Origin of the sequence: Saccharopolyspora soli, from assembly GCF_022678645.1 — a bacterium.
GTDB lineage: Bacteria > Actinomycetota > Actinomycetes > Mycobacteriales > Pseudonocardiaceae > Saccharopolyspora > Saccharopolyspora soli.
On the sequence record NZ_JALBWV010000070.1, the window covers coordinates 1 to 41,512 of the forward strand.

44 protein-coding genes and 2 pseudogenes are annotated in these 41,512 nt (G+C 66.4%); 16 read left to right on the top strand and 30 right to left on the bottom strand.

Annotated elements, in window-relative coordinates:
* The first annotated feature begins 31 nt into the window (after positions 1 to 31).
* A complete protein-coding gene (locus MOQ72_RS45400) occupies positions 32 to 1,444 on the top strand; it encodes a cytochrome P450 (protein ID WP_242190336.1) in 1,413 nt (470 codons plus the stop codon).
* A 360-nt stretch (positions 1,445 to 1,804) separates the two neighbouring features.
* On the opposite strand, the gene MOQ72_RS46015 is transcribed toward MOQ72_RS45400, so the two are convergent.
* Together MOQ72_RS46015 and MOQ72_RS36145 are read right to left on the bottom strand one after the other, a co-directional pair.
* On the bottom strand, positions 1,805 to 1,852 hold the full coding sequence (locus MOQ72_RS46015) for a hypothetical protein (protein WP_443706327.1): 48 nt from the start codon (positions 1,850 to 1,852) through the stop codon (positions 1,805 to 1,807).
* A complete protein-coding gene (locus tag MOQ72_RS36145; protein ID WP_372495620.1) occupies positions 1,834 to 2,097 on the bottom strand; it encodes an Lsr2 dimerization domain-containing protein in 264 nt (87 codons plus the stop codon). Before MOQ72_RS36145 ends, MOQ72_RS46015 begins: the two co-directional genes overlap by 19 nt.
* A gap of 247 nt (positions 2,098 to 2,344) precedes the next feature.
* Between MOQ72_RS36145 and MOQ72_RS36150 the strand changes: the two genes are divergently transcribed.
* The gene (locus tag MOQ72_RS36150) at positions 2,345 to 2,842 is read left to right on the top strand and encodes a histone-like nucleoid-structuring protein Lsr2 (protein WP_372495621.1); all 498 of its coding nucleotides are present in this window, start codon (positions 2,345 to 2,347) and stop codon (positions 2,840 to 2,842) included.
* Between the two features lie 862 nt (positions 2,843 to 3,704).
* On the opposite strand, the gene MOQ72_RS36155 is transcribed toward MOQ72_RS36150, so the two are convergent.
* A complete protein-coding gene (locus MOQ72_RS36155; protein WP_242190337.1) occupies positions 3,705 to 4,052 on the bottom strand; it encodes a TIR domain-containing protein in 348 nt (115 codons plus the stop codon).
* A 75-nt stretch (positions 4,053 to 4,127) separates the two neighbouring features.
* Between MOQ72_RS36155 and MOQ72_RS36160 the strand changes: the two genes are divergently transcribed.
* Positions 4,128 to 5,282, top strand: coding sequence for a site-specific integrase (locus MOQ72_RS36160; protein WP_242190338.1), 1,155 nt, complete (start codon positions 4,128 to 4,130; stop codon positions 5,280 to 5,282).
* 162 nt (positions 5,283 to 5,444) lie between these two features.
* Here MOQ72_RS36160 and MOQ72_RS36165 read toward each other — a convergent pair whose 3' ends face one another.
* From MOQ72_RS36165 to MOQ72_RS36280, 25 genes and pseudogenes are all read right to left on the bottom strand, one after another.
* Complete coding sequence (locus MOQ72_RS36165) at positions 5,445 to 5,951, bottom strand: nucleoside 2-deoxyribosyltransferase domain-containing protein (RefSeq protein ID WP_242190339.1); 507 nt, start codon at positions 5,949 to 5,951, stop codon at positions 5,445 to 5,447.
* Entirely contained in the window at positions 5,951 to 6,580 is a 630-nt protein-coding gene (locus MOQ72_RS36170) for an HIT family protein (protein ID WP_242190340.1), read from the bottom strand. The genes MOQ72_RS36165 and MOQ72_RS36170 overlap by 1 nt, the downstream gene beginning before the upstream one ends.
* A 194-nt stretch (positions 6,581 to 6,774) precedes the next feature.
* The gene (locus MOQ72_RS36175) at positions 6,775 to 7,305 is read right to left on the bottom strand and encodes a DUF6262 family protein (protein WP_242190341.1); all 531 of its coding nucleotides are present in this window, start codon (positions 7,303 to 7,305) and stop codon (positions 6,775 to 6,777) included.
* Positions 7,302 to 8,000, bottom strand: a complete 699-nt coding sequence (locus MOQ72_RS36180; protein ID WP_242190342.1) for a tyrosine-type recombinase/integrase — start codon at positions 7,998 to 8,000, stop codon at positions 7,302 to 7,304. Before MOQ72_RS36180 ends, MOQ72_RS36175 begins: the two co-directional genes overlap by 4 nt.
* A gap of 95 nt (positions 8,001 to 8,095) precedes the next feature.
* Positions 8,096 to 8,554: a hypothetical protein gene (locus MOQ72_RS36185; RefSeq protein WP_242190343.1), complete on the bottom strand. Its 459-nt coding sequence runs from the start codon at positions 8,552 to 8,554 to the stop codon at positions 8,096 to 8,098.
* Positions 8,551 to 9,273, bottom strand: coding sequence for a hypothetical protein (locus MOQ72_RS36190; protein WP_242190344.1), 723 nt, complete (start codon positions 9,271 to 9,273; stop codon positions 8,551 to 8,553). The genes MOQ72_RS36185 and MOQ72_RS36190 overlap by 4 nt, the downstream gene beginning before the upstream one ends.
* A gap of 217 nt (positions 9,274 to 9,490) precedes the next feature.
* The gene (locus MOQ72_RS36195; RefSeq protein WP_242190345.1) at positions 9,491 to 10,627 is read right to left on the bottom strand and encodes a zinc-ribbon domain-containing protein; all 1,137 of its coding nucleotides are present in this window, start codon (positions 10,625 to 10,627) and stop codon (positions 9,491 to 9,493) included.
* A 36-nt stretch (positions 10,628 to 10,663) separates the two neighbouring features.
* Positions 10,664 to 11,353 (bottom strand): annotated as a pseudogene (locus MOQ72_RS45835) (zinc-ribbon domain-containing protein); the annotation flags it as partial.
* A 105-nt stretch (positions 11,354 to 11,458) separates the two neighbouring features.
* The gene (locus MOQ72_RS36200) at positions 11,459 to 13,891 is read right to left on the bottom strand and encodes a site-specific integrase (RefSeq protein WP_242190346.1); all 2,433 of its coding nucleotides are present in this window, start codon (positions 13,889 to 13,891) and stop codon (positions 11,459 to 11,461) included.
* Positions 13,888 to 14,232, bottom strand: a complete 345-nt coding sequence (locus tag MOQ72_RS36205; protein WP_242190347.1) for a helix-turn-helix domain-containing protein — start codon at positions 14,230 to 14,232, stop codon at positions 13,888 to 13,890. The genes MOQ72_RS36200 and MOQ72_RS36205 overlap by 4 nt, the downstream gene beginning before the upstream one ends.
* Positions 14,232 to 15,368: a tyrosine-type recombinase/integrase gene (locus tag MOQ72_RS36210; protein WP_242190348.1), complete on the bottom strand. Its 1,137-nt coding sequence runs from the start codon at positions 15,366 to 15,368 to the stop codon at positions 14,232 to 14,234. The genes MOQ72_RS36205 and MOQ72_RS36210 overlap by 1 nt, the downstream gene beginning before the upstream one ends.
* A 111-nt stretch (positions 15,369 to 15,479) precedes the next feature.
* Positions 15,480 to 16,832: a site-specific integrase gene (locus MOQ72_RS36215; RefSeq protein WP_242190349.1), complete on the bottom strand. Its 1,353-nt coding sequence runs from the start codon at positions 16,830 to 16,832 to the stop codon at positions 15,480 to 15,482.
* The gene (locus MOQ72_RS36220) at positions 16,829 to 17,212 is read right to left on the bottom strand and encodes a RapZ C-terminal domain-containing protein (RefSeq protein WP_242190350.1); all 384 of its coding nucleotides are present in this window, start codon (positions 17,210 to 17,212) and stop codon (positions 16,829 to 16,831) included. The genes MOQ72_RS36215 and MOQ72_RS36220 overlap by 4 nt, the downstream gene beginning before the upstream one ends.
* 41 nt (positions 17,213 to 17,253) lie before the next feature.
* A complete protein-coding gene (locus MOQ72_RS36225; protein ID WP_242190351.1) occupies positions 17,254 to 17,709 on the bottom strand; it encodes an HIT family protein in 456 nt (151 codons plus the stop codon).
* A 209-nt stretch (positions 17,710 to 17,918) separates the two neighbouring features.
* Positions 17,919 to 18,827: an endonuclease/exonuclease/phosphatase family protein gene (locus tag MOQ72_RS36230; protein ID WP_242190352.1), complete on the bottom strand. Its 909-nt coding sequence runs from the start codon at positions 18,825 to 18,827 to the stop codon at positions 17,919 to 17,921.
* Between the two features lie 78 nt (positions 18,828 to 18,905).
* Positions 18,906 to 19,814, bottom strand: coding sequence for an endonuclease/exonuclease/phosphatase family protein (locus MOQ72_RS36235; protein ID WP_242190353.1), 909 nt, complete (start codon positions 19,812 to 19,814; stop codon positions 18,906 to 18,908).
* On the bottom strand, positions 19,814 to 21,049 hold the full coding sequence (locus MOQ72_RS36240; protein ID WP_242190354.1) for a glucuronyl esterase domain-containing protein: 1,236 nt from the start codon (positions 21,047 to 21,049) through the stop codon (positions 19,814 to 19,816). Before MOQ72_RS36240 ends, MOQ72_RS36235 begins: the two co-directional genes overlap by 1 nt.
* A gap of 255 nt (positions 21,050 to 21,304) precedes the next feature.
* The gene (locus MOQ72_RS36245) at positions 21,305 to 21,532 is read right to left on the bottom strand and encodes a hypothetical protein (RefSeq protein WP_242190355.1); all 228 of its coding nucleotides are present in this window, start codon (positions 21,530 to 21,532) and stop codon (positions 21,305 to 21,307) included.
* A 9-nt stretch (positions 21,533 to 21,541) separates the two neighbouring features.
* Positions 21,542 to 22,660 (bottom strand): NUDIX domain-containing protein, encoded by a 1,119-nt coding sequence (locus MOQ72_RS36250; RefSeq protein ID WP_242190356.1) that lies wholly within the window; start codon positions 22,658 to 22,660, stop codon positions 21,542 to 21,544.
* 230 nt (positions 22,661 to 22,890) lie between these two features.
* Positions 22,891 to 23,703, bottom strand: a complete 813-nt coding sequence (locus MOQ72_RS36255; RefSeq protein ID WP_242190357.1) for a hypothetical protein — start codon at positions 23,701 to 23,703, stop codon at positions 22,891 to 22,893.
* Between the two features lie 333 nt (positions 23,704 to 24,036).
* Positions 24,037 to 24,192: a hypothetical protein gene (locus MOQ72_RS36260; RefSeq protein WP_242190358.1), complete on the bottom strand. Its 156-nt coding sequence runs from the start codon at positions 24,190 to 24,192 to the stop codon at positions 24,037 to 24,039.
* Positions 24,193 to 24,194: 2 nt separating this feature from the next.
* A complete protein-coding gene (locus MOQ72_RS36265; protein ID WP_242190359.1) occupies positions 24,195 to 25,148 on the bottom strand; it encodes a hypothetical protein in 954 nt (317 codons plus the stop codon).
* 575 nt (positions 25,149 to 25,723) lie between these two features.
* Complete coding sequence (locus MOQ72_RS36270) at positions 25,724 to 26,743, bottom strand: MvdC/MvdD family ATP grasp protein (protein ID WP_242190360.1); 1,020 nt, start codon at positions 26,741 to 26,743, stop codon at positions 25,724 to 25,726.
* The gene (tgmA, locus tag MOQ72_RS36275; RefSeq protein ID WP_242190361.1) at positions 26,740 to 27,033 is read right to left on the bottom strand and encodes a putative ATP-grasp-modified RiPP; all 294 of its coding nucleotides are present in this window, start codon (positions 27,031 to 27,033) and stop codon (positions 26,740 to 26,742) included. Before tgmA ends, MOQ72_RS36270 begins: the two co-directional genes overlap by 4 nt.
* 193 nt (positions 27,034 to 27,226) lie before the next feature.
* Positions 27,227 to 27,706 carry a hypothetical protein gene (locus MOQ72_RS36280; protein WP_242190362.1) on the bottom strand — a complete coding sequence of 160 codons (480 nt, stop codon included), beginning with the start codon at positions 27,704 to 27,706 and terminating at the stop codon, positions 27,227 to 27,229.
* A gap of 360 nt (positions 27,707 to 28,066) precedes the next feature.
* Between MOQ72_RS36280 and MOQ72_RS36285 the strand changes: the two genes are divergently transcribed.
* Entirely contained in the window at positions 28,067 to 29,446 is a 1,380-nt protein-coding gene (locus MOQ72_RS36285; RefSeq protein WP_242190363.1) for a helix-turn-helix domain-containing protein, read from the top strand.
* A gap of 62 nt (positions 29,447 to 29,508) precedes the next feature.
* Here MOQ72_RS36285 and MOQ72_RS36290 read toward each other — a convergent pair whose 3' ends face one another.
* Both MOQ72_RS36290 and MOQ72_RS36295 read right to left on the bottom strand, forming a co-directional pair.
* Complete coding sequence (locus MOQ72_RS36290) at positions 29,509 to 30,492, bottom strand: FAD-dependent oxidoreductase (RefSeq protein WP_242190364.1); 984 nt, start codon at positions 30,490 to 30,492, stop codon at positions 29,509 to 29,511.
* A 9-nt stretch (positions 30,493 to 30,501) separates the two neighbouring features.
* On the bottom strand, positions 30,502 to 31,941 hold the full coding sequence (locus MOQ72_RS36295) for an NsdA family TPR-like regulatory protein (RefSeq protein ID WP_504981534.1): 1,440 nt from the start codon (positions 31,939 to 31,941) through the stop codon (positions 30,502 to 30,504).
* Positions 31,942 to 32,258: 317 nt separating this feature from the next.
* On the opposite strand from MOQ72_RS36295, the gene MOQ72_RS36300 reads away from it, so the two are divergent.
* The 12 genes and pseudogenes from MOQ72_RS36300 to MOQ72_RS36355 all read left to right on the top strand — a co-directional run bounded on the left by MOQ72_RS36300 (position 32,259) and on the right by MOQ72_RS36355 (position 41,245).
* Positions 32,259 to 32,396, top strand: coding sequence for a hypothetical protein (locus tag MOQ72_RS36300; RefSeq protein WP_242190366.1), 138 nt, complete (start codon positions 32,259 to 32,261; stop codon positions 32,394 to 32,396).
* Between the two features lie 209 nt (positions 32,397 to 32,605).
* Complete coding sequence (locus MOQ72_RS36305; protein WP_242190367.1) at positions 32,606 to 33,451, top strand: SAM-dependent methyltransferase; 846 nt, start codon at positions 32,606 to 32,608, stop codon at positions 33,449 to 33,451.
* A 116-nt stretch (positions 33,452 to 33,567) separates the two neighbouring features.
* Positions 33,568 to 34,788, top strand: a complete 1,221-nt coding sequence (locus tag MOQ72_RS36310; protein WP_242190368.1) for an ATP-binding protein — start codon at positions 33,568 to 33,570, stop codon at positions 34,786 to 34,788.
* Positions 34,785 to 35,336, top strand: a complete 552-nt coding sequence (locus tag MOQ72_RS36315) for a roadblock/LC7 domain-containing protein (protein ID WP_242190369.1) — start codon at positions 34,785 to 34,787, stop codon at positions 35,334 to 35,336. Before MOQ72_RS36310 ends, MOQ72_RS36315 begins: the two co-directional genes overlap by 4 nt.
* A complete protein-coding gene (locus tag MOQ72_RS36320) occupies positions 35,333 to 35,683 on the top strand; it encodes a DUF742 domain-containing protein (RefSeq protein WP_242190370.1) in 351 nt (116 codons plus the stop codon). Before MOQ72_RS36315 ends, MOQ72_RS36320 begins: the two co-directional genes overlap by 4 nt.
* 43 nt (positions 35,684 to 35,726) lie before the next feature.
* Entirely contained in the window at positions 35,727 to 36,269 is a 543-nt protein-coding gene (locus tag MOQ72_RS36325) for a GTP-binding protein (RefSeq protein WP_242190377.1), read from the top strand.
* A complete protein-coding gene (locus MOQ72_RS36330; protein ID WP_242190371.1) occupies positions 36,266 to 37,606 on the top strand; it encodes a cytochrome P450 family protein in 1,341 nt (446 codons plus the stop codon). The genes MOQ72_RS36325 and MOQ72_RS36330 overlap by 4 nt, the downstream gene beginning before the upstream one ends.
* 146 nt (positions 37,607 to 37,752) lie before the next feature.
* Complete coding sequence (locus MOQ72_RS36335) at positions 37,753 to 38,718, top strand: cytochrome P450 (RefSeq protein ID WP_242190372.1); 966 nt, start codon at positions 37,753 to 37,755, stop codon at positions 38,716 to 38,718.
* Positions 38,719 to 38,874: 156 nt separating this feature from the next.
* Positions 38,875 to 39,227 (top strand): annotated as a pseudogene (locus MOQ72_RS36340) (RNA polymerase-binding protein RbpA).
* 463 nt (positions 39,228 to 39,690) lie between these two features.
* Positions 39,691 to 40,083 (top strand): hypothetical protein, encoded by a 393-nt coding sequence (locus MOQ72_RS36345; RefSeq protein WP_242190373.1) that lies wholly within the window; start codon positions 39,691 to 39,693, stop codon positions 40,081 to 40,083.
* 19 nt (positions 40,084 to 40,102) lie between these two features.
* Positions 40,103 to 40,933 (top strand): 3-hydroxyacyl-CoA dehydrogenase family protein, encoded by an 831-nt coding sequence (locus MOQ72_RS36350; protein WP_242190374.1) that lies wholly within the window; start codon positions 40,103 to 40,105, stop codon positions 40,931 to 40,933.
* A gap of 132 nt (positions 40,934 to 41,065) precedes the next feature.
* Positions 41,066 to 41,245 carry a hypothetical protein gene (locus MOQ72_RS36355; RefSeq protein ID WP_242190375.1) on the top strand — a complete coding sequence of 60 codons (180 nt, stop codon included), beginning with the start codon at positions 41,066 to 41,068 and terminating at the stop codon, positions 41,243 to 41,245.
* The last annotated feature ends 267 nt before the right edge of the window (positions 41,246 to 41,512 follow it).

A 41,512-nucleotide genomic window follows, 5' to 3' on the forward strand; every position in this document is an offset into this window, starting at 1 on the left:
GAACGCGGCGGAAGTCGCCGAAGCCCGCTGGGTGAACTGGAAGGAGTTCAGCGCCGAGGTGGTCTCGGGGGACGCGGACGTTTCGCCGTGGTGCGCGTCGCAGGTCCGCCAACTGACCGAACTCGGCCCCGAACCGGCGCAATGGCCCAAGGGCGACTCGGCGGCTCTGCCGCCCGCGGCCCAACCACTGGCAACAGCCGTCTCGCGCGGCCGTGGCGCGGCGTACCTCGCCAGCGCCTACGATCCCGTCGGGAAGCATCGAGACGATCCGTGGCCGTTGTTTGCGCGACTGGCGACCGAGGAACCGGTGAGTTGGTGCGATTGGCTGGAGGCATGGGTCGTAGCCGGCTACGACGCGAACCGCACTATCATGGGCGATCCCGAGACCTTCAGCAGTCGCTATTCGACCCCCATGCATGTTGAGCTGCAGCCAGCCGAGCTGCGGACGGTGCTGGCTGACATGGATCCGCTGGGCAACCCCATCGTGTCCTCCGACCACTGGGAACACCGGCTACACCGAGCTGTGTGGCAGGAATTCTTCCACGGCAAAATCGTGGGTGGACTTGAACAGCACGTGTGGGACACCGCCCGGGCTCTCGCTGACGACCTGGCGGTCCTCCCGTCGCCGGATGTGGTGCGTGACTTCGCCCAGCCGCTCGTGTTGAGGGTTGTTGGGCGCCTCATGGGATTCGACACGGCGGAAACCCTGTGGCACTACCAGCGCGCGATGCACGTCGTCGAATGGGCCACCCCCTGGCTGCCGATGGACACGCGTTTGGCCGCCGCCCGGGATACTGTTGCCGCCAACCACCGCTACCGAGAGCTTTATGCGCAACTCTGCGCCGCCGACACCGAACCGACAATCTCGTCGATGGCGGCACACCTCTCCTACGATCATTGGCGCACAGTGGTGCTGCTGGGATGGACCGCAGCCGTCGACACCACGGTGGGAGCGATCACCGGAGCTGTCTACCACCTGTTGTCCCGCAACCGGTGGCAGGACGCACACCCCGACTCCCTCCCCGCCATGATCGAAGAATCGATCCGGCTAGACACCCCGCACCGCGGCCTTCTCCGCACCGTCACTACGCCCATTCGACTATATGATCAGGAGCTCGCCGAGGGGGACCGCGTGCTGCTGTTGTTCGGCGCGGCAAATCGTGACCCCGCTGCGTTCGCCGCTCCGCACGAATTCCGACCCGAGCGCAACGATCAAGCTGTCCACATTGGATTCGGTCATGGTGTGCACGGGTGCGTCGGCGCCCGCCTGGCCCGAATGGAAACCCGAGTCGCGCTGCGGGTGCTCACCGAGCGATTCCCTCATGCCACGCTCCCCACCAATTGGTCCCCTCGATACAGCCCGAGCATGTTCTTCCGACTCCTCGATGAGCTGCCGGTGGCGCTGACTCCACCATTGTTGTCGGATGACGACGAAACCGAATAAGCCCCGGAAAAGGGGGCTCCTGTGATGTGTCCGTGGGTGGTGTGAGTCGGGGCTGGTTTGGCCCTGCGCCCGTCGCTTGCAGGGGAACAGGACGCATGTGCGCCTCGCGGCGAGCCGAAGCCGAAGAAACCGGACCGTTCAGCGCTCATCCGCACGTCGCCCTGGTCAGCGAGGACGACCCGCGTCGCGCCTTTCCCGGTTCGCGCAAGCCACGGTCGACAGCCTCTTCCAGTACGCCTCCGTCATCGACGATCGCAGACGGCCTGACGAACTCACCGTGCCGCTCCGCGAGCAGCGCGCCAGCCAGTGCATCGAGTACTGGTTGAGGCGCATTCCGTTGCCGACGAACGAACAACGATCTCACCGCCCGTTTCGTTTGTCGTACTCTTCTACGATGTCAGCCGGAATGCGCCCCCGATCCGAGACTCGGGAGGCCCCTGGTTTCGGGCCCACTCGCGGATGGTCTGGGTACGACCGCGATCCATCGCCGCTTGTGCAGAGGCGGGCGCTGGCTTGCCGCGTTTCGGACCGGGACGTTTCCGACTTCCAGTCCTTCGAGCGCTGGCCACAAACGACGCAAGCGACTCACGGAGTGCTGCAGCATTCTCCGTCGACAGATCGATTGTGTACGCTACGCCATCCAAACCGAACACGACGGTGACGTCGGCAGGTTAGCCATCGACATCATCAATAAGCTTCACCGTGACTTTCTGCGCCACCCTTTCCCTCTCATTGTTCCGAAAATATCGTTGTCGCATACTCCACGGGATTCGTGAAAATCATAAACCACGCCACCCTCTGAGACTGACGCGACCTCCACCGCTGCCCGGCGACTCGACACGGTGCGCACGGGCAGCGCACGACAGCGATGTTCTAAGGTAGACAGGGACAATCGCCTCCATGTTACCAGAGGACGTGCGTCGCAGCGAACATCCCAGGCGTGAGGTGAACATGGCTCAAGAGATTGTGATCGAACTGGTCGATGACGTCGACGGCTCGCCAGCCAACCACACCATCACCTTCGCTCTCGACGGCGTGACCTACGAAATCGACCTTAGCGATGCGAATGCACACCACCTACGGGCCATCTACGATCGCTACATCAAAGCAGGTCGTGGACAGAAACCCCCAGCCCGCAGAGCGCAGCAGCCGAATGTGCACCAACGAAAGCAGGCTAACCAGCAAACAACCGACGAGATTCGCAAAGCGGCGCACCGCGCCCAGGCCAAGGCTAAGGCTGCGGTTATGGGCAAACCAGCAGACCACGATGACGCTGAGCATGGCACCGCGCCCCTTGACGCCATCGACCTGCCAGAACCAGACGAAGGCGACATTCAGCGGCCAGAGGTAAGCGCACCTGCCATTCCCGCCGCGGTGTTTTCCTCCCCCGGCGTATAAGAAGCAGCCACCTCCCGGCCACACGAATCTTCTCCAAGGCCAACAAGACTCCAGCCTTCTCTGCCTCCCAGCTCATCCAATCGCTGTCGAAAGGGCTGGGTAGCGCCACGGTTTCGCCCGGCGACGGCAAACTTCCAAGTGATCGACAGCGGGGATCACGGACGAAAGATGGCTGGGCGTCGCTTCGCGTTCGGCCGCACCCGCCGCTCGGCCGTGTCGGGGTCATCGAGCGAGGCTACGGCCTGTGCGACGCCGCTGACGAACTCGAACGGCTGCTGGACACCGACGCGGGTAGACACCTGGCCCAATAACCCTGCGTGAATACTGACAGCAGCGAGGAGGGCGGCCAGGACACCCTGGCCGCCGCCTTCCTCACGAACTCTGCCGCACGACGCATCAACGCGGGCCTGGGCGACTCTTGCTTCGGCCCCTGGCACGGTAGTCGTCGCGGCCGACGGGCTCGTGATCGAAGCGTCGGAAGGTGTGAACGCCGAGCTCAGCGGCCGCATCGACCTCGACGGCGTGGCCCCAGTCGTTGTTCTAGCAGCCGTTGCTGTGAGGGTTAGGGGAGCGACGATCACGAGAAATCGGCCTTCTGCACTCGCCGCACGTCCGGTGCAGGTGCTCGACATCGACCTGGAACCCGCGCCCGCGAAGGAACTCGGAAGCATGGGTCGCGAAGGCACATGCCCAGTATTTGCCGCCCGTTCTCTCGCCTATTGCAGTTGTTGTATTCCGCTTGATCACCGCGCAGCCTCCATCGCGCGGTCGAGCGGGTTGGTCTTGCGCTGGCTGGTGACCACTGGCCGGTCGATGTCGCGGTGGATGACCTCGGCTGTCCAGCCTGCGGCGTGAGCACGGACTAGTAGCTGATCAGCAACGACGACGCTGCTTTACCGGACTGTTGGCAGGTCGCTGTGTTGAGGAGCGCGAGCGCGGCAGCGACGGTGTCGGTGAGCGTTTCGCAGACCGGTACGGCGTGGCGGCGGGCGACGTAGACCAGGTATCGGTTGCGTTCGGGGTTGGGGCAGTCGGGTGGGCAGCCGAGCACTGCTTTGCCTGTGGTGACGTCCAGGCCGAACTCCACATTCGTCGTGAAGCCCGGCAGGGATTTCAAGTCTCGCGGAATCCAGAAGAGGATGGCGGTGGCAGCGCTGCGGGCGTCGGTCTCCCAGTCGACTTTTCTTCCCGCACAAATGTCGTGTCGCATTGAGCCCAACATAGCGTGGCTGAGCTGGCCTTTCGGTGTTGTTCGGCTCGTCGCCGGTCTCTATGGTCCGGAGCCGTGTTCTTGATCTTCTTCAGGCGGGACGGCTGGCAGAGCTGGGACGTGAAGGCCCGACCGGTGATCCCGGAAGGGATGCCGGTGCTGGTCGACGACGACCTGCGGTTCGACGACGTCGACAGCGAGCGTCCGGTCGTGGCGATGAACCGCTGGCTGCGGGAGTTGCCGACGGTGGGGGCGCTCGCCCAGTCGACGTGGGAGAAGTACGCGCGAGCCGTGCGGGACTGGACGATTTTCCTGACACAGCAGCAGATCCCGGTCTTCGCCGACCGGAAGCTGCTGAAGGTGGGTCTCGGGCTCTACGCGGCGTTCCGCGCGGCGGGCCCGGTGCATCGCCGGTTCGCCGCGAGCACCTGGAACCAGCACGTCAGCATCCTGGCGGCCTTCTACCGCTGGGCCGTGGCGGAGGGCCTGGCGCAGGCCGAGCCGTTCACCTACCGCGCCGCCCGCGGGGTCTTCGGCGACGCGGCGCGCGAGGTGCAGGTGAACTTGGCGATCCGGCGCCAGCCGAAACCGCACGTGCGGATCAAGTACCTCGAGCGCGACTTCACGGACCTGCTGTTGTGCGCGCTCGCCGGTCGACGTCCGGACGGGACGCCCGATCCACGGTGCCGCGGGCGGCATTTGGGACGGAACCGGGCGGGCGGACACCTCGCCGTGGCGACCGGCCTGCGGCTCCAGGAGTTCACGAACCTGCTGGTCCCGGAGATCCCGCCGCTGCCGGCCCGCCGGACCGAGGCGCCGATCCCGTTCCCGGTGCCGGCGGGAGTGGCGAAGGGCGGCAAGCCGCGCACGACGTGGATCAGCTACGACGCGCTGGCCGAGCTGCACCAGTACCTGCGGCTGGAGCGACCGGCGTTCGCCGCGGGGTCGGACTGGCGCCCGGCAGGCCGGGCCGGGGCGCTGCGGGTCACCAAGGACCGGATTGTGTTGGCGTACAACGCAGACTACGACCGCGGCGTCATCACCGCGGACTGTCACCGGCACGGCATCCGCCGCACCCGCTTGGCCGACCTCAGCCATTGGGCCGACGTCATGGTGCCGCGTTCCGACCACGCGCACTCACGCCGGTGGCTGCGCAACGGCGGCGGGCACCGGGCCCTCGGCGACGTCGAGCAAACCCGCCAGCACCTGCTCCGCATGACCGCACCCTGACCGCACGACCTTGGTTCCGGTGAACGCTCTACGGCGGCCCGCGCTCGTCCGCGTCCACCAGGCAGTCGACCTCCACGCAGTGACCTGTGCCACAGGCGCCGCTGTCAGGAAACGAGACATCCCGGCCGTCGCGCTGTCGCCCTCGGATCGCTGTGCTGGCGATCAGCGCCCGACGGCGACGGCGAGCCTGGCTTGCAGACGGTTCAGCGTCGTGTCCACCGTGCCGGAAAGTGTTGTGCAGACGGGGATTCCGAGCCGCTGCGCGTGCCAGATGAGGTAGCGGTTGCGGATCGGATCGGGGCAATCGAGCGGGCACCCGAGCACCATCCGCTCCGGTTTGGCAAAGCACATCCCGGCCTCGACGTTCGTGGTGAACCCGGGAAGGGTCTTCAGACACCGGGGAATCCAGAACATCCGCACCGTGGCCGCCTGGATCATCGCCAGCTCGGATTCGACCTGGTCGTCGTAGTGCTCGGCGCGCTTGCCGCCGCGAGATTCCGGGCTCAACACGACCAGCGGCTCGACGCCGCGCCACCGCTCGGCAAGCAGGTCGATGGCGGGTGGCCGCCACGACGGGACCGTACCCGCCCTCGGCGTCGGCCCCAGCAGCATCACCGACGGGCAGCCCGCCGGGATGGGTTCCCGTGCGTACACCACCTCGACCGCCATCACGCCACCTCTCGAAGCGCGGCGTCCTGCCACGGAGTCCACGCCAGAGGCAGGCCGTCGCCGGCCGCGCGGGGAACCACGTGGAGGTGCAGATGGAAGACCGACTGGGTGACCTCGCGGCCCCGAGACGTCAGCACGTTGCAGTTCTCGTGCTCGGCGGCCAACTCGGCCGCGGCGGCCATCGCGACCGCGGACACGTGCCGATCCGTTCCGACGTCGGCGACGTGCGTCGTCGGGATCACCAGGAGGTGCCCCTCGGTGACGGGGTGCCGCGGCCGGATCGCGATCGCCTCGGGCCAGCGACGCACCACCTCGGCAGGCTCGGTCCCCGCGACGATCCGGCAGAACACGCATTCCGGCGCCGGCTGTCCGAAAGCGACACCCGCCGGGACACGGCCGAGTGCGCGAAGAACGACTTGGTCGTCGTAGTGCTCGGCGCGTTTCCCGTCCCTGGATTCAGGGCTCAGGACGGTGAGTGGCTCGGCGCCGGTCCATTGGGCGGTGAGCTCGCGGATCGCGGCAGGCCGCCACGATTCGACGGCATCGTTGCGCGGAGTTGGTCCGGCGAGGAACACGGACGAACCGTCGGCCGGGATGGGTTCGCGAGCCGTGATCAGGTTGATGTTCATTTAGCTGCTCCAGTTCGTCGGGCGGATTGTTGCGGAGTCCAGGGCAGCGGCAGGTCGTCGCCGTCGGTTCGGGGCACGATGTGCAGGTGGAGGTGGAATTGGGTTTGTTCTCGCGGGGTGTTCGGACGTGAGTATCTTGCTGTCGCAGGTCAGCGGCGTGTTCCGGGTGGTTCATCGTGTGCGACAGGTGTCGTTCACGAGAGCGTTCGGCGGTTGAGCTGGGCCATTAGGTCGCGGTTGGTGCCGCGGGCGGCGTCGAGTTCCTCGGTGCGTTCGGCGAGTTGGCGGCGCAGTTCGGTTTCCTGTTGCTCAAGCTGGGTGATTCGGCGCTGGAGCGCATCGAGGTCGGCTGGTGCGCCGAGTCCGGTCTCCCGCCAGACGGCTTCGCCGAGTGCGTCGGATAGCCGGTCTTCCAGCAGTTTGATGCGGGCGGCCTGGCGGCGGTCGCGCTCGGCGGCGTTGGCGAGCTCGACTAGGAGGGATTCGCGGCTGACTACCGTGCCGGTGACGGTCTCGGTTGGTGCGGTTGCCTGTGCGAGCACGGCGGTGTGCAGGTCGTCGTGGCGGTAGATGAAGCTGCGGTGGACCCGTGCGGCGCGGGCGACCTGCGACACGGTGGCGTTCTCACCGGCGGCGTTGAGTTGTTGGAGCACCTGTAGCACGCGTTGCCGTCGCGCGGCGCTGTCCTGCCGCCGGGCTTCGGTGAGTGCCTCCGCGGTGGTCATGTTCCGCGCTCCAATCGAGGGTCGGTCCGTGGCGGCGCGGTGCCGGGCATGCCGAGGTTGACGACTTGGCGGACTTTGCGCAGCGCGCTGGTCGCGTCGTGGAGTGCGGCTCGGTCGTCGTCGGTGAGGTCGTCGACGGCCTGCTCGGTCCGCTGGATCAGCGCCCGCAGCCGGTTGATCTCCTCGGTTGAGGGTGTTGCTTCGGCGGTGGCCCAGTCGTCCAGTTCGGTAGCGGAGCGCACGCGTTCCTGGTTGCGCAGCAGGGTGTGCAGGTAGTCGCGCAGCTCGGGCAGGTAGGACGGGTCGGTGCGGAAGTGGCCGCAGCCCAGACAGCGGAACCGGAACGGGCGAGCCCCGCCCCCGGCCTTGACGTTGGACGGCTCGCTGCAGGTGCCGAACGGGACCGCGACCGCACCGACGCGCAGCCGGGCGTGCTCATGGTCGAGCAGTGCCTTAGCGGCGGGCCAGATGCGGTTGCCGTGCCGGTCGAACTGGAACGCCACGACCTTGTCGATCGCAGCGCGTATCCGCTTCTCGGTGACCCGGTAGTAGGTCTGCGTTGTGCCGATGTGTTCGTGACCGAGCAGGTCGCGCAGGACATCCGGCGGTGTTCCGGCGTCGGCGTGCCGCTGGGCGTAGGTGTGCCTTGTCTCCGCAGTCGCCGTGTGCGGTTGCGTTCGTGTCGCGTTTGACATGGACGATTCCTGAGTGCCGCGTGCGCAACGCAGGTTGGTGCTTGTGTAGCGATAAGGCAGGGATTCTGTGATCGACTTCACTGCCGAGTGTGGTGTCAACACGGTCCGATGACCTTCTGTCGGGCTGCCGGGAGACGGGTGACGTTCGGGTTCCGGGCAGCGGCGGCGCGCAGCCGGAGGATCTCCTCGTGTTGGGCGGCGAGCCGCGCCAGGGCTTGGGTCCGGAAGTCGGATAGCTGCTCGATCGTCGAATTCGCCTGGCCGAGGCGGCCGTTGAGCTTGTCGATGTCTGCCTTCAGACGTTCGATCTGTGCGGTTTTCGGGTCCGGGGTTTCTCCGGCCTGCCGCAACTGTTGGAGACGGTGCTCGAATTCGGCGCGCAGGTGTGCGTAGGGCCGGTTGCCGTAGAAGGCAGTGCGGTCGACCCCAGCGACGAGTGCGAGGGTTTTGATGTCGCAGCCTCCGCCGGGTGGGATCTCACCGCGAAGTAGCCGGTCCATGGCGGCGCGGATGCGGTTTTCGTTCTGGATGCGTTGGGCGGCAGTGATTCTCATGCCTGCTCCTCGGGTGCGCTGGTTCCTGTGGCAGTGTCGATGCTGGTGATGACCCGGGCGGCGCGGTCGTAGTCGACCTGCAGGCGGGCGCGTTCGGTGGTTCGGGTTTTGCCGAGGTGCCCGAGGAAGGTTTTGGTGCGTTCGGCGTGCTCGGCCCAGACGGGCCGGTGGTGCCGGTGATGGGTGGCCTGCGGGCAGCGCGCGGAGTCACACATGCCGATCATCGGCCGCTCCGCGGCCGGGGTGCCCGCGAGTTTCAGACAGAGCGCGCGGGAGGGATCGGTGAACCAGCAGTAGTTCGCGGGGCCGAGGTGCAGCACGTTGGCGCGTTTGGACAGAAGGTTGAGGATGTCGCGGTCGTTGCGCTGGATCTTCGGTGCCGCAGTCGCGTCGGTGTTCGGGTCGGCGTCGATGCTGGCGAAGAATTCGGTCAAGCTCCGGGCACCGGGACCGGCAGGCAGGATGCCTTGCTGATAGTTGCGGAACTCGGCCAGCACGAGCTGGAGTTTCTGGTCGGCCTCGAGCTTGTTCACCTCGGCCAGCAGCTCTGCTTGAGCGCCGCCCGGTCGAGCTAATGGCGACGTCAGATATCGGAACTGTCGGAATGCCTTTCTCATCACGACGTTCGTGAGGGCGAGCCATAGCGATGAGCGTTGTTGGACGGCGGCCTGCCGTTCTGGCTGTTCTGGACAACGGCCGAGGGCAAGCCGCGGTTGCACGCCCCGGACTTCTTCGCCCGCCGCGCTGACGGGTGGTGCTGGGTGTCTGCCCGACGGAGCGGATCAAGCCCTGCGGTCGCGGGACGACACGGGGGCCTGTGAACTGCTGGGCGGGACTACGAGGCGGTCGGTACGTCCCGCAGAAGCGGAACACGTGCTCAGCCTCGGCCGGTACGGCCGCTTGTAAAACTCCCTAGATGTGGGGCGTCGTGGTACCTCAGTCACCCTTCTCCCTTTGACGCCTCAGCTCCCATCCCCTCTTTGAGTTGCATGAGCGGCACCGTGGTCGCTTACGGTCGTGCGCTGTCGCCTCCCATGAGTGGCTGCACTCACTGCACTGCCACAAGCACGAGACCTTCGAGTGCGGCTTGAGCGTGTGCTTCGTCAGTTCTGGCCGGTCGATGCAGCGGACGAACTCGGCAGCTATCTCGGGGCGCACATCAGCGAGCCCTTCTCCGGGCTTTGCCAGACCGCGCTTCTTCCACCGGTCAGCGGCCGCGCATTCGGGACAACCGGTGCGTGCCCGGTTGTTGGCGAATGCTTCCCATTCGTGGCCATGGATACACCGCCACAGGCACCGCAGCTCCGCTGCAGGTTTCATCGTGTGCTTCGTCAGTTCTGGCCGGTCAAGGCAAGCGACGAATTCGGCAGCCAGGTCAGGGCGCCGGTCGGCGAGCGATTCGCCGGGTGCTGCGATGGCCCTCTCGCGAGCCAGGAGAGCCCGCCGTGCGATGTCACAGTCCGGGCAGTCGGTGCCGGCTCGCTTCGTGCGATCCCTGACCCTGGTTTCCCATTCATGCTGGTGCTCGCACCGCCACTGGCACATATCGGCGGCGCCTGGAGGGAGCATGTCGAGCCCGACACCCGGACGGTCCTTGTTGGCGACGAACTCGCCGGCCAGATGAGGCCTGGCATCGAGTGCTGACACTTTCGGCCGCGAGCCGGGCAGTTGATGCCAGCGAAGCGCGGCACGCTTCAGCGCCTCGGCCTGCTCGGTATCGCTGAGGTCGCGCCATGGCAGGCCACGGTCTTTCACCTCGCGTGCAAGAGCCCGAGTCCATTCCCACGGCCGCTCCCAGGGGTCGCTTTCATCAACCACGATCGACCGGGGGATGTGCGGCACGTTTGTCGACCTGATGCGCACGTAGTCGGCATCGGCCATTCTCTTGTTCTTACGCAGGTCGGCTTCGAGCCGGGCAGGACCATGTGTGTAGTCGGGATCCAGATCGATGAACAAGCCAACTTCGGGAATGTACAAGTCGATACGCAGCTGGTTGCCCTTCGCGACAGCACGCCGAGCGTCGACTTCGACCTCTGCTCCGGTCGCCGCCATGAGAAGCTCAGCGGTCTTCAACTCGAGGAGAGACGTCCCAGCCGTCCCACATCCTGGGCAACCGTTTCTGGCACGGCTTTTGACGACGATCTCGCGCTCGTGCTGGAGCGGGCAGCGCCACACACACCTGTCGTTCGACCCGTAGCTGAGCCGGTCCGGTCCGGTTCCGGGGCTAGAAAGGTTGCGGACGAACTGGTCGACCAGATGTGGGTGAGTGTCAGCGAGAGACCTGCCGGGCTTGGGCTTGCGCCGAGCCATCCCGGAGCGTTCATCTCCGCACTTGGGGCACCCGCTTCCGCGGGCGCGGACACTGATCCACATCAGATAGTCGGGGTGTCCAGCGGGGCAGCGCCATAGGCATTTCAACTTAGATCCGGAAGTGGTGTTGTACAGGGTCTGGCCTGGTTTCCCGATGACCACTTCGATGAACTCGGCTACCAGGTTTGGATGGGCGTCGGCGAACGAGGTCTTTCCTTGGCAGGAGAGGGTGGGACACACCCGCTCGCGCCCTGGTTTCGTCCGTTGCTCCGGCCGGGCATTCCAAGGCTTCTCGCACGTTGGGCACAGCCATGTGCATTCGAGTCCCGACCCCGGAGCGAGCCGGTCTGGCATCAAGTCCGGGTGCTTCAAACACGTGACGAACTCGGCTGCCAGATCCGGGAAGAGTGCGGCAAGCGACCGCTCGTATGGGACGAACGCCAGCGCTCGTCCCGTCCCACTAGGACGGCTGTTCGATTCTGACCGCACGGCCAGAAAGCGTAACGACCGGCACTGACAAACTTCCGAGGTTTGAGCCCGGCATGTGGATCACTACCGCTGGCACCTCGTACCGCCGGAAGGCGTTTGAGCACGTCAATGACGCTTGGTGTCGCGCGAGGCGCCGGCGCCGCGTCGGCTGACTTCGGCGGCGTAGGCAGTCCAGTCACCGGAGCTGGTTTGTTGCCATTGCACGGCCACTGCGATGTGGATGCCGAGAATGCGGGCGAGTATCGCGGCGGGCAGCTCGGTCGCGAGAGCGAATAGGGCGGTGGAGCGATCTTGCCGGGGATTCAGGCCGATTCGTTGGAGGCGGTTGCCCAACGCGTCATCGCCGATCGGATGGCCGGGACGGCGCCCCGGGAACAGCCAGGGGCTGCTGCCGGCGGGCGCGGCGATGATGCTGTTTGCCTTGCGGGTAGCGACTAATTCGCGGGCCAGGGCGGCCAGTGGTTCGGGAAGCGTGACGGGGACGCGGCCGAAGGTGATCGTGACGGCGTTGTCGTTGTTGTGAATGTCGTCGACGGTGAGCTGGGTGATCGTGGCGATGCGCTGGGCGTAGAGAAGAAGTAGCAGCCCGGCGACACGATCCGCGATCGTGAGGGTGTCGTCGTGGAGGAGTCGTCGGGCGTCGGCCCAGCGTTTCTCGGTGTCGAGCGGTCCCGCGGGCCCGTGCCAGCGGGTCGCACCGAAGGTCAGGCCGTGGGCGCGCTTCTGGGTGACAGCCCAGCGGACGAAGTGCCCTGTCTCGTCCCGGTAGCGGTGCCCGCCGACGATCCAGGTGTCCAGGTCGGCCTGGGTGCAGTCCGCCAGCGTGCGGTCGTGGGCAGTGAGCCAATCGAGAAAGCTGGCGGCCGCGGTGATGTGGCATCGGACGTTGAGATCCTGCAATCGTGTGGTGTGCTGTTCTCCCAGGCGTTGACGTAGCCGGCGCAGGTGGTGCCAGACCGCGTAGCTGTGAAGGATCTGCCGCTCGCTGAGATCGCCCCGGCTCTGGATCGTCCGAGCAATCCAGCGTTCCAACGCGACGAGCCGCTCGTCGCGCGGTGGCAGCGCTCCGGTGGCGACCAGGACACTACGTAGGTGTGCCAGCGTTTTTCCGGCCGGGAGCTCGTCGAGCAGTTCGTGGGTGACCGGACGGGTGCCCTGGCCGATCTGTTCCAGCAGGCCGCGGACTTTCGGGCGGGCGAGCCAGGCCAAGGCGCTGTCAGGGCGTTCAACGGCGACCAGGGCCTGGTGGAAAGCGGCAAGCCCGTCCCTGAAGGCCCCGCAGCCACCGCGAAGGAGCTCACGTGCCCGCTGATCCAGGGCGCAGCGCTGGCAGGGTTGAGGGCCGAGCTGCCAGGTGGTCTCGCAGACGGGGCAGCGTCCCCAGAACTGCGGATCCGGGTTGACACAGCGAGCACACAGCGGCGCGTCCAAACTCCCGCCCCGCAGTGGGCCGCTATCGCCACAACTGCTGCAGGTGACCCACTTCTGTTGGCAGCGCAGGCACCACGGTCGGCCGGTGGCCCGGGAGGTGTCGCAGACCGCCGACCGCCCACAGACCCCGCACTGAGTGACGGTTCGCGGGCGGCAGTTCATGCAGCGTGGTCCATCGGACGAGCGGACCGCGACTGGAAGACGTCGACCGCAGCCCTGGCATTCCTCCAAGTTGGCCGGGTCTTTGATCAGACAGTTGGGACACAACGGCTGGCCGCTGTCGTCCCGGGCGGCGGGCTCACGGACGGCTCCGCAACGGATGCAGGCTACGGCGGCTTGAAGGGCGAAGCAGTTGCGGCAGACCCGTTTGTTGTCCAGCAGCTTCGACAACGCCTTCACCTCACCGCAGACCGGGCAGGCTGGGCGGACTATCGTCGCGGCTCCCGCACCGACGAGTTCGTCGATGAATCGCAGCACCGCTGGGGCAGGCGCGTTGTAGCCCGCGCCGGTCAACAACTCCGGCCGCTCAAGCACGGCCCCGGCCAGGCGCCGTTGCCCAGCCGGACGGACCGTCGCCCGGCCCAGTGCGGTCAGGACTGCTTCCGCGTCCAGTGCAGAATCCATGCCGGTGACCAGATCGACAAGTTCGGCCAGCGGGTCGCCCGCGTTGTCGGGACAGTGCGCGCACCGGGGTTCGCCTCTGCGGTCACGGCTGACCACCCGGCATTCCTCACCACAGCCCGCGCAGACAGCGGGTTTGTCCGAACACGGCGAGCATGCCCACTGCCCGCCACGTCGGCTGCCGACCCAATTGCATTCCCTGCCGCATTCGCTGCACCGCGGCCGCGGGATTTCTTGTGCGCCTGCGGCACGCAGAGCCATCAGCAGCTTGGCGACGCAGTAGGGAGCGGGAGGCCGGCCGGTCCGCAGCAGTGAGGGATCGTCGTGAAGCGCCTGGGCAAGGCGCCGTCGCCCTGCTCGCTCACGGACGACAGTGCCGACGACCTCACGGACCTGGGCCGAATCAAGGTGCGAATCGACGCCGCAGACCAGCCGCACGACGAGCCCGACCGGATCGGCGATTACCTCGTCGGCGACGCTGGTCATCGGTCCACCGGGGTGATCCGGGCCCTCTTGGGTCGCAGGCTACCGAGTCCTTCGGCGCCCGAGCCGCCCCCGACTGCATTCTTCTTGGGTTTGGCTGCAGCGTTGGCGTCGGCGACAGGCTCGATCAGGTCGTCCATCGTGCAGTCCAGGATGTCCAGCAGTGCCATGAGGACTTTCATGCTCAGCCGTTCGGGCCTTTCGGTGACCAGCCGGTAGACCTGGCTGGAGGACAGGATGATGCCGCGCTCGGCAAGCGGCGCGATCAGATCGGTGGTCTGAAACATCTCCTGGCTCGCCATGACCTGGCGTAGATGCCAGCGGTAGTCCAATTTCTGGGCCATCAGCGATCCTTCCGATCTCGGCTTTTCGATCCCAGCGCGGGTGCGATAGCCTTGCGCAACGCGGTGTTCATGAAGTCGTCGGACACATGCGTGTAGATCGCGGTGGAGCTGTCGTTCTCATGGCCGACCTGGACCTGCAGGAATCTCCGGTCAACCCCGTTCTCCGTGTTATGCGTCACGTACGAATGCCGAAGACTATGTGGGACAAGGATTTTCGGCAGCTTCAGTGCGTCCCTATAGGACTCGAAGCGGGCATTGATCTCCGGCGGCTGGACCCTGCCACCACGTTCGGTCACCCATAACGCCGGCTGATCCGGGCAGCCGAACCTCGGCCGGATGTTCTCCACATAGTCGGCCACCGCGTCCACTGCCCAGTCGAACATCGACAGCACGTTACGGCGGCGAGGTGGCTGGCCACGTTTGGCCTTGCCATAGCGGACATGCAGCGTCCCGTACCGGCCGAACTTCGGGGCTTCGGGATTACGGCCCCAGTCGGTGACGTCGAGCTTCGACGTCTCAGCTCTCCTCAGACCCCAGCCGTACATCACCTTGAACAACGTCGCGTCACGGTAGGCAGCAAGCGCACCCTTGCGCTTCGCGCGCACCGCACGGTCGACCTGGTCGTCGGCGTAGTCGATGAACCGCTGCAGCTCCTCACGGGTAAACGGCCGGGCCTCCGGGCTTCCCTCGTATGACTGGAGGTGGGCAATGGAATTCCACTCGTGCACGATCGGCACCGGATGCACACCGGGGCCAAACTCCTGCTCACAGGCCGACACCCAGCCATAACGCGCGTTGTCCGCCAGAAACTCAGTGAACAACCGCAGATCCGTCTGGTAACCCCGGATCGTCGACGGCGCCAGATGCCGTTCACTGGTCATCCACAACGACCACTCATCAACGTGCGACGCCGTCCACCGCCACGGGTATTCATTGGTGAACTCCAGGAAGTTCCGAACCAATCGCTCCCGCGCGATGATCGTGTCCTCCTTCAAACCCCGCGCCGACTGTTGCGCTCGCCAGCCGCGCAGCATCGACTCGGCCATCGCATCCTCCGGGTGAAGCTGCACCACGCCCGACACCAGTTCCAAGTGCGCCGCGCCCGCAAGATCAACCCTCCGCAACCCGCCCTCCATGCACGCTCGGATAACGGTCCGATCATGCATCAAACGGGATTAAATTGGCAAACTTGCTGGCCAGGCACGTACTTCTTGCGGCGATGCGCTATGCTTGCAGGCGGCGTTTGATCAGGCGACCAGCAGTTTCTCGCCCGTCTGATGCAATTCCCGAGCTTTAGCATAGCCCTCAGTTGTGGCTGCGGCGATATGTTTGAGGTGCAGTTTTGCTGCGAGAACCCCGCCAGGCCGGTGGGCCATCTCCAATGCAACTGTCCGCCTCAGCATGCGCAGTGCTACTGGTTCGTCGGGGATCGGAGCGAGTCCGAGGCGGGCTCCGGCTGGGGAGTTCACCCAGGCGCGGAACCACAGGTAGCGGACTCGGAAGTTGAACCGGGACAGCAGGAGAACACCGTCGCGCGGGTCGTCGTGCAGCTGCTCGAGGAGTTCGATCGCGTGGTGGACCGGTTCGATGACGACCCATTCGTCATCGGTGCCGCCGAGGCCCTGGCCTTTGATGATCTTGCTGGCGATGCGGTATCGCTTCAGGCCGGGGATCGGTTCCTCGACCCGGCGGCAGCCGACCCGCAGTTCCATCAGCTCACTGGCCCGCATTCCGGACGCGCCAGCCAGAACAATGATGGCTGCGGTGCGGACGATGCCGACCAGGGCGACTGCTTCGGATCGGTGCAGTGGCAGTGTCCAGGGCAGCAGGGTCGCGCCGTCGGCGGTCGGGGCTTCGGCGGCGTTGCGGCCGAAGATCTTCTCGACTCCGACAGCGTTGAGGGTGTCGATCAGCGGTTTGCGCAGTTCGGGCATCCATTTCGCCCAGAACTGGGCGTAGCCGGCCTGTCGGGCCAGTGTCCCAGTGGAGACCGGCAGCAGCGGGTCGTTCGCGTCCCAGCCGGCGGTGAGTCTGCGGTTGACGTCGTGTTCTTCGAGCATCGGCAGCGGTGTGCCGGTCGCCTGGTGGTCGGCCAGCAGCATCTTGATGTCGCTGACCATCGCCGAAGAGCTGTGACGAATGCCGGGGGCTCGGGTGGCCCAGACTCGGTCGATCTTGCGGATCTGCTTGTTTAGTTCGACAACGTGCGGGCCGAGGATCTGCACCAGGTGCAGGGCCGCGGCGAGCATCGGCTGCAGCACTTCGGTAGGGACGGCCGATGTCTTGTTTCCTTCACGGCCAGATGGCATTTCGGCGACTGCGGATGCTGTTGCGCCGCCCCAGGGACGCAGGTCTGCTGGAACCCGGTCGGCGGTGAACAGGTCCCGGTAGTCGACCAGATCGACGATCAACTGTGCGGCTGCGCGGCGGACACCGGCGCTCTGCTCGCCGACGACGGCGCCGTCGGGGCCGACCACGTAGCGTCGGAACGCCAGGTATTCCTCGCAGAGCGGGGCCTCGAAGTACGTCCGTTCCGGGTCGGTTCGACGTGGCGCCGGAAGCACGTGGTGCGGGCTGCAGGCCGTTTGCTCGGTCGTCACAACGCCCTCCGCACCGGCTCATTGATGTGGTGGTGCTTGACCAGCACCCCATGCCCAGCAAGCCGGATTCGTTCCGCAACCGCCTCGCTGATCGCCACACTCCGGTGCCGCCCGCCCTGGCACGACAGCCCAATCCGCACCGGCCGGGACGACGGCGCGCTGACGAGCAGCGCCCGCGCCGCGCCGACAAGGTGCTCGACCAAGCCCTGCGCACCCGGCGTGGCCAGGACATGCGCTCGTACGTCCAGTTCCCGGCCGGTCGACTCGCGCATCTCCGGCGAGACATGCGGGTCCCGAATGAAGTCCCGCAGATCGACCACCAGGTCGTAGCAGCCCGGCACGCCGTGCAGGTGCCCAAAAGATTCAACATGGACAGTCACATTCCCCTCCACAGCAAGAGAAATCTCCATTGCCTTCCCGCTCAACGCTGAACCTCGCGGTCTCGAAGATGCAACGCCGAATCAATGTGCGCGACACCCCGGCGAGAACTGTCGGACACCAAGCAGTGGGGATGCGAGCTGCGACAGTGCACGACAGGTTTCTGACCCCGAGGAAAGGTTTGTGTCGCTGCGGTGCCGCGGCTGGTGATGATGTTCGCCGCGTCGTGCTCGCCCATCAGCTCGGCGGCGCAGGCCATCGTGCGCGCTGACACTGCGGGATCGACGCTGGCGTCGACGACATGCGTGCGGGGGATGACCAGCAGGTGGCCGTCGTTCACACCGCCGCGAGGGCGGATGGCGACGACCTCGCGGCGGTGGCGGTCGCCGCAGAGAAACGCGATCCACCGTCGTGCACTCCACCAGGGCGGCCTCCAGCGCCGCACGAACGTAGCTGGAGCTTCCCCTGTCACGATGTCGCAGAACACGCAGTTGTTCATGGTCAGCACTCCGGAGTCCGGTCAACAGGTCTGTGGCGCCTGCCCTCGCAGCCGGGGGCGATGACGCGGGGATGGGCCGTGCCGGTAGCCGAAGGAGATCAGACGGATCGTGCGTCCTGGTGACGTAGAGGCGGATCCGTTTCTGGTCCGGTTCTCGGGGTCGGTGGCCGGGTGAGAGTCGATGGGGTCCACGCTGTGGCTCTTTTCGTTCAGTGATGTGGTTGGTGGGCGGGGGTGATGGTGTAGGTGCCGTACACGTAGGCGTGGTCGGAGATGTCGCGGGGTGGTTGGCGTACGTGGTAGGTGAGCACTGCGGTGGTGGGGAAGCCGGTGGAGCGGAAGATGCGGTCGATGCGGAGGTTGCTGCCGTCGTGGGTGGTGACGGTGGGGGCGTCGGCTTCTTCGCCCATGTCGAGATAGCCGCCGGTACCGCCGGCTTGGTGGCGGAGTTTGTCGAGTTGACGGGTATCGATCTCCCACCGGCCGGTGGCCGTGTTGTAGTAGCCCTTTTGTTCCAATTTGTGGAGTTCGCCGCGTTGTTCGCAGTGGGTCTGCCAGTCGGGCAGATGTTCCTGCTCCCAGCTGGAGGTGGCGTTGAAGTCGCCGAGCAGCAGGGTTTTGTTGTGGGGGCCGCCGAGGGTGAGGAGACGGTTGGCGGCGCGGTTGAAGGCTTCGCGGCCTTCACCGCCGGGCCAGTGCTCGCAGCACACCAGGACGTCGTGACCGTAGATATCGACTTCCGCGAAGCCGGCAAGCCTCCGGCTGCGGCCGAGTTGGATGCTGGGGTCGTACCAGCCCAGCGGCCGGACTTTCGCAGTATTGACCAACAACAGGTGATGGCTGTTGGCGTGACCCGATAGTCCTTGGGAGGCGAACAACGGTTCGTACCAGCCCTGATCGAGATGGCGGGCCAAGACATCGGTGAGGCGGCGCCGCAGCACGTACTGCCCGTCGTCGAGGCAGTGGGTTGCTTCGGGCAGCGCCAGAATGTCCGGCGGGATCGGAGTCTGCTCCAGCAGGAAATCCAGCGCGGCGTCGAGGCGATGGTGGCCGTGGCCGCGTTGCCAGCCGAGATGATCGATGTTGAACGTCCCTACACGCAAGGTCAGTCCTGCCACACCATGTCCCTTTCTGTCTCCCGTGGTCTATTCGTGGTGGTGGGTGTGCGGCACCCGCGCACGGTGTGCGGGGTGGGGTTAGAGGTCGAGGGTGAGGGAGATCCGGCGGTGACTGGAGGGTGGGCGCTGCGGATCGGCGGGGAGGCGGACGCGGTAGTCGGTGACCGCGTCGGTGAGGGCGTCGTTGACCAAGAACCGGTCCAAGGTCATCGGCCCGAACGCTGCGGGGCTGGGGTTGACCGTCGGCGTGTAATCGCCGACGAGTTCGGCAACATCAAGGAATCCTGCGCCGCCGACCCGCCGGCCGGTGGGCTCATGCCACACGCCGAGCAGCCGGTCCAACGGCTCGGTGTCGCACACCGGTCGCGCCGTGCCGTCGGTGTCGATCTCGGGGGGAAACCGGGTTTTGGACATGTGCCGCCACGACGGGGTCTGGTCGAAGTTGGTGACCCTCCAGTGTGGACCGGAAGGGTGTGAGTTGAAGTCCCCGGCGATGAGGCATGGGGTAGCGGGGTTGGCCCAGGGGCGCAGGGTTTCGGCGTCGTGGATGCGCGCGATGTGGGAGCGGACGTCGAAATGCACCGCGATCAGATAGCGGCGCTGCGTGCTGCCGGGCAGGGTGAAGACCAGCAGATTCGACCGAGCGGTGAAGTGGTCGGGCTCATGCCCGGAGTACCAGTGCCGCACGGTCACCGTCTGCGGGTCGACGTACACCACCGGTGCCAGCGGGCCGCGGCCCCCGGTGAGGGTGCCTGGTAGGGGTGTGTAGGCGCGTCCTCCGGCTTCGCGCATCGCCGCGGCAGCTCCGAACGCTCCGGCGCCTCCGTTATGGGAGTAGAACGCGCCCTCGCACAGCACCAGGATGTCTGGCCAGTCGTCGTGCATGGCGTCGACGAGGCCGGAGAAGTCGTAGTCGCCGCGGGCGCCGTCCAGGCCGCCGCGCAAGCCTCCGCAGTCGAGGTTGAATTCAGCCACGCGCAGTTCCATCAGGTGGTGGTCTCCTTTGCAAGACAGGTGTCGGCGGCGGTAGTGAACTGGTCCCAGTCCCAGGCGGTGAGATCCCGCTGGCCGCACCGTCGGTGGTAGCTCAGGCGTCCATGGAGCGGCCGGTCGGGTGGTGTATGGGGGAGGGCGTCGCCGGTGAGAAGTGCGTAGACGCTGGCGGCGTGGCGCAGGGCGAGGTAATCCCCGCACGGATCGCCTCGCCCGTCGTCACCGGTGTTGGCGACATAGAGCGGACGGGGCGCGATCAGGGATAAAAGGTGTTGGTCGATGGGCAGGGCGTGGTCCCGGTCGGCGGAGGACGTGGCGCGGGCGCAGAACCAGTGCGGGCGGACGTGGGCCAGGGTGTGCCGGCGTTCCCCGGCGGTGCGGCGACCCAGCGAGGCTCCTGCGTGCTCTGGGTTGGTGGCGATGCACATCGCGATCCGCGGGTCCTGCGCTGCCGCCCACAGCGTCGGTGTCGCCATCCGGGACTGCCCGACAGTGATGCGACGGGCGTCGAGGGCCGGTACGGATTCCAGGAAGTCCACGACGTGGGAGAGCCCCCATGCCCACGCGCCGATCGCCCCGCAGTCCTCGGCGCGGCGTCCGCCCAGCGGGCGCAGTAGCGGATGCCCCGTACAGGCTTGGCGCTGGAACTCGACCGGGTCGTCGGGGGCGATGTCATCGGCGTAGACGGTGGCGACCGCATACCCGCGGCGCAGCAGGCCCTCGATCGGCCACTGGTGCGCGGCGCTCCCGCGCGCCGCGTCGGTGGCCCGGTGGTTCACTACGCCGGGCCCGGCGGGCACCCACCTGGTTGCCAACGCGATCCCGGGGTCGGGGTGCACCGTGTGGTTTCCCCGATTGTTGAACGCCAGGAAGCACGGCACCGGCTGCGGTGTTGTGTTGGGCAGGTACACCAGCACGCTGATCGGCCGCTGCCCGAGGTGTCCGGAGACCTGCACGCGGGTGGCCGCCGCGCCGAGGGCAGAGTGGTCGAGCGAACAGAGCGTGAACCGCACCGACGGCGGCTCGGCCGGGAGATGCCCGTAGACGTGGTAGCGGACGAGGTCCAGGATTTCCTGGCGCCGCCGCGGCCACCCTGCCCGGTCGACCACGTCGCCCTGCCCGGTGCGCAGCGGGTCGGGCACCGTGCCGGTGGGGATCGACGCGTCGTCCCAGGCATCGGACAGGTCGGGATGGCTGCACGGGTCGTGCGATGCGGCACGCTGGGTCACCGGCCACCTCCTCGGAAACGGTTGTATGTCAGGGGTTGTCGAGCTCTCACCACGGATCGAATGTTCGGCGAGAGCCGGTTAGAGCGGCCAGAGGTCGATGTGGCAGTCCGCCCGGTCGCCGTCGGTGGCGGCGAGGACGGCGGGCCGGGCCATCCGGGGTGGATTCGTGGCGGCGTGAAGTTCGCGTGTGGCGGCACGACGCGGCGAAGGTTCGTGCGTGCGGTGGGACTCACGTGGCAGGGTCGGGTGGTGGGGTCATGGTCGCTCGTTGGTACGGGGTAGGAGGTCGGTGGCGTCGGGGTCGGTGTCTGCCTTGCGGGTGTGGGCCCAGCGGCGTTGCGCCGGGCTGAACTCGTGAGGTGGGTAAGACGGCTGGTTGATGCTCCGGCGGCGTCGACGCCACAGCACCAGCACCACGGTCACGACGGCGCACCCCACCACCCCGGCGAGGCCGGCCAGACCCCAGAGGATCACGGTGACCACGGCCCGGGTTCACCGACCGATGACGGAGGAGCCGAGGACGGCGGCCAGGACCGTGGCGTCGCCAGCCGGGCCCGCGAACAACAGGGAGGCGGCCCGCTCCGGCGAAACCCAGCGGTGGCGGTCGAGTTCGGAGTCCCGGCGCCGCGGCTCGGTGGACGAGTCGCAGTGAACGGGGAACGCGACCACGACGCTCGCCCGCCGGTCGCCATCCGGGGGAAGCACGCGCCACACAGCTCTCGCCGCATCACACCGCACCACGACCCCGAGCTCTTCGGCCACCTCGCGCTCGGCGGCATCCTCCGGTTGGTCTCCGGGGCGGACACCGCCGCCGGGCAGATGCCACGTCGGCTCGTTCTGGTGCCCGTCTTCGGGTGCGTGCACGATGAGCACGTCGCCGTGTTCGTTGGTCGCGACGACCACAGCTCGCAGCGGATGATCCCGTGGTTGGGGTGCACGGGAGCCGCAGATCGCCCAGTTCCGCAGCATCGGCCGCGCGTCTCGCAGCGTCGCAGCGGTGCGGACTTCGTCGGGGAGAGGAGCATTGTAGTGGGGCAGGGGCTGCGGCGACAGCCACACGGCCCGCGCGCCGACCGCGCGGGCTCCGGCGATGTCGATATCCCACCGGTCACCGACCACGGTCATCTTTTTGGTGGCGACCCGGTAGCGCGTGGCGAGCCAGTGAAACACCGCGGGTGAGGGTTTGGCGGCGCCGATTTCGTAGCTGGCGTGCACGCCGTGCAGCCGCGGCCCCATGACCGTCCGGAACCACCGCACCTGCGTGGAGTCGAAGCGTGACACATTGGACAGTGCGACCATCCGCACCCCCAGCCGCGCTAGCGAGTCCACGACCTCCAGGGCGCCGTCACACAATTCCAGTGGTGGGCTTTCGTATTCGGTCAGTATGTGTGGGTCGATCTGCAGTCGTGCCGCCACGGTGTCGCACAGGTGCGGGGTGATTTCCGGTGCCGTGTTGAGCACCGCACGGCATACCTCGACCACCTCCTCCGACGGCAGCGGAGAAGCCTGCACGAGACGCCGAGTGAGGCTGAATCCGCCAGACTCCGGCTGTGCCAGCGTGCCGCCCACGTCGAACACCACCAACATGTCCCACCCGGCGACCCCGGCCATTCGCTGAAATAGACGCACGTATCACTCACTTTCTCGAATCACCTGAAAAGCCAAAAGGAATTGCTTACTGCCTCCGGCCCTCTTCGCTTCCGCGAACGACCTGTTGGGCGTGAACGGTAACGGGTCGCGCGTGCGATGTTCTCCGCCATAAACATCAGGCCCCCTGGGCCGCAGCGAACGCGACCACGAAGCGAGCTCCCGAAGCGAAGCACGGGGTGCGCACCTTCTGGTTATCTTGGCTCGCCGAGATTGGCCGCAGCCTGCCGCGCGAGGTTCTGGGTAGTCGCCTCGTGCTCGGCTTGTGGAAGGTAGTCGTTGCGGAAGCCGCGAGTTCCCCATCCGCGGTATTCGACTGTGATGTGGGCGTTCGCACGGCGGAAATCGACGGTGGCGACCTGGCTACCGGATGCCGGGTCCGGTCTGCCCGGTCGGAAGCCGTGCCGGGACTCATCACCGATCACATCCGACGGCTCGTCTGAAACATCGTCGGCGTGCCTCTTCGTCCGGTACCCGTCCTCCGCGCCGTGGATGTCCGGGTCGCCGTCCTCGCTCACCGACACGAGGACGGTCACGCGGATCAACGCGTTCGCCGGAGGACTTCCCCATCGGGGCGGGTGGAACGACTCCCATTCGCAGGTGCTGGACCGGGTCGTGTCGGTGTCGCCTGTCGTGGCGGTGTTCGGAAACTGGACGGCCTCCGGACCGAGCTGCTCGACGATGCTGTGCTCCCGTAGCAGCGAGCAGGCACCTGGATCGTCGCGGTATCCCTTCGCAGGCGGCGAGCACGACGCGAGGAGCACGGCCATCTCAGCGAACAGCACGCCGAACCGGATGCTGCGCCGACCGACTTCGTGTGCCCTCAGCGTGCTCGGTCGGCCGAGCTCGTGGAGCTGGTCGGTGACGGGACGATCGCGGGGCGCAGTCTGGAACTCGGTGCTGTCCACCGACTTGTCGGTCGGAGGAGCGCCTTCTTCCGTCATCCCGCGCGTGCAGTGGGTGAGCAGTGCAGCGCTGGCCAGCAGCGCGAATACCAAGTACAGCACCACGGTCCTTCCGTGACAGCTGCACCGCCTGGTCCGCGCTTGGGTTCGCGCGAACACGCCGCCGTACGCCTTCGCGCCGGTTGATAGGCAGACGCGCAGCTACCGAGTTTGAGGCCAGTTCAGTACTAGTCAGCAATCAAGGCTGCGGCATCGGCCACCCACTCCAGGAGACCGACGTAGACGGGAGACCCGAACACGACCAGCACGGCCGCCGTTTCCTGTTGTGCGCGTGATGGTGGTGCTGGTGACCGGCGTCGCCAGGTGCGCTTGCCCGGCGCCGTGGGCGAGCAGGACCCGCTGCCGATCGCAGCAGCCGCGAAGCTTGTAGGTGATTCAGTCGGCGACGAACTCCGGATTGTCCATAATCACATCGGCGGGGCCACGCAGCCGCGCGGCGCGCTCGTTGCCCCAGAAGCGCGGCGCTGTGTCGATTTCGTTGTAGCAGTGCCAATGCACCCGCCGTCGCGCCCACTGATCCGATTTGAGCATCGTCACATCGGGTCTGCGCACGTGGGGCCCTCTCCGATCATCGCGCTCGGTTCGGCTGCGCGCGGGTCACGGCCGGGGAGCGCGGCCTCGGGCAGTCCAGCTGGCCGCACGTATTCGACGCGGCGAGTGCCCCGGTACTCGGTGCCGTAATAGTTTCGGCGACAGTGATACGCCGGTAGCAAAGTGGTGGGGTCGATCCAATAGATCATGTTGGCGTGCTCGCCCGAGCCGTCACCCTGACCATACGGGTGGGCGTCGTAATCGAGTCCCGTTTCCTGGAACGCCCAGATGAGATTTTGGAAGGACCATCCGAGATCGTCGCCATAGCTGTCGAATACAACCGGGGTGGCCTTCATCTGAATTTCTATGTAGTGCTGGCCATTTTTCTCGATCTTCGTGGCTTTGTTGGCGGTGAGGAACCCGTCGTAGCGCGTGGTCAACGCCGTGACCATCAGGTCGATCTTCTCGGGTGGTAGGCCGCCGGGGATGATGCCGTCTCCGGCTGTCATCGCCACTCGGTAGGGGAAGCATTTTGGGTATCCCGGTTCGGGTGGGTCCCATGCGTCGTTGAGGGGTGACCATCGGTGGTGGGTGCCTGCCGCGTCGCAGATTTCCGAGATCTCCGTTCCGTATTTCTCTCCGCCGTGGCTTGTGTCCGTGGAGACCCTGGTCTTCGTCGTGTAGTCGATGGTCGTGTCCGTGACATGAACGAAGTCTTGCGCATCGATGTCCGGAAGGTCCAGTGTTGTCCGACTGCGCACAATAGGTTGTTGCGCTTGTCGTCTAAACATTTCCCAGAACAAGGCGTTCGGGTCGGTATGATGATCGAGTACTGGTTTTTCTCCTGTTTTTTCTTTCGCGATGACTGTCGAGATCTCCAGGACCTGGAGCGGTGTGCACCCAGTCGTGGTGATCATCAGGGCGCCGCTTAGTGCGGCGGCAAGAAATGTACGCACAGGGCCTCCGTACTCGGGGCACCACCAACCAACACGCGTGGGCGAGACGGGGTGGCGCGATCTGTGTTGGGATGAGACGCGCTGGTGAGCGAGCCGCCAAAGCGAAACTGGTTTCCGCAACGAGCCGACCTGGCTCGCGAACAAAGCCAGGGTCCGCTGGTGTTCAGCCACAGCTCCAGCATCTTGAGCCCCTGGCTTGGCGCACGACCACGGCCGCAGCGTCCGCCGACGTGAATTGATCGCGTTCGCAACGCGGGCCCGGTCATTAGCGACCGCCACGACGAAGAGCGGGAACAACTCCTCGGTGAGCCGTGGTTTGAGCAACGGCACCAGTTTCGGCGATGTCGGTTCGGTCGATACGGCAAGAATCACCGACGGAGTTGCGGAACCATGTTAGGAGCTCCTCGCGGTGGCGCATGGCCTCGAAGGGTTTCGATCTCGGAAGGATTCAACGTCTCCTCGCGGGGGATCCTGGCTGGGAGATCAGTGTGGGACCTCCGCGGGTCCCACACTGATCCGTGTAACGGGCGGCCTAACGCCGTCTGGGCCTGCAGCGCAGCGCCGGACCACCGACGTTAGGCGTTATCTCCTGGGGCGGGGTGGGGTTGCTCTCCGAGGCACAACGACGCAGGCGGAGTGTCCTCGGCGTGGCCCGCGAGGAATTCCGCGAACATCGCGGTCAAGGGCACGTTGACTCCGGATTCCGCTTCAAGCCACCGGAATCGCCCGCTTGCGTTGATTTCCAGGAACACCCAGTGCCCGTCCGGCGTGATGACAAAATCGAGCGCTCCGTACACCAGGCCAAGGGACCGCATCAGCGCCCGGATGCCGTCAACAACATCAGGTGGGGCGTCGATGAGCCGGTAGCTCAGCGCTGGGTAGTCGGAGCGCCAGTCGATGTAGGCCGAGTCGCTGCCCGCGGAGATCTCCACGCTGGTCACGTGGTCACCGATGACGATGACACGAGCCTCCGCTGCTTTCCGAACCCAGCGCTGCACCTGGTGCGCGGTGACCGCGATTCCACGCAGATCGTCGAGGTCGTCGTCGTCGATCACACGCGTCCAGTTCACATGGCGAACCCCGTCTTCGACGATCGTGTTCCCGCTCATCAGTTTCCTGATGGTGCGCCCTTGCGCGGCGAAGGACTCGACCGCCTCGGGCTCGTTCGTGATGAGAGTGTCCGGGACGGTCAGCCCGCACTGCCACGCCCGGACCTGCTGCAACGGCTTGTACGCGGAATCCGCGATGCGGCTTGGGTGGTTGACCCACCGTGCCGTCAGCGACGCGAGCACGCCCCCAACACCAATCTTGGCCTCGTCGAACGAATGCTTCCGCCGAGCAGGCGACAGCCCACACGGTATTTGGTATGCCTCGGGCGACCAGTACCAGATCGTGTCGATGTCTTCGAACGCGACGATGCGGGCCGGTGTACGCAGATGCCCTGACCACTGGCCTCCGTCTAAGGTGGCCGACAAGGTCAGCTTGTCGGGGAACCAGGCGGGGTTGATCCGGCAGACCGGCGCCTGTCGTTCGTTGAGCGCTTCGATCACGGCGTCGGCCGTGTCGTCGCGGTTCCGCGCGAGTACCAGGATCATGAGGCGACGGGATCCCAATTGCGCAGGACGTCTTCCGGATATTGTCCGGTTTCGGTGCCGCGGGACTTCGGCCGTGCCGGCTCACCCGTGCTGTCCACCATGACCTGCAGTTCGTGGTCGTATCGCACGCGGGGATCGTCGTGCTCGTCGCCTCCGATGACGGGACGCATGCCCCGCAAGCCCCACGGCTGCAACTCACCCGTGGCGGCCGAGTTTGCGTCGGCGCTGAGGTGCGGTTCGGCGAGGGGGAACCGGGCGCTCGGCGACACCATCGCGTCAATCGTGGTCATGTCCTGCCTCATTTCTCGAAACGGACGTGCGGAAACTCTTGGAGATCGGTCGTCGCGGGGGTGCGCGCGACCTGACTCGGCAATCCAAGGCTGCCCACGCAGGCGCTTTGGGTCGGGCCGCAGTGGCGCGGTTGTTGCGGCACCCCGACTTCGACCCGGCCTTGGGTTGACGAACACCAAAGCCAGGCCGAGTTCATGGCGCGAGAACCGATGCGCGATCGCCTGACGCGGCACCCATCGCACACCGTCGGCCATGCGCGAGCCGCCGCAACCGGCGGATTACGGGGTTCTCACTGCCGGTGTCCACTCGCTGGACGGCGGCGCGGGCGAGCTCGACCAGGTGTCGGTCGGGCACGGTCTCGTCAGCGACTCTGCCCAGCAGTGTGCGGAAAGCCTTCTGGGCAGCAGAGTCACCGGCAGCCACCGACGCGAGCACGTCCTGCACGCAGCTCCGGCACAGCGCGGTGATGCCGTCTGCATCGATGACAGCAGTGGTGCCGGGACAGGCGCGACGGCCGCATCCGCGTCCGATAACCAGTGTCGTCGGCCCCCTCCGGCCGTCTTTACCGGGCATGGTGACAGGCACATCTCCGACCAGCTTCGGAAAGTGCTGGAGCTGGTCGTCCGCACCCGCGCACAACGTGTCCACCTGGACGCCAGCCGCAGCGCGCATAGGGGCGCAAGCTCGTTTCTCCGAGATAGACGGCTCGCAGTCATCGGCTCGACCAGTGATACGGCTACCTGTGAGAAGGGAAATCGTCGAACTCGGCGACATGCCGTGAACACTGCCGCTCTGGCTCGACTAATCCAATTCCCGCTGTCATATGACAATGGGAATTGCGCACAGGTCGATGGGCGTGATAGGGGCGAATCGCGTACCGCTACGCTACAAACTCCTTCCCCTTCCCTTGGTAATGCGGTCGTGAGGAAAATCGTGGCCCGGACCCCGCAGCAGTGCACCCAGTGCAACGTTGAGTTGCGCACTGGCACTACCGACCTGTTGTGCACTCGCTGTCTGCGGAGCAAGCCTGTTGTGCCGGTCGCCTTCTACGACACCCCGGACATCCAGGCTGCTCTCGGGCGTTACGACTTCGGCCCCGTGTTCCTTGCGGTCCGCGAAGCCGCGCGGCTGTCCCAACACCAGCTCGCCGAGCTCACCGGCTTGGCACAGTCGACGGTGTCCAAGATTGAATCGGGCGCCAGGGGCGCCCGAGACATCGAGCATGTTGTACGAATCGCCAACACGCTGCGGATTCCGGCCCATCTGTTGGGTTTCGGAGCCGACCCTGGCAGCCTGAAAGACGGGGCCGGGGAGGTGAGCTGGATGCAACGTCGGGACTTCCTCACCGTCGCCCTCGGCATCACGATGGGCTCCGCAGAGATCGCCCGACTCAGCGAGATCCTGCCCACGCCAGCTGACCCCTCTCGACGTCGCCGGATCGGCGTGGCCGATGCACAGGCCATCGAGCATATGACCGAGCAGCTCCGCTCCACCATCTACGAGACAGGCGGCGGGCTGATGCACCTAACCGCGCTTTCGTATCTGCACGCAGTCCAAGACTGTGACGACGCGGAATGCACCGACCAGGTGCGGCAACGAGTCGATCTGGCAACTGCAGATTTGGCGTGGATTGCGGGATGGGCAGCATGGGACGCAGAGCAGCACGACCAAGCCAAAGAACTGTGGGGCGTCGCCCTCACCCGCGCGCGGCGAGCCGAAGCGCACCCGCGTAGCACCGACCTGATGATCGGGGTATTGCTGGACAGCGCTTACCAGGCCCTGGCCGCGGCCCAGCGCTCGGTAAACGCGAAGGACCGCCAGCGCCAAGCCGTGGCAGCGTCGCGCTTAGTAGACCTCGGTTCCCACGTCGCAGCCACCAATCAGCACGCGGCCAGCGCGAGCGCACAAGCAGACCTGCACGCAAGCCGAGCCTGGTGCTACGGCCTGCTCGGTGAGTCCGGCAAGTGCCAGGACTCCCTGAGCCAGGAGGCCGCCGCATTTGCCACCATCGAGCCGAACACGGTGCCACCCTGGGCTCGCCACGTCACTGAGGCCGAGATCGCCTCGCATGGTGCGCACGCGTTCGCTCTGCTGGCACGCACCCAGCCCAGTGCCGCGCCACGGGCGATCGAACATCTGGATGCCGTTGTGAACAGCGACGACTTGACCTACCGGCGAACCCGCGCGTTCCATCTACCTGACCTATCGGCGAATTACCTCCGCGTAGGCGAGATCGAGACCGGCATCCGTGTCGGCCAGGAAGCGCTCTCAGCGGTCGACGAGCTGTCATCTCGACACGCACGCGCTCGGTTGCAGATCGTCGCGGACGCGGCCAAGCCATTCATCGAAACTTCGGAAGAGCTCGCGGCTCTGTGCGCGAAGGTTGACGCCGCGGTGCACGAGTGGATGTAAATGGAGCAGTAGCCGATCAGCATCAGCGGCCAGTGCGGCAAGGAGCAGGCGATCTCTGCTGATCAGATCAGCGCTGAACAGGCTCGGCCGCATGCACGCTCGGAGAGCAGCTGGTGAACGTCGGCTGCGCAGCCCCAGGAGAGGGTGACTCCGGCTCCGCCGTGTCCGTAGTTGTGCACCAGCGGTGTGCCGTTGTCGATGTGGTCGCGTTCGACGCGGACGCGAGAGCGGGTGGGCCTGGCGCCGATGCGGTGTTCGATGACTCGTGTCCGGGTAAGCCGTGGTTCCACTGCCGTGCAGCGCGCCAGGATGGCCTGCGCGGTGGCGGGGTCTTCGGTGAGGTCGCCGCTGCCGTCGATGGCGGTGCCGCCGAGGACGAGGGTGTCGCCGTGCGGGTAGAGGCACAGTAGGTCGGGTGATGGTCCGGTGTCTTCGCCGAAATGCTCGGTCAGGCCGGGGTTTTCTACGACGACGTGTTGGCCGCGAATGGGGTACAGGGCGGGGTCTGGCACGAGGTCGCGGGCGCCGAGACCAGTGCAGTTGATGATCGCCGCGGCCGGGCCGGCGTCGTCGAAGGTCCTCAGCCTGCGTTGCCCGATGGTCCCTCCCGCTTCCTCCAGGCGGGATTGGAGGTAGGCGAGGTAGACGGGCATGTCGATCAGCGGGACGGTGACCCGGTAACCGGAGACGAACCCCGGCGGGAGTTCGGAGACCTCGCAGGGGCGGAAGTCGGGCAGGGTCGTGGCCCAGTCCGGGGGCGCTTCGGCGTGCCGGGATGCATCGATGCCGCTGCAGAGACGAACGCCGGTGCCTGCAACGATGGCGAGTTCACGGAAGACCTGCAGGGAATGCTGGCTCCACTGGTCGACCTTGTCTTTAGGCTCCACCAGATACGGGCCCCACAGGGCGCCCGCGGCCAGTGAGGTGACGCCGGGGACTTCGTCCGCGATCACGTGCACGTGGGCACCGGCCTCGGCCAGCACCGTAGCGGTGGTGAGTCCGGAGACGCCCGCTCCGACGACGACGAGGCGGTCGCTGCTCGACATGGGGCGACCCTAACCGGGTGCGGCCATGGTGGGGATCTGTCGGGCGAGGGAATCTTCGAGTTCGGGGAGGAATTCGCGGACGTGCTTATTGCGCCTGCGGCGGCGCAGATCCACGGCCAACTGGCGCAACACGGCCAGGCTCCGTGGTGAGCGCACGGTGTCGAGCCGGCCGGTGGTGAGGCGGCCGATTTCGCAGGCCCGCTCATGGTGGCCGCGAGAGGCATACGCGAGCGCGAGCCACGCTCCTTCATACAGGGCTCGACGCTGGCTCGGGTGCCCGGTGGGCACCCCATACGCGCCGGTTTCCAACAGCGACGCCCCTTCAGCGAGGCGACGCTTGGCGGCAGTGTCCTTGGCGCCTTGCTGTTGACGTGCCAGCTCGATGAGAGCGTATCCAGCTTGGCAGTCCAAGTGACTCGACGTGAGGAAGTACATCCACCGAGGATCATCGTGCTGCGGGCCTTGCTCGACCACTTCGCGGGCGTCATACCGCGCGCGGTCGAACTCTCTGGTCCTTCCTGCTGCCGCGTATGCGTAGCCCAACCTGGACAGCACCGCCGCACGCACCGCCGCGGTCGCCGTACGGCTGACATCCTGAGCAGTCTCACCCAGCACGACCGCGTCGCTGGCATGTCCACGGCTGGCCGCCTGGAAGGCCAAGTCGGCGAGGATGTGCGCGCACAGCGGCCGATCATTGACCTGATGCGCAGCGCGCAGTGCGGTTCCCCAATACCGTTGCGCCAATCCGTGGTCGGAGGTGTCGAACGCCATCCACCCCACCAACTGGCCGATCTCCGCCAGGGCTTGAATCAGGCGCGTCCTGGCGCGCTCGGAATGCCCGCCCTCGTGAAGGAGAAGCGCGACAGCGCGGAACTGGGCACCGACATAGGGCAGATGCCGTGCACCACCCTGCGCGTCATCTAGCCGTTGCAGCAGCGGCACCTGACAGTCGATCTGATCCACGAGCGGATCATCGCTGGAGACTGCGGCCAACCGCGGTGCGAAAGCACCGTGCCCCGCTACTTCGAGGTACTGCGATACCAGAGAAACAAGGCCAGCACCCGAGAGTGCAAGAAATCGTCGGCGATCAACAAGACCGCCCAACACCCAGCCCTTCGCGATGCGCGTCAGATCTTGGGGCGTCCACGGCCCGGTCAGCCCGTCATCAGCAGGAACCAACGTTGGCGAGTCGGTTGCCTTCCCCTGCCACAGCTCATCCACCGAGATCGTCCGGCCCAATGCCTCCGACAAGACGTAGGCCGTCATCGTCGGCAGCGGCGATCGACGCGGGAGGACACCCGCGTCGCGCCACTGAAACGGGGCTGATTCGGCCACGGTCCCCGCGCCGAAGACCTGGTTCAGTTTCCGCGCCAACTTCTTCGGGCTCCACCCCAACTCGTCCAGGCACCGAGCCAGCACCAGATTCGGCTGTCCCGATCGGCCAGACATCGCACATTCCCCTCACTGTGGTCCGCTGTCCCAAACGCCACATGGTGCACCCACCGCACGGTCAACAGCGGAACACCCCCGCAACGAAGATGACCGAGATGACCGCTTGATCATCTACCGCGAGTGCGGCACATCCGGTTGGCTGAGGATCCAGGGACACATCGGTCACGCGCGAGAAGAGCCGGTACCGCCGCCTTCCAGCGTGTAGCTCGCGCTGCGAATGCTTGGTGGCTCGACTGCGCGACCGCCCCGGAAAAGACCTCGGCCGAACAGGGTGGTCGAGGATTCAATGATACGCAATGAGGAGGAAGACGCAGATGCGTCACGTTTTTGCGGTGGTCATCGCTGCCGCTGCGCTGCTGGGTATCGCAGGCCCGGCGTCCGCGGACTCGCCCGCCGACACCACCCCGCAGCCGGGGGTCGTCACCCCGTCCGACATGCCGTCGTGGATCTGATCACTACGGCGTGATTTGGGGGGCGGTAGGTCCGGTGCCGTGAGCCGGCGGTGTCTGGACAGGCGATGCCCGGAATGTGTTCGGCACAGCTGTGCGCGCTGCAGCTGTGCCGAATTCCCTAAGTAGTGGGGGATGTGTAGTACCGGTTCCTGCTGGAACCGGCACTACATCATCTGGATTTGAAACGACGCTTCAGGGTAGGAGTTCACGTGTCAGCATCCCATGATGAGCACCCCGGGTCTCTGGGGGTGCTCATGGATATTCCCAGTGTGGCGCGGATGTACGACTACCTACTCGGCGGTAAGGACTGGTACGAGGTCGATCGCCAGGCTGTGCTCGCGTTGAGGCTCGTCACGCCCGACATCGATGATGTCGCGCTTCGGAACAGGATGTGGTTGCAGCGAGCGGTGTACTTCGCAGCTGCGGAGTTGGGGATTCGGCAGTTCCTGGATCTTGGCACCGGGTTGCCGACCCAGCGCAACGTTCACCAGGTGGCTCAGGAAATCCACCCGGATGCTCGCGTGGTCTACGTCGACAACGATCCCATTGTTCTGGCGCACGGCCGGGCGCTGCTGGCGGAGAACAATCGGACGATCATGGTGGCCGGCGACATGGCCCAGCCGGACACCGTCCTTTTGGCTCCGGAGGTTCTGGATCTCATCGACTTCGGCGAGCCGGTCGCCGCGATCTACGCATCCGTGTTGCACTGCCTGCCCGATGAGGCGCATCCCTACGAGGTGGTGAAGCACGTTCGCGATGCTCTCCCCTCGGGCAGCTGCCTGGCCCTGTCGCACCTGGAAAGTGAGGATCAGGCTGCCGCGGAAGCTTTGACAACCAGCATGCGCACGAGCACTGGCTACTGGGGACGGGTGCGGACGCGCGGCGAGATCGGCGGGTTCTTCGATGGTTTCAACATCGTCGAGCCTGGTCTGGGCGACATCGCCGAGTGGCGGCTGGATCTCCCGGCAGTCGAGCTAGATCCGGCCCCGGACTACGTGCGCCCGGACGCCGCCAGCCCGGTCATTGAGTTCGGGGGCGCGGGCATCAAGCCATGATTCGCAATCGGCTCGGCAGCGCCGGTCACGTTTTTCCACCGGGGTATGGGTTTCTGGGGACGGGCGGTGTGTCGAGAAAATCGGGTGATCACGGTCTGAGCGGGTGGGAGTCGTCCGTGGTGGTGTGGCTGTTCGCGGTCGTCGCGGTGCTCGCTGTGGTGGTGTGGCTGGTTCGGCGACGTCGGATTCGGCGGCTGCGGGCGGCGATTGTGGCACGGGAGGAGGAGTTGCGGTGGCTGGTGTCGGATCGGCTGCCTGCGGCGGTACAAGCGGCGCAGGGTGCTGCGGTGGTGGTGCCGGGGCTGGCGCATCGAGAGCTTGATGGCACGGAATTCGCCGAGCTGCTGGACGTGATGCTTCAGCGGCTGGGAGCGGCTGATGAGCAGGCGCGGCAGCGTGCGAGCGTGGCGGCGAGCGCGACGGTGCGCGGGGTGACCAGCGAGATCCTCAGCACGCTCAAGCGCGTCGAGCTGCTGTTGCACGACGTAGAGCACCAGCGCCCCAATCCCGAGGTTTTGAAAGGTGTGTGGGCGGCCGGGCAGAAGGTTGCCAAGGCGCGTCACGGAGTTCAGGCGCTGCAGGTGGTGTGCGGGGGATGGCCGGGGCAGCAGCGGCGGGCGGCCCGACTGTCGGATGTGGTGCGTGGCGCGGCAAGCCGTCTGGAGGACGGGGACCGTGTGGTGATGCACCAGCGGGTCAACGAGTTGGTGTCCGGTCGTCTTGTCGAGCCCTTGGCGATGGTGTTCGTCGAGTTGCTGCGCAATGCGCTGGACTGCTCGCCGTCCGCAAGCCCGGTCGAGGTCTACTTCCAGTCGGTGCATCACGGCTGGCAGATCCTGGTCGATGATAAAGGGCCGGGGTTGCATGAGGACCAGCGCCGCCGCGCGGAGCGGGTCCTCTCTGGCGCGCGACCAGTGGATCTCATGACGGTCGGAGACCCGCCGCGATTGGGGTTTGCCGTCATCGCGGCACTCCTGCACAGAGCTGAGTCCGGGGTCCATGTGGAGGTCGGCCTGACGTCATCGGCCAAGGGCATGCGCGCCTCCATTGTGGTCCCGCACTCAGCCTTCACCACCGCCCCGACCCCGCAACCGGCCTCGCCTCCCGCCTCCGCCCCGGTGGAGCGGACACCGGCACCACCCGCTGGGGAGATCACGCCGACCACGACGCAGCACGGGTTGCCCCGGCGCAGTCGGCGGGACCCGACCGCGCCGTCGGTACCGCCGAAGGTACCCGCGGCGCCTGCTGCCGAACAGCAGCGGAACGCCGCAGCGCTGGGGGCCTTTCAACGCGGCATCCAAGCCGCGACCGTGAACACCGATGAAGGAGCGCGATGACCACCCCGATGTCGGACAACAATCTGGGTTGGATGCTGGACCAGTTCCTGCTGGGCGTGCCGGGTACTCGCCACAGCGGTGTTCCTGGTGTGCAGCGCGCGGTGTTGTTCAGTACCGATGGGATGCTCATGGCATGGACGAGCAACCTTGATCGCGATACCGCGGACCCTGTCGCGGGAGCCTTGTCCGGGTTGCAGTCGCTGGCCAGCTCCGAGACGTTGGCGACGTTCTGCGGTGGCAAGACCATCCCGTGGGCGCACAACGTGAACGTGTACGGGGACGCGGATGCGTTTCTGGTACTTGCAGCGGCCAGCGCGCGTTCCTGCCTCGGGGTGGCCACCGGTCGAAGCGTGGACCTGGAAGAGGTGACTGCGGCGATCGGGACGCTCACGAAAAAGTTGGGTGAGCATCTCGCCATCCCGCAGCGCGGTTTCACCTGGCTAGGCAGTCACGTCCACCTGGACGGCCAGATCGAACCAGGTAGCGGGCAAGGGGAACCGGGAGGCGCGGCGCCGTCGGTGCTGCCCCAGCGGGGGAGAACGACGTGACTCCGGCCCCGCGCGAGGGGCCGCTGGTCGGCTCGTGGGCGGTCACCGACGGACACACGTCCCTTCGCGCTGATCTGGATCCGAGCACGTTGGTGACCGCGGCAACCAGCTCCGTCCACGATCTCCGGGATGAGCGCCGCCGCGTCGCCGAACACTGTCAGGGCGGTGTGCTCGGGATCGCCGACATCGCCGGGGCGGTGGGCCTGTCGGTGTTGGTGACCCTGGTGCTGGTCTCCCAATTGCTGGACAGCGGGCATCTCCGCGTTCAGGTCCCGGCCGAAGCGCCGTCGATGGCAGTGCTGGAGGAGGTGCTACGTGGACTTCGCCGCCTCGAACTCGCGTCGTGATCCCCTCTACCTCACCCCGACGGTGAAACGCTCGGCGAAGCTCATGGTGGTGGGGCACTTCGGCGTCGGCAAAACGACGTTCGTCGGAACCCTGTCGGAGATTCCGCCGGTGTCCACGGAAGAGGTGATGACCCAGGCCAGCACGGGTGTGGACGATCTGACCGCGACGCCGGAGAAGGTCACCACGACGGTGGCGTTGGACTTCGGCCGCCGCACCATCACCGAGCAACTTGTGTTGTACCTGTTCGGTACGCCCGGACAGCACCGGTTCCTGCCTCTCTGGGAGGACTGGGTGCGCGGAGCGTTGGGGGCGCTGGTATTGGTCGACACCCGCAGCCTGGCGGCCTCCTTCGAAATCATCGGGCTCGTTGAAGAGCGCGGCCTGCCGTATGCGGTCGCAGTCAACCCGTTCCCTGATTCGCCGGGCTATTCGGACGAGATGTTGCGGGAGTCGTTGGATCTGCTGCCGTCGACGCCACTGCTGCACTGCGACGTCCGCGATATCCACTCCGCGGGCACCGCGGCCGCGGCTGTGGTCGAGCACGCCCTCGCTACCCTCCCTGCTACCCGGGAGCCCGTGTCATGAGACCGACCCCGCCGCCGAATTGCCCCGCCCACGCCGGTACCGGCGGGAGTGCGCTGTTCGGGCCGGAGTTCGCCGCAGACCCGAACGCGGTCTACGACCGGCTGCGACGCGAGTTCGGCACGGTCGCGCCTGTGGAGCTTGAGGAGGGCGTGTCGGCCATGTTGGTGCTGGATCACCGCGTCGCCCTGGAGGTGCTCACCAATCCCGGGATGTGGCGGAAGGACTCCCGCTCCTGGGAGGCGGGAGCGCGTTCGGTGCCGGTGATGATGCAGTGGCGGCCGAACTGTCTGTACGCGGACGGCGCCGAGCACGCCCGGCTGCGGGCCGCTGTCACCGACAGTCTGGACCGGGTCGACACCGTGGCGCTGCGCGGCTCGGTGGAGCGGCACGCCCGCGCGTTGATCCATCGGTTCGGCCCGTCGGGGCAGGCTGACCTGGTCGTCCAATACGCCGCTCGGCTGCCGCTGCTGGCGATCACGGATCTGGTCGGCTGCCCAGCCGATTTCGGCACCCGGGTGGTCGAGCATGTCCGGGCCGTGTTCGACGGCCGTGATCAGGGCTACCACAACGAGCAGCTGTCGCGGTGCCTGGCGGAGTTGATCGCGTTCAAACGTCGCAAACGCGGGCCGGACGTGGCGTCGTGGCTGATCGACCACCCCGCCCAGCTCAACGACGAGGAGCTGCTGCACCAGCTCGTCGTCACCATGGGCGCAGGCGTCGAGCCCACTGCCGCGTGGATTTGTTCGACGCTTGCACTGCTACTCACCGACGACCGGTTCGGTGGCGACCTCACCGGCGGCGGACTGTCCATTCAGGACGCGTTGCATCAGGTGCTTGTTAATGCCCCGCCGATCGCTAACTACGCCGTCCACTACCCGCAGCAGGATGTCGTTCTGGGTGGCTGGCGGCTGGCCGCGCAGCAGCCGGTGGTGATCTCCTTCGCCGCCGTCCACCGGCAGCTCATCGAGGGCGGCGCTGCGGCACGTGGTCGCCGCGCGCACCTCGCGTTTTCCGCGGGCCCGCACCTCTGCCCCGCCCAGTCGCACGCCGAGCTCATCGCGACGGTCGCGATCGAGACCGTCCTAGACCGGCTGCCCGAAATCGAGCTCGCCGTCCCCGCCGGGGAGTTGCGGTGGCGGCCCGGCGCGTTCCACCGAGCTTTGGATTCCCTGCCAGTCCGCTTCACCCCGATCACCGTGCCCGCTGAGACAGGAGGAGACCGCCCATGGCCTGCCCCTATCGCCTCGATCCCACCGGTGCCGACATCCACGGCGAAGCACGGCGGCTCCGCGCTCGCGAGAGCACTGCGACGCTGGTTCTCCTTCCTGGCGGGGTGACTGCCTGGGCCATCCACTCCCAGCCCGTGTTGCGGCGCCTGCTGACCGACCCGCGCATCAGCAAGGATCCCCAGGATTGGTCGGTGTTTGCGCGGGGCGGCATCACTGACGAGCACCCACTGTGGAGGTGGGTCGGAGTGCGGAACATGTTCACCGCGAGCGGCGGCGAGCACCGGCGCCTGCACAGCCTGATCGGCAGCGCGTTCACCCCGAGCCGCATCGAGGACGTGCAACCGATCATCGAGCAGATCACTGCCGGATTGCTTGACGAGCTTGCCGCCATCCCGCGCGGTGACGTTGTCGATCTGCGGGCGCGGTTGGCGGAGCCGCTGCCGGTCGCGGTCATCGGCCACCTCTTCGGCGTCCCCGATGAGCTGCGGCCTGGACTGCGGCGCACGGTTCATACCCTCTTCGGCACCACCACGACGCACGCCGAACGCCTCGCCGCAGGCGAGGAGCTCTACGGACTACTCAGGCAACTGGTCGATCTGCACCGCCGCACGCCCTCCGATGATCTGACCAGCGCTCTCATCGCGGGCCGCGACGAGTACACCGGCTCGAAGTTCAGCGACGAGGAGCTCCTCGACACCCTGTTTCTGTTGCTCGGGGCCGGGCACGAGACGACCGTGAACCTGCTCGATCACGCCATCACGGCGCTGCTGACCCACCCCGACCAGCTCTTTCTGGTACGAACGGGGAAGACGTCGTGGGAGCACGTGGTCGAGGAAACGTTGCGGTGGCAGGCACCGGTTCCGTATCTGCCGCTGCGGTACGCGAGGGAGGACATCCCCCTCGGCGACGTCACCATCCACCGCGACGAGACCATCCTTGCCGCCTACGCCGCGGCCGGGCGCGACCCCGCCGTGCACGACGAGCCCGACCGGTTCGACCTCACGCGCCAGAACCGGTCGGAGCACCTCGCGTTCGGGCACGGCCCGCACTACTGCCCCGGCGCACCCCTGGCCCGCCTCGAAGCCCGCATCGCGCTCCCCGCCCTGTTCCGCCGATTCCCCAGCCTGACCCTCACCACTGGAGAGTTGGGACACCTGGAATCCCTTTTTTCCAACGGACACCGACACATCCCCGCCGCCCGTTACCCCGACCTGGACTGAGAATCGTGCCTCCGCCGAGTCCGACGCCCCTACCCGGTCAACATCGCCACCACGTGACCTGGCATCGAGTCGACGACGACGTCGCCGATCGAGCGCACCTCCACGACTTCGGAAACGACTGCTGCGATTCACGACTGACCTCGCGGAGTGCCGCACATGATCAACGCCTTGCCAGGAAGCCTCGGATACCAGCGCAGCAGTCGAACGCCCGCAGATGAGAAACCGGCGCCGCGCCGACGAGTGCGCTACTCCTGCCCCAGGGACACGAGTTCGAGGTGCCCTTCGCCGACGATGCCGAGATCCCACTCACCTGGGAATGCCGCCGCGACGGCGGCGACTCGACGCTGCTCGACGACGCCATCGTGCCAGCAGAACCGAAGAAGGCGAAGCCGCCACGCACCCACTGGGACATGCTTCTGGAGCGGCGCACCATTCCAGAGTTGGAGGATCTGCTCACCGAGCGACTGCAATGGCTGCAAGAGCAACGGGACTGCGCAGCCGCTGCCTGAGCATTCGGCTTGTGCGACCGGAACGCCTATGTCAGACAACTCCGCTACTGGCCCCACGCCGCCAGTAGCGGAGAGGACGACCTCGCCCAAAACGGGTGAGTAGCCGAGAAAGTAAAGAGAAATGAGGAAATGCGCGATGCGTGATTCCGCGGTCGGCTTCGCAGCCGTCGCTGTTCTGCTGGCCCTGACGGGTGTGGCTGCCTGGGCTGCCACTGCGGCAAGCCCTGCGGTGGCCGAAAGTCCGGTTGAGGTCACCGACGACCCCTGCCGTTAGAGCTAGGTCATGAGCGATCGTGGCCAGGCGCAGGACTACGTCCGCCACGGGGCGTGACCTCGGGTACTGAGGGTGGTCCAGAGGCGTGAGCTCTGGACCACCCCACCCCACCCCACCCCGACCGATGTACGGGAATTTCCGCCTGTGATCCAACCACGAGTTTTCGAAGTGAGAGACGTGACGACAAACGTGACGACAACTGACCAGCTCGTCGACCAGTTGGCCGACGACCGGCTGGAGATCGTGTTCGACGCCATGCCAACAGTCGCGACGATTACGGGCGTGCCTGGCCGCGATGACAGGATCGATGATGTCAGCGAAGAGGCCGCGCCGCGCTTCCCCCGGTTGCGGATCTGGTATCGGCCGAACCGACACAGCGGCCTGTGGGTGGTGTGGCGGGGTCTCCAGGTCGCGCCCAGAGTTCCTGGTGGCGGTCGCGCGAATGGCGGTTTACGCCCGGTCAACGTCCCCGCCGCCAAACCTTCGAACAACGCCTCACCGAGGGCCTCGATCTCACCGCATCCCACGACACGCTGCTCGCCCACGGCACACTGCCACTGTCCGCATTGGACAATCTGGTAGCCGAGTGGGAGCCGACGACGTGAACGGCCCAAGGTCAAGGACACGACCCGAGGCGACGCAGCCGGGCGAAACGCAGCTGCGCGACCAACTGGCGAACTACACCGCGCGCACTGGAATACCACCAGCGGCTGACATCACCGGTACGGCGGCACCCGCCAGCCTGCTCAACGCGTTGACCCCGCCCGCCGCGGTGACTGAATTCCCCGCCCGTGGCGGGCATTTCCTCTATGCCTACGCACAGGCGGGCTTCCAGGTCATTCTGGTAGACGAGGACCCCGAGCTCCTCCGGATCGCTGTCGCTCGGGCCCGGCAAGCCGGAATCAGCGCCGCGCGACTGGACGCGGTCCGCGTGGCCGCGCCCGCTGTGCCTGACCTCCGTGCGGCGGATCTCGTGGTCGTCCCCAGTGGCGAACTGAACCGGATGGCCGCAGCACGCCCGGTGTATGAGGTGCTGCGGGCACTGCGCCACGCGATGTCTCCCGGTGCCCGCTTGATCGCTCAGGTGCTCTGCCATGGGAATCCCGGTCCGTGGCACGACCCGACTCGATCCCCGATGGCCTGGTGCCAGGACCACGCCTTTACCGATCTCAGCGGTGAGCGCGTGGTCCGCTGGCGGCGGTACGACCAGCGCGGCGACCTCGTGTGGGTGGACTACCGATACACCAGCGCCGGCGGGCGAAAGAGCGAGACGTATCCGATGGCGCACCTGAAGCTGCGACTGTTTACCGATCTCCTCCGCGCCGAAACGCGCCTGGCGGGTTTCACCGATGTCACCTTGGCCGCGGGGCACGGGACCTACAGCGAACTGGCGGCCACGGTTCCCGCAAATCGATCGCAGGACCCCGGGTGACAGGGCAGCCCCGAAGTTCACTGCCCGCCTGGACGCGCGCGGCGGTGCGGACGCACACCGCCGGAGACCGCGGGCCCGGTGGCGATACCAGCACATCACGACAACGCTCAACACCACGAGGAAATACTCCACATGGATCTGACGAAGCTGGTCCCTCCCGTGCTCAAGATCAGCGCCGGAGCGATCAACCTCCCCGGAATCCGCCAGTACCGCTCCCCGCAACAGGCGGGCGCGGTTGTCATCGACGCCGTTGCCGCTGCTATCGGAGGCCTGGTCAGCACAGTGCTGTCAAACATGCGCTACAGCGCCTGAATCCGGCGAACAACTCCACCAAGAACTGATTGAGGCACAGCCACCCATTGGTCAGCGGGGCCGGGGTTGGGCGCGGTGCAGTTAGCGCGCCCTACGGCCATCGCGACGATCCGGCCTCGAAGACCTGGCAAGACGTGATCCTGCCCCTCACGCCCTACCGACAAGGACTCAACGACCGTGAAGTTGACGGTTCTCGGCTGTTCCGGCAGCATGCCCGGTCCGGATTCGCCTTCTTCCGGGTACCTGCTGGAATCCGGTGGTACCCGC

What these genes read in the sequence shown, in the direction of transcription:
- MOQ72_RS36150 (WP_372495621.1), top strand. Translation starts at nt 2,345, where the DNA reads ATGTTACCAGAGGACGTGCGTCGCAGCGAACATCCCAGGCGTGAGGTG.
- MOQ72_RS36155 (WP_242190337.1), bottom strand. Translation starts at nt 4,052, where the DNA reads ATGCGACACGACATTTGTGCGGGAAGAAAAGTCGACTGGGAGACCGAC.
- MOQ72_RS36165 (WP_242190339.1), bottom strand. Translation starts at nt 5,951, where the DNA reads ATGGCGGTCGAGGTGGTGTACGCACGGGAACCCATCCCGGCGGGCTGC.
- MOQ72_RS36170 (WP_242190340.1), bottom strand. Translation starts at nt 6,580, where the DNA reads ATGAACATCAACCTGATCACGGCTCGCGAACCCATCCCGGCCGACGGT.
- MOQ72_RS36175 (WP_242190341.1), bottom strand. Translation starts at nt 7,305, where the DNA reads ATGACCACCGCGGAGGCACTCACCGAAGCCCGGCGGCAGGACAGCGCC.
- MOQ72_RS36180 (WP_242190342.1), bottom strand. Translation starts at nt 8,000, where the DNA reads ATGTCAAACGCGACACGAACGCAACCGCACACGGCGACTGCGGAGACA.
- MOQ72_RS36185 (WP_242190343.1), bottom strand. Translation starts at nt 8,554, where the DNA reads ATGAGAATCACTGCCGCCCAACGCATCCAGAACGAAAACCGCATCCGC.
- MOQ72_RS36200 (WP_242190346.1), bottom strand. Translation starts at nt 13,891, where the DNA reads ATGACCAGCGTCGCCGACGAGGTAATCGCCGATCCGGTCGGGCTCGTC.
- MOQ72_RS36205 (WP_242190347.1), bottom strand. Translation starts at nt 14,232, where the DNA reads ATGGCCCAGAAATTGGACTACCGCTGGCATCTACGCCAGGTCATGGCG.
- MOQ72_RS36210 (WP_242190348.1), bottom strand. Translation starts at nt 15,368, where the DNA reads ATGGAGGGCGGGTTGCGGAGGGTTGATCTTGCGGGCGCGGCGCACTTG.
- MOQ72_RS36225 (WP_242190351.1), bottom strand. Translation starts at nt 17,709, where the DNA reads ATGAACAACTGCGTGTTCTGCGACATCGTGACAGGGGAAGCTCCAGCT.
- MOQ72_RS36235 (WP_242190353.1), bottom strand. Translation starts at nt 19,814, where the DNA reads ATGGAACTGCGCGTGGCTGAATTCAACCTCGACTGCGGAGGCTTGCGC.
- MOQ72_RS36250 (WP_242190356.1), bottom strand. Translation starts at nt 22,660, where the DNA reads ATGGCCGGGGTCGCCGGGTGGGACATGTTGGTGGTGTTCGACGTGGGC.
- MOQ72_RS36260 (WP_242190358.1), bottom strand. Translation starts at nt 24,192, where the DNA reads ATGCTCAAATCGGATCAGTGGGCGCGACGGCGGGTGCATTGGCACTGC.
- MOQ72_RS36270 (WP_242190360.1), bottom strand. Translation starts at nt 26,743, where the DNA reads ATGATCCTGGTACTCGCGCGGAACCGCGACGACACGGCCGACGCCGTG.
- tgmA (WP_242190361.1), bottom strand. Translation starts at nt 27,033, where the DNA reads ATGACCACGATTGACGCGATGGTGTCGCCGAGCGCCCGGTTCCCCCTC.
- MOQ72_RS36280 (WP_242190362.1), bottom strand. Translation starts at nt 27,706, where the DNA reads ATGCGCGCTGCGGCTGGCGTCCAGGTGGACACGTTGTGCGCGGGTGCG.
- MOQ72_RS36290 (WP_242190364.1), bottom strand. Translation starts at nt 30,492, where the DNA reads ATGTCGAGCAGCGACCGCCTCGTCGTCGTCGGAGCGGGCGTCTCCGGA.
- MOQ72_RS36295 (WP_504981534.1), bottom strand. Translation starts at nt 31,941, where the DNA reads ATGTCTGGCCGATCGGGACAGCCGAATCTGGTGCTGGCTCGGTGCCTG.
- MOQ72_RS36300 (WP_242190366.1), top strand. Translation starts at nt 32,259, where the DNA reads ATGCGTCACGTTTTTGCGGTGGTCATCGCTGCCGCTGCGCTGCTGGGT.
- MOQ72_RS36315 (WP_242190369.1), top strand. Translation starts at nt 34,785, where the DNA reads ATGACCACCCCGATGTCGGACAACAATCTGGGTTGGATGCTGGACCAG.
- MOQ72_RS36325 (WP_242190377.1), top strand. Translation starts at nt 35,727, where the DNA reads ATGGTGGTGGGGCACTTCGGCGTCGGCAAAACGACGTTCGTCGGAACC.
- MOQ72_RS36330 (WP_242190371.1), top strand. Translation starts at nt 36,266, where the DNA reads ATGAGACCGACCCCGCCGCCGAATTGCCCCGCCCACGCCGGTACCGGC.
- MOQ72_RS36335 (WP_242190372.1), top strand. Translation starts at nt 37,753, where the DNA reads ATGTTCACCGCGAGCGGCGGCGAGCACCGGCGCCTGCACAGCCTGATC.
- MOQ72_RS36355 (WP_242190375.1), top strand. Translation starts at nt 41,066, where the DNA reads ATGGATCTGACGAAGCTGGTCCCTCCCGTGCTCAAGATCAGCGCCGGA.